Raw genomic sequence first — 56167 nt, 5'->3', positions numbered from 1 at the left:
AAGCCGACTTCTAAGTGCGCCAAACGGGCACTCGGAACGTCGGCTTTCTGCATGAAATGCCTTGGTGATTCTCGATCTACGGTTTGACTTCAATCGGAATACGCTGGGAGACGCCGTAGGATTCATGGTTGTTATTTGCCAGCTCCACCATGACCTCATGCTTGCCGCTAGGAATATCCTTCATTACGTAAGTGGGCTCAAATACCTTTGCCACCTTTTTCCCATCCAGATAGAGATGGACATGCCCTTCTCCTTGTCGATTATCTTTTCCCATATTTTCGAGGGAAAAAGAAAAATTCGTGACCGCAATCTTGAGCTCCAAATCATCCTGATTCAGAGTATGGGTCACGCTCAAGGTCGGAGCTTGCTGATGGCTGTGCCCTGCTTCGACCGCTGCTTCTGTTGGGGCAGCTTCGTTATTCGCATAGACGAACCACTCCACGCAAGCAGCGATCCCGATCAGCAGCAATAATCGGTAAACAAAACGTCTGGCCTTCATCGGGACACTCCTTTCCAAATTCAGTCATCCCCCAGTGTGCCCGATTGGACCATCGTTCATTCGCCTATAAAGTTAGAAGAATTTCTTGCGGCCTTGCTCTTCTTTCAAAATCTCCACGGCTTCACGGAAGCGCAAAGAGTGGACAACTTCTCTCTCACGCAAATACTTCAAGCCGTCCTGGATATCCACATCATCTGTCATGTCAATGAGCCATTGATACGTCGCGCGCGCTTTTTCCTCCGCTGCGATATCTTCGTACAAATCGGCGATGGGATCGCCTTTTGCTTGAATGTAAGTAGCGGTAAAGGGCACCCCACCTGCATTTTCATAGAAAAGAGCTCGGTCGTGGTTGGCGTAGTGGGCACCAAGGCCCGCTGCCTCCAGCTCTTCCACCGTTGCGTCCTTGGTCAATTTGTACACCATGGTCGCGATCATTTCCAAATGCGCAAATTCTTCCGTCCCGATATCCGTCAAAAGTCCAATGACTTTATCCGGGATCGTGTATCGTTGATTCAAATAGCGCAGGGCAGCAGCCAATTCACCGTCGGCACCGCCGTATTGCTCCATCAAAAATTTTGCCATGCGGACATCGCACTTGCCGACACGAACCGGGTACTGTAGCTTTTTCTCATAAATCCACATCGTCGCAATTACCCCTCACTTCTCTATGTTAGACTTGCCAAGGCCAAGGTGCATCGTTCCATTGCCATGGATAACCCGAATAGCTGTGTCCGAGGTTCATGAGCGGTCCGTACAAGGTCTCGAATTCATTGGCCATATGCCAGCGCTGCTGCACGAGTTCATTGTATTGCTCGATGGCGTTCGCATCATTCGGATGAGTATCCAGATATAAATTCAGCTCACACAAGACGAAGTCAACTGCCTGCAGCTGTGTAAGCATTTCCATGTACTGCTCATCGCCAGGTCTTGTATGCGGATTAGCGTTCATGAATGGCCCTCCCCTCTTCTTTCCCTCTGTCCTGTCGGAACGTAAGGACTGTACAGCGCAGGCCACAGCGTGCCATGCATCAGGGCCTCCATAGGAGAGAACTGCGGCAGGTTTTCAGGCTGAAAGCCGATAAAAAGCTGGGGTGGGACGTAGTAGGATTTGACACGAATCGGCGGGCAAGGATCATGCGGGCTCACGTAAGGAAAATAGACCCGAGTTTGAGAATCCAATGGAGACATCCTCCTCCAAAAAATAGGTATCTGACCAGTCATGATTACCTTATGTCGCCCACCCATTTCAGGTGATGGGCAAACACCCAAAAGAAGCCTCTCCTACGCAAAAAAGCTGATTCCGCTATCAGGGAATCAGCTTAGGACATGGTATTCGTTTTTTGTCCGGCCTTATTCCTTCCGTTGTAAATGCGTTCTCAAATGACCTCTCAGGACACCTACATGCGGTTCCTTCAAGATCATGGCGTGATCCGCTTCCATGCAATGTTCTTCAATGAGTCCGGTCGGCGACGTTTGCCAGCCGAGTCTTTCGGCAGGGTTAAGATTCGTCACCGCACGGATCAGCAAGAGCTTCCCGGGGTATGGCTTAGGCCGATAGGAGCGCGTCGCGGAAACTAACTCTTGCACGTTGTCATCCTCGGGTGAAGATTCATCAACGGACTTCTTCAGCACCTTCCCTACAAACCGCAGCTTTTGCATCACAAACGGTTTGCGCAGCTCGGAAGGCAGACGGAATAGCAGTTTGAAGCTGTTGATGATTTTGTCTTGCATTGTCAGCGGAGGCAGAGCTGGGCTCGCGTAGTTGAGGATCGCAAGCAGCTCGATTTCTTCTCCCGCCTGCAAGAGCTGCTGTGCCATTTCGTAAGCAATCGCGCCACCAAGGCAAAACCCGATGAGATGATAGGGTCCCTTTGGCTGAACCTCGCGAAGCTCGTGGATGTATTTGCGTGCGATCGACTCTACGCTTACCTCGGGAGCACCTGCAACATACCTTAACCCGTACACCGGCTGATCCTGCCCCAAGCAGCGCGCCAATTCTCCGTAGATCAACACTTCTCCCCCTCCGCCGTGAATGCAGAAGTAAGGAGGCTTCGTTCCTACGGGCGAAATTGGCACCAGTGACTTGGACAGCTCTGCGTGATCTTCGTCAGATGCCAGCAGCTTCGCCAGCTTTTCGATCGTGTCTTCCTGGAAGACACTCGAGACAGCAAGTCGTTTCTGGAACGTTTTTTCCATATAGGAGAACATCCGCATAGCGAGCAGCGAATTGCCGCCTAGGTGAAAAAAGTTGTCCGTGACACTGATTGGCTTTACGTCCAGCAACTGCTCCCAGATTTGGACGAGCGTATCTTCAATTTGATTTCGCGGCGCGGTGAAGTGTGCTTCATTGCTGGCTACCGTGGGTACGGGCAATCGCTTGCGGTCTATCTTGCCAACCGGCGTAACGGGGACCTCCTGCAGCTCCACAAAGAAGGTAGGAATCATGTACTCCGGCAATTTATCCCGGACAAACGCTCGGATCGCTTGCTGCTCAAAGCTGGCACCCGCATTCATCACCACGTAGGAGACGAGGCCAGTGGTCCCATCCTTGCCTTTCGTTACCCCTGCCACAGACTGTCGAACGCCTGGGAAGAGCCCCACAACCGTTTCGATTTCCCCCAATTCAATCCGGCAGCCCCTAATCTTCACCTGATCGTCTGCTCGACCGATAAAATCCACATGACCGTCCGCTCGATAGCGTGCCAGATCCCCCGATTTGTACATTCTCTCGCCTGCTTTTGGGCTAAACGGGTCAAGCGGGAATCTTTCTTCTGTCAATTCTGGCCGGTTCAAATATCCTCGCGCCACGCCATCTCCTGCCATGTACAAGTCGCCAATCACTCCGATCGGCACCGGCTGCAGCTGTGAATCCAGAATATACAGTCGATCTGTCGCGATGGGACGTCCGATCGGGATCGTCGTTTCATTTTGCGCGATCTCTTTGACATGGTAGCTCGTCGTGTTGACCGCATTCTCCGTCGGTCCATACAGATTGATCAATCTGCAATTCGGAAGCTTCATTAGGCATTTGCGAGCGAGCCACACGGGCAGCGCCTCTCCACCGGGCATAACCTGACGCAATCCAACCAGCGCCTCGCTGTAATCCTCCAGCAGGACATTGAGCCGATCCGGTGTGACGTTGAGAGAGGTGACTCTGTAGCGCTGAATCGTCTGCGCGATCTCTCCAAAGGAAGGTTTATTGGTGGACAGGATGACCAGTCTGCCTCCGTTTAAAAGCGCGCCATAAATTTCAAAGGCGGATACGTCAAAGGCGACCGCGCCCAAATTCATGTACGTCTCATCCGGTCCGACACTGGCGTAGTCGATATTTTTCACCAAGCGAACGATCCCGCGATGATCAATCATGACGCCCTTTGGTTTTCCGGTTGATCCAGAGGTATACATCACGTAAGCCAAATGGGCAGCGCTGCTGCTTCTGGGGAACGAATCAGCCTTACTTTTGGCCTCCAGTGAATCCTGATTGAGGAAAACCATCGTAGCGTTCAGCCGGGGAAGGTCTGCAAAAATGCGTTCAGTGGTAATCACAAAGGATGCCGCTGAATCTTCCAGCATGTACGCAATCCTCTCACTAGGGTAGGTCAAATCGATAGGTACGTAGGCCCCTCCAGCTTTTAGCACGCCCAGGTAGCTGGCGATCATGTCTGGCGATCTGTCTAGACACACTGCGACGAGCTGCTCAGGGGCAATTCCTTGGCTACGCAGGCGGTGAGCGATTTCATTTGCCCGACGATCGAGCTGTTGGTAGGAGATTTCCTGATCTTCAAACAGCAAGGCAATCTGATCGGGCCCAAGCTTCACCTGCTCTTCAAACAGATCCACCATGCTCGCGTCACGGGGATAAGCTGGCTTTGCAGTGTTCCAGTCCACGAGCAGCTGCTTGCGCTCAGCATCCGTCAAAATCGGCAAGGTGAATAGCCTTGCAGCTGGATCTGCGAGTGCGCCCTCCAGCAGCTTGAAATAATGCCCCGCTACTCGGTTGATAGTCTCCTCTCTGAACAGGTCCGTCGCATACGTGATCGCGAGCGTCATCTCTTCTTCTGACTCTACGATTCTAAACGTCAGATCGGCCAGGGCGTCACCATGCCATCCATCGTCCCTTTTCGCCAGCAGATTTCCTTCCCTCAAATTCTCTCCATAGGAAGACATGTCCAGCAAGACGCGAAACACAGGAACAGATCCAGCAGATTGGCTCAAACCGAGCAACGATGCAAGCTCATCAAGTGGAATACTCTGATGCTCCCTAGCTTCCGCGAAAGCTTCTTGAACTTCTCGCACAGCTTTATCCAGTGATTTTTCCCCCGTCCAAAAGCTTTGCACGATCACCGGATTTGCCATTGGCGCAAGTTCTGATATTGTGCCAGACAACAAGGCAGCGACACGGATTTCGTCTTCAGCGTTATACCGATGCATCAGCATTTTTAACACAGTGAGCAGCACGAGAAACGAGCTTACCTGTGCTCGCTTGGCATACGTCTCGATACTCTGCCGGATCGCAGCTGGGAGGGAATAGGAGCGGGTGGTTCTAGAAGGTGCTAAAGCCGGTGAGGTTCTCGAAAAATCGGCAGGCAAATACTGCTCGGGAGGCTCATAGCCCATTTTACGTTTCCAAAAGGCAACATCCAGCTTTCTTTCTTCCTCCGTGAAGCGAATCTTTTGTCCCTCACGATACATGTCCTCTTGCTCCAAAAGAATGTTTTTCACCTGCTACTCCTCCTTTTGCACCTTCACGTCATGAACGCGTCTTGACCTTTGAACGAACAAAAACGAACGACTGGCGTATCTGAATCTGTCGCCACCGTTCCTACGTAATGGTTCTGATAACAAAATGGCACCAGCTGCAGATTCTCTATCGCAAACCTTTCCGCTCGATCTGCCTCCAAATCAAGCGCAGCTAATCCGAGTCCAAGTGCTTTGAGCTGAGCTTCCTTTCTCGTCCAAAGCTGAAAAAACACCCGGTTCTGTTCGGCTTCTGGCATGGATTTGAGCAAATCCTGTTCTTCTCGGGAAAAAACAGCTTGCCCAATACCGTCCCACTCGAAGTCAGGATCGAGAAACTCCAGATCGATGCCTACCGCACGATTTCTGGCGAATACATAACAGACATGATCCCGCGAGTGCGACATATTAAATGCAAGGGCGAATGGAATGTCGTGATGGAGAAGTGATGGTTTTCCGAAGCGATTTTTTTGAAAGTGGATGGCAGAAGGCTGTATTTCGATATAAGCAGCTAAAAGAAACCGGAGGAGACGATGTGAAAATTGGTAACGAAACTGATCGTGAGGAGATCGGAAGCTTGCAGCTTGTCTTACTTCTTCCTGGGAGAGCACTTCTTGGCACGCAGGTAAAGACCCTATTTGTGCCAGCCAAACGTGAACCTCATTGCCAGCGATAAATGCCTGGCTCTTTGCTATGTCAATCGGTCGTCCGCCTTTCTCCCAGTGAGTATCGGCCTGTCCGAATGGTGTTGATTGGTCTGCATTTGCAATCGTCATGAATCCTGTACCGGATAACAGCTTGTTACACTCGTTTTCACTCGTACGGTCCCTCCCCGATATCAAAGCAATGGCTATACCACCTATTGTACCAGCTTTTCGTTCGTTGTAAAGAACACTCGAGCGAACAATCTTTCTACTCTTTCTATTCCAAAAACAAAATGCCACCCCCATTATCTACGTTACGGGGGTGGCATTTTGTCATGTTCATCTCTCAAGAGGGCGAGAATTCTCACAAACGATGACCTTCATTAACGTTTCGGCGCTCGGAAACCGGCAGCCTTCGCTTCTTCCTCTGTTGCAAACCACATTTCCGCATTGGTTTGCTCATAGCTTGCAGAGCCAGGCACGTGGTAGATTTTTTCGCCTTTGGCATTGATGTTTCCTTTGATCGTCTTGCCCTCTGGCGCGGCCTCCTTGGCAGGCTTGGCCGTTGTCGCTTTCTTCTCGGGCTTCTCTTCGGATTCGGATAGTCCCCATAGCCCTTTGTTGTTCTCCCTCGCCTCTCGTTCCGCTTCTAAAAACAGATCGGCATAGGCTACGTTGGGAGGAATCGTCATGATGCGAGCGTAACCGTCGCGCACCAGCTTTTCGTTGACGAAGGTCCCATCCTGCAGGTACATATACGCTAACAAGCGCTTGTATTTATCATATGGCTCTACATCGAACTTCAGCTTGACCTTTTGGCCTGTCAGCAGCTGCTTGGAGAACTCACTTGCTTCTTTTCCATACGGCTGTACTGGTGTATTCGGTTTCACCGTTTCTGGCGTATCCACCCCGATGAGCCGCACTTTCTCTCCTGTTGAAAGTTCAACTGTATCTCCATCCACTACCCGCTGGACGGTCGCTTCCATTTCCCCGTTTGCCACAGGTTGTCCCGTCGTTGAAGAACAGGCACCCAGCAAAGCAGAGAACAGTGCCAGGCAGATTGCAATACGTTTCATCTCGTTCCTTCCCTTCTCCCACGTTGCATCGGCTTATAGCGTAGTGGAAGTTCCTTCTCAGGTCAAGAATCAAGGTCGCAGCCGCGCAAACGCACGGAAAAAACGACCTATCCGATGAGGTCGTTTTTGTCTATACATGTGGATTAGTCACGATCCGCGTTAAATAAGAACAGCAACACGACCACCACAATAATAATCCAAAGAAGCTCGTCGTTATCTCGATCAAAAAAACTGTCAAACAGACCCATTTCGGAGTCCCCCTTTCCTTCTCGCTACAGCCTATGCAAAAGACTAGACGCGTGTCAGTAGGTGGAAGAGCCCAAAAGTGAAAAAGATGTTCTATAGCAGCTTGGCAGAAATTACGTGCACGTATGGGGTGATTTGCTGTGCTTGGTTCTGAAAGCCTAGCTTTGTCAACTCCTCTTGCATGCGAGTACGATTCGCATAGCATTCCTTTCTCATCTGCTCCACCGCTTGCTCATCTCCTGCCGCTTCCAATTGCTGCAGACGGGCAAGACGTTCCTCTTCATTTATAAACATCAGGTCAGCGATTACCAAACGTCCGCCGGGCTTGAGTACACGCCGACACTCCGCCAGCGCCAGCGGCTTTTGCTCATCGGTCAAATGGTGGAGCGCATAGCTGGAAACGGCAAAATCAAAGCGGTTCTCCAAAAACGGAAACGCGAAAAAAGTCCCGATCTTCGTCTCCACCTCAGGATGCTTGCGCCTGCACTGCCGCAGCATTTCCAAGGATTGATCAAACCCGCTCATCTTGACACTCGCACGGACAAAGCGTCCCGCCAGGTTGCCGGTTCCCGTTCCGACATCCAACCCCCATTCGCCTGGCATGGGAGCAGCCGCTTGGAGGACGGCATCCAGCACTTCCTCGTAGTTTTCGTGTTTGTTGAAGCCATCCTGTTTTCGCGTTACCAGCTCGTCATACACTTCTGCGATCTGATTAAAATTCCATCGATCTACCCAATCCGCCCGTGTCTGACGTAGGCGCTTGCTTCCTTCCGCCAGCTCAAAAAGCGAAGCAGGGTCGATGACCGTATCGCTTTTGACCCGCTCGATCATCGCCTCGGTCGTCTCGATCACCTTGCTAATCTCTACCCACCGGTCGTACATAAAAGAGCGCTGCAGCTCCAGATAGTTCAGCAGGCTCCCCTCTCCTTCCTCCATTTGCCGCAGGAGCTCACCGATGTCTTCAATAGGCATCCCTACCTCGCGCAGGGTGATGATCGTCTGCAAACGCCACAGGTCTTCCTCGGAAAATTGACGATACCCGGATTCATCTGCCTTTTGCGGGTGAATTAATCCTTTTTCTTCGTAATAGCGGATGGCTCGCGGCGTAATTTGCAGTCGCTGTGCCATGTCCTTTATTTGCATCAGGTACATCTCCCTGCTTGTTTTTTCCTCGTCAGTCGTATTCTAAACCTTTCCGTTACGTCAAAGTAAAGAGAAGCTCTCTCTTTAAAGATAGGAGAAACGGATAAAGAACTCTAGAGGGCTAAATGAAATAGGCAGCAGAACAGAAAAAAACTGTCGGTGAAGGCACCGACAGTGTGAGCGAAGGCAAGCTATTTGCTATTTTCAGCTTCCTTGACAACGGAAGCGAACGCGGCTGTGATGATGGATGTGCCGACAACTCCGATATAGGCTGAACCGCGCTGCATCCCTTCACGAACTCCCTCCAGATTGCCAGCGACGATCCCGACTGCTGCCCCTAGCTCCTCGCCTTGTGCAAAAAACCAAGGTGTCTTCATTCTCGCGATCCAGAAACGCTCGCCCGCTGTCTTTCCCATACCGGGCAGCACGATGAGAATACGCCGCTCCTCTGGTTGCCGTACGGGGGATATTTCGCCAGCGCAACGGCAGCTTGGGCAGCCTCCCTGGTGTTTACCTTTTCCAACTGGTAGTCATCGTGGTTCGTATTGTAGATGATTACATCGTACTTTTCCTTCTGCGCCTTGCTTATGATCACACCTGCAGACTCGGCAAAGAAGGGGTTTGAAATATTCCCGATAATCAATCCAATTGTTCTGGTCTTCTTTTCAACCAAGCTTCGCGTGATCTCGTCTCGGGTAAAGCCTAGCTCATTGATCGCCTCAAGCACTTTTTCTCGTGTACCTTCCTTGATAAACGGGTAATTATTCAATACACGGGAAACGGTTGACTGCGACACCCCCGCCTTTTTGGCGACGTCGTCTGCTGTAACTCTTCCTTTCATCATCAAACGAATCCTTTCCTTACACCAACAAACGGAACGATCTTTTGAGTAATATAATGGCTTTCTTTTTCATTTTCAACACATTTCTGACAACTTTTTATGTAAAAAAGGCTGACGGACTCTATCGCCGGCAGCCTCGTACAAATGAGCGTTCCCCACAAATCGTTTTAATGTGTAGCAGGCTCCGAGATTTCCTGGAGGGCATCGCTCGCCTCGTCGTGATGCACTTGGCGAATGGCCATGTCAGCCAAAGCAACGATCCCTACGAGCTTGCCGTTCTCTACGACAGGCAGGCGACGAATCTGGTGCTGTGCCATGATTTTCGCCGCTTCGTCCACAGTCATTCCTGGCTGACCAAGAATGATGTCACGCGTCATCACGACTTCTGTCGCTGTTGAACCTTCGTGCTTCTCAGCCAACCCGCGAATGACAATATCACGGTCAGTTATGATTCCAATCACGTCATTTTTCTCGTTGACGACCGGGATCACACCTACGTTCCAGTCACGCATCTTGCATGCCACTTCATACACATTATCCTTCAGCGTCACGGTCGCGATATCTTTTGTCATGATTTCGCGCAATGTACGATTCTCTACTTTCGCCATCTATGTTCTCCTCCTTTAGCTAATGAACGCTTGTAGTGTGTCCTGTTACCTATTCCTTCATTCGTTCAACTGGGACATGCGTCATGATTTTCGACTAGAGCAGACCTGTCTGACTGTGATAAGATGGAAGCATGGTGCTTTTGGACAGTAGCAAAAAAAGACCGCTGGGTGCTGCAACACCCGCGCGGTCCGTAAGCTACAATGGTCGTTCCTTTCGGGGAGTCGGCTCCTAGTACCTGCCTGTAGACCTCCCGGCTGTAAAGCTCAAGGGAGGTCTACTTTTTCTTACTAGATGACAGCATTATTACTAAAGTCCCAAATGTCAACATTAGACTTAGTGCTTCGAATACTGTCATAGTATCACCCCCTTTCATTCGGGGATGCCGACCGCCCTTGAGAATCAATCCATTGTGTAGCAAATTATACCATATCATGGCAATTACGGTCATCTACTCGTAAGATTGACTTATACATTGCGCTTCTTCCAAAAACAGACTATCATTAGGATGTGAAAATCTTACCTTTTTGTAGGAGGAAAAAGAATGGTTATCAAGGATACTGGGGTAAGCACCAAGGAAGTCTTTTTCGCCGATCTGGAACACTATATGAGTGATCTCGGTTTCGATCGTGGTGCTTGGGATTACAAACACGCTACATACGACTATAAAATCCAAGATAAAGGAAACGTTTATTACCTGCGTCTGGAAGCAAACGTGACCGAAGGAAAGCTGGAAGACTCCCACGCTGTCCTGAAATTGGAAGATCCTTATATGGGTAAGCATCTGTTCCCACATGGCTTGGACTACGATTATCCGATTCCAGATTCCGTGATCAAATCGGCCAAGCTGAAACTGCAAATGCTGAACGAAAAGCTGTCTTCGCACTAAGCCTCGGCATTGCGACAATTGAAATAGTGCTGCGAAACAGAGAGGTGTCCCCTCTCTGTTTCACGTAGAAGGGGGTTCTACGATGAAAACACGGGGCGTACCTGATTTTTTGTTACTGTTTTTAACCGCCCTGATCGTGGGGTTCGGCATCACAATGGTACTCAGTTCCAGTTCGATTTTTGCGCTGACCAGCTTCACCTCAAACGGCTGTGATTACTGCAATGGCGATGAACTGTACTTTGTGAAACGGCAAATTCGCTTCTTAGTTTTAGGCATAGTCGGTATGCTGGTTGCCATGAACATTCCCTTTTCTTTTTACAAACGCAATTTCTTGCTAATCGCCACGGTAAGCTTTTTCGCCTTGCTGCTGGTACTGGTGCCAGGTATCGGGGAGAACATCAAAGGGGCTCGCTCCTGGTTTCGCATCGGTTCTTCCAACCTCCAGCCTGCCGAGTTCGCGAAGCTGGGGCTGATTTTGTACCTGGCTGCCATCATCTCCAAAAAAGGGGATGGGATACGAAAGCTAAAATCCGGCTTGATGCCTCCCCTCTTAGTGACCGGGCTGTTTTTTCTTTTGATTGTTGCCCAGCCTGACCTGGGATCGGCTGCCATTTTGCTTGGGACCGGCCTGATTGTCATGGTGTGTGGTGGCGCTCGGCTCCGTTATTTGATTGGGATTGGCGGCCCTGTAGTTGCGCTAGCTTTGGCCGCTTACATTACCGTCAAGCAGCACGCACTCAACCGAATTCACTCCTATCTGGACCCGTGGAGCGATCCCCTGAATACGGGCTACAACATCATTCAGTCGTGGATTGCTATCGCCCACGGCGGCCTGTCTGGTACGGGATTTGGTAAGAGCATTCAGAAGTATTTATACTTGCCGGAAGCGCATACCGATTTCATCTTTTCGATTATTTCCGAAGAGCTGGGCTTTATCGGGGCTTCCATCTTCCTGCTCATCTATCTGTTATTTTTGCTGCGGGGGATCCACATTTGTCTGCGCGTCAAGGATACCTTTGCCAGCCTCGTCGGAATCGGCATCATCAGCATGATTGCCCTCCAAGCTGCGATCAACATCGGGGGTGTGACGGGAATCATTCCTTTGACGGGTGTCCCTCTTCCCTTTATCAGCTACGGAGGTTCCTCTCTATTGGTTTGCCTGATCTCTACAGGAATCCTGCTGAACGTGTCCCGAGAAGTCAGCCGTCAAAAAGTGGACGAGCAAGTAACAAAAACGACCTATACCGTTTGAGGAAAGAAAAAACGACCTGCTTTTGCCGCAGGTCGTTCTTATTTGATTTCGATCGTTTCGACACGGACATTGATTGCATCCACCCAGAGACCAGTCAGTGTTTCAACCGCATCCTTCACTTTTTCCTGGAGAGTGTGACAGACCTGATGGATAGGCGCCCCGTATTTGACGGATACCCGCATGTCGATGGTTACCTTGTCTTCCACCATCGAGACGCTGATTCCTTTGGATCCGCCATTGATTTTCTTGGCTAAATCCTGATACAGCCCCCCCGAACGGACCGAAACCTCCAGCACCTCTTCTACCGCCACTCCTGCTATGACTGCAATGACTTGATCTGCGACTCTGATTTCACCGAGTTTTTCAACCACCTGGACGCCCTCCTCCTTGCCCGATTTTTACTCTCTCCCACCCGTTTTATCTGACTTTTCTCTCATTATAAACAAATCATGCTTGGGCTTGGAAGGGGATTTGTTTTTTTCTCTCCGTTAATGTCGGAGAAGTGCATGTCACGTCGAGAAGTGTCAGTTCATTGGTCGAAAGAGCTTCACTGATGGCGCTGCTCAGGTCACCGACCGTACGTACATGACGCCCGGAAACGCCGCAGGCTTGTGCCCACATGACGAAGTCGGGATTGTGCAGCTTTGTACCAAATGAGCGATAGCCCGCTTGCTTCATTTTGATTTCTTCCAAGCCTAATGACGCGTTATTGACGACGATCAGGAGAAAATCCGTATGCTGCTCCACCGCTGTCATCAGCTCCGCGAGATGCATCTGCAAGCCACCGTCCCCTGTGATGCAGACGACCTGCTGCTTTGGATGAGTAAGCTTGGCGGCGATTGCTGCAGGCAAGCCAAAGCCCATCGTACGCCACTTGCCCGAATACAAAGGAGTTTGTGCACGCGTACGAAACGCACGGTTAAACCAGAGCGTGTGCTCGCCGGTGTCTAAGGCGATGATCGCGTCATCTTTCACCAGCCCTCCCAAGGTGTGCAGCAAGGTTTCGGGTTTGATCTGCTCACTTCCTCCTTGATTGGTGATGCTATGCGTCTCTTCCCAAAACCGGGCATGCCATTTTTCTACCTGTTCTTCCCAAGCATGTTCGACTGTACGCATTTCTAAACGTCTCTGCCATAATGGAAGGACATCATCGAGATTCGCGATCACAGAAACAAGATGTGGATGCGCATGAATGGACTCCGAATGAGAATCCACTTGGAGGATGGGAAGGTGCTTGGGAACAAACGATTGAGGAAACCAGCTCGCTCCCAAAATGACCAGCAGATCCGCCTTTGCAAGTGCTTGGAGAGCCGCTTCACTGCCACCTTCCCCGAGTCCCCCTAGCACCAGCGGATGAGAATCCTCTATACTACCCTTCGCTCCCAGCGACAAGAGAATGCCGGCACCGAGGTTCTCTGCAAACCTGCGGCAGCTCGCTGCATCTGCCCGCCCTCCCGCACCTACCAGAACCAACGGCCTTTTTGCCTGTACCAGCTGCTGTGCAGCATGCTCCATCTCGATCCTATCCGGCCTGACAGCCTGAGAAACCCGCGGCAGTTCAGGAGTAATTTCTGCTGTGGTCATTTCCTCGAAAACATCCTTGCATATCGCTACATGCGCGACTCCTTTTTGCTGGGCAGCTGTAGCAAATGCTTTGTGTAGGACGGATCCAATGGCTTTTGGATGAGTGACGGTCGTCGTGTACTTGCACAAGGGTCGCATCAGGTCTTCTTGGGGAACATACTGCTTGTACGCTCCTCCCATTTTGTACGTTTCGACCTGTCCTGTGATGGCAACGACGGGCACATGATCTGCCCACGCATCTGCGAGACCATTTAAAAGGTTAACGGTTCCCGGGCCTGTTGTGGCGATACAGACAGCGGGACGCCCTGTGAGCTTCGCCTCTGCACTCGCCATCAAAGCTGCTGCCGCCTCGTGCTTGCAAGGTACATAGTGAATCGAATTTTGCTTGCCCAACGAATCCAAGAAGGCAAAGAGTGCGTCTCCGGTAACACCATAGATTCGTGTAACACCCCAGGCCTGCAACTGCTCCGTAATGAATGAAGCGACTTTCCGCATACGTGCACCCTCCTTTCTTTGTACAAAGCTAGTGTGTACTTCCTCCAGTATTTTACTAATGGGCCTTTTTCACTTCTTGGAGAACCTAATCTCTATCATCTGGTGTTCAGCACCCTTACGAAGGAGGATTTGCCATGAAACAGCCTTTTAAATGGCTGATGGCCGTAGCGGTACTTGCAATTCTCATCACGACTGCAGTAGTGGTGTACCCTCATCGTTCTGATGCATTCAGCCAACAGATCGTGAAAGTTGGTGCACAAGGCTCCGATGTCCGTGAGATGCAATACCGCCTGAAATTTTTAGGCTTTTACACAGGGAAAGTAGATGGCGTATTCGGATGGCGCTCCTACTGGGCTCTACGCAACTTCCAGTACGAGTTTGGGCTTCCTATCGATGGTGTTCTCGGTGCCAAAACTAAAATGAAGCTTTATAACGCAACGAAGAACTACAAGCCTACTGCCTCTGATTTGGGCGTACCGCAAACCTCTCAAGGGACGCCAAGCAATACGGGCACACCCAGCAAACAGACGTATCACGCAGCAGGTATTTCCGAGAATGACCTGCGCTTGATGGCGAATGCCGTATACGGAGAGTCTCGTGGAGAACCGTACATCGGCCAAGTGGCCGTAGCAGCCGTCATCCTCAACCGCACGAAAAACCCTGCGTTCCCGAATACGCCGGCTGGAGTCATTTTTGAGCCACGTGCCTTTACCGCTGTTGCAGACGGACAAATCTGGCTAACGCCCAACGAAACCTCCAAGCGCGCTGTTAACGACGCCTTAAAAGGATGGGACCCTACTGGTGGCGCCATTTACTACTTCAACCCGGACACGGCGACTTCCGGATGGATTTGGAGCCGTCCGCAAATCAAGAAAATTGGCCGACACATTTTCTGCCGTTAAATTCCTATACGTTCAAAAAACAGGCACGTGAGCCGTCAGACTCCGTGCCTGTTTTTATCCTGTATCCTTTAGGTGCGTTGATTTTGCATGTGCTGCGCCATTTTGACGAATCTCTCTTCTGGTTCCGTAGTCCCACACACGCCGCATTGAATCATGTATGCGTCACCTTTATAAGGCTTGTGGAACATATCCAGCTGGTCAGCGCTCAACTCGGCTACTACCTCTCCGGATTGCGGGTCGAGGCGCATGTAGCGCGGAGTCTGCTCGATTACCGTAAATCGCATGCGATTCGATTTACACGTTGGACACAAGTAAGGCATGGTCATGCTTTGCCACCTCCCATTCCATATTCATCGTTTAGTTTCTTCCACAAGAGGAACTCTATACCTATAGGCATCTTCATGAAGAATATGGTAATTTTTAGAAAGAATTGAACGTACATAATCGAGGTGACCGTATGAATTTGCGTCTGTTTTTCAGCTTAGTGGGAGGAAGCTTCCTCCTGGCCGCGTTTGCTCACTATTTTACCGAAAGTGAGATGTTCCAGTTTATCACCGCTGCCATCTGCGTCGTATTTCTGGCTGCCTGGCTAGGAAAATCGACGGAGAGTGTGGCCCATTATGCGGGGGATCGAATCGGTGGATTTCTGAACGCTACCTTCGGAAATGCAGCCGAGCTGATCATTGCCTTCTTCCTTGTAAAAGAAGGACTTTTTGAAATGGTGAAGGCTTCCATCACCGGTGCCATCATCGGTAATATGCTGCTGGTACTGGGACTGAGCGTTCTGATGGGCGGGCTCAAATTCAAGGAGCAGAGGTTTAACAGCAAGCTTGCGGGGCACAATGCCTCCCTGATGACCCTGGCGATTGTCGCTCTGTTCATCCCTGCTGTCTTTATGCGTGAGCTGCCCTCTGTCAAGATCGAGACTTTGAGCATCGTCATCGCCGTTCTTTTGATCATCGCGTACATTCTCTGGCTGATTTTCTCGATGATCACGCATAGCGACTTTTTGTCGGATATCGAAGAGCACGATAGCGAAGCCGTGTGGTCCAAAGGCATTTCGATTCTGATGCTCGGTATATCCACGGTCTTCGTGGCGATCGTCTCCGAATGGCTGGTCCACGGTGTCCAGCACGTCTCGGAATCGTTGGGCTGGTCAGAGCTGTTCGTCGGTGCTTTTGTGATCGCCATCATCGGGAATGCAGCGGAACACAGCGCTGCCCTGCTGCTCGCCATGAAAGGCCGTATCGGAGCCGCCGTCGAGATTGCCATCGGCTCCAGCCTGCAAATCGCTCTGTTCGTCGCTCCGACCCTCGTGCTCGTCAGCCTCTTGATCGGAAAACCGATGGATATCGTGTTTACTGCCTATGAACTGGCCGCAATCGGCGTCGCAACCTTTATTACGATTTCGATCACCAAGGACGGGGCCACCAACTGGTTTGAGGGGGTTCTCTTGCTCACGGTCTACATCATCCTGGGCACGGCATTCTTCTTTGCATAAAAGCTTTCCTGGATGCGAAAAAAGGACTGCGCTGGCATTTCCGCCTCGCAGTCCTTTTCGTTTGCTTCCTTACATAAAGCCAACCATATACAAAAATACACACAAAATCGCCAGTGGCGCCAAATATTTGAGTAACAACAGCCACAGGACAAACATTTTGCGTCCCGCACCACTCTTCACTTTCAGCTCTTCAAGCAAGGTCTCGCGCTTCATTTTCAAAGGAACAAACACGGCGATCAAAAGCGCCCCGAGCGGCATGAGGATATTGCTTACCAAAAAGTCGAAAGCATCGAAAATCGATTTGCCAAAAATGGTGTACTCGCTCCAGATTCCAAAGGAAAGGGCGGACGGAATCCCGACGATAAAAATCAGCAGGGCAATCACCCAGGAAAGACGCTTGCGCTGCTTCTCCTCTCCTTTCGCCAAAGACGCTACGATGATTTCCAGCATGGAAAACGCTGAGGTTAGCGTAGCAAACAGGAACAAGGCGAGGAAAATCCATAGGAACACACTGCCTAACGCAATTTTTTCAAACACGGAAGGCAGGACAATAAAGAGCAATCCGGGTCCCGCAGTCGGCTCCATCCCAAGGGAAAAAACGGCTGGGAAAATCGCTAGCCCTGCAAACAGGGATACCAGCAAGTTCAGTCCTACAATCGATCCGGCAGAGCGCACGAGGCTTTCATTTTTCGCCAGATAGGAGCTGTAGGTTACCATGACGGATACACCTACACTCAGCGCGAAAAACGATTGGCCCAAAGCGTACAAAATCGAATCTCCATTCAGCCTCGAGAAGTCGGGACTGAGAAAGAATAAAACCCCTTCCATCGCCCCATCCAATGTGAGCGAACGAATCATCAAAATGACAAAAAGGATGAAAAGGCCTGGCATCAAGTATTTGTTCGCAGACTCAATTCCGCTCTGTACCCCTCTGGCTACGACCCAAGCCGTGATGACCATGAACACCAGCTGCGCGAATACCGCACCCAGCGGATCCCCAATGATCGAGCTGAAAAGCTTGTCGTAGGCAGGACCATTGATTTGACCGGTGATGCCCTTTGCCAAATACGTAAGAATCCAGCCGCCCACTACGCTATAGAAGGAAAGCAGGAGAAAACACGTTACGACCCCAAGCCGTCCAACCCAATGCCACAGCGTACCGGGCGCGATCACTTTGTAGGCGCTGACCGCTTCCTTTTGTGTACTTCTTCCAATCACAAATTCGCCTAGCAAGAGCGGCATGCCGATCGCAAGGGTAAAGATCAGGAACAAGAGAAAAAAGGCTCCACCCCCGCTCGTCCCAACGATATAGGGAAACTTCCAAATCGCTCCGAGTCCGATCGCAGAACCGGCTGCGGCCAAAATAAACCCGAGCCGACTCGTCCACTGGTCTGTCTGCTTCATACAGCTTACACTCCTCCATCTGTCTTTCTTTGCTGTCAAAATCGAAAATTGTTGGCTTCGCCGTGATTTGGCAAAGCCTTCGCTGTGCTTGAGCTGGATAGGAATCTGGTAAATTCCTCTTTACGCAAAAAAACCCGCCCCCAAAAAGGGACGAGTTCATTTCATTTCTCGCGGTACCACCCTACTTAGACATCAGCTGCTCTCGCTGACGGTCTCGCTCTTACATTGGTAACGGAATGACCCAAATGCTCCAGAGTGAATTCAACAGGACAACCTCAAAGCTGCTCCCAGTCTTAGACAGCTTCTCCCTGACAAGTTGTTAGTCTGCTTACTACTCTCTTTCTACACATTTACCTATTATTAAAAATCATATCTTTTAATTTAATGTACGCACAAAAAATATGCAACCTCTTTTTTCAGGAGGCTGCATAGTGGTCCCAAGCAAAATGAAAAGCGAGGAATATCGCCGTTCTCCTCGCCTTACCTTTGGTTATACAATTCATGCAGATGGGCCAATTTTCGTTCCAGGGAACCCATGATTTCGCGCCCAACCTCATCTTCAATAAGTCCAAGGCGAACCGCATATTCTACTTCGCGGGAAAGCCCGAACATTTGCGTATCCAAAACCTCTTCATACAGCGGGCACTGCGGCATGGTCAGGTTTTCCATCTGTACGTCGATCAGCTTGTAAATTTTGTCCGCGTCTGCTTGAAGCAACGCTAGCGCTTTTTGTTCCAGATCGGGAACCTTAATTTCTGTCAAAACCTATCCCTCCGTTTGCCTCCATCCTTATCATCCATAGTACGCGATTCTGGGCCATTTGAAAAGGGGAGAAGGTACATCAACTGCAAGTATCTAAAAGATACCAAGTTTCCATTCCTTTGATAGAAGCTCCAGCAGCTTGACTCCCGCTACTGAGTTTCCTTTTTCATCCAAGGCTGGGCCAAATACCCCTATGCCCATCTTATTTGGAACTGTGGCTAAAATGCCACCTGCCACGCCACTTTTTGCCGGAATGCCGACGTCGATAGCAAACTCTCCAGAGGCGTTGTACATGCCGCATGTAACCATGAACGTCTTGCAAATCCGCGCTACTTCTGCGGGAAACACTCTCTCTTTGGTCATGATATCCATGCCATCCGCTGCGAGTACCATGCCCAGTCTCGCTACTTCCTTGGCTGTGACCTCAATCGAGCAATGGCGAAAATAAAGATCCAGCGTCTCCTCCACGTCACCGGTCAGCACTCCGCTGTCTTTTAAAAACCAGGCGAGTGCGCGATTTCGGTCTGCCGTTTTCTTTTCAGAGCAATAGACGGCTTCATTTATGCCAATTTGTGGATTCCCGGTCATCTTGCGCAAAAGCTCCAGCACGCTTTGTAACCGCTCTTCCACATCTTTTCCTCGAATCATCCCCGCCACCGCGATCGCCCCTGCATTAATCATCGGGTTTAACGGCCTATGTGGCTTGATTGTCTCTAATTTGATGATCGAGTTGAACGGATCCCCTGTCGGTTCTTTCCCCACCCGCTCAAACACATATGACTGACCATTTTGGCAGAGCGCCACAATCAGGGAAAAGATCTTTGATATGCTTTGAAGCGTAAACGGCTTATCTGCTTCCCCAGCAGAGAGAATGGTCCCATCTGGCAGGCAGACGCTAACGCCAATCTGGCAAGGATCCTCTTTTGCCAGCTCAGGTATATAGGAGGCCACCTTCCCTTTGTCCGTATAGGCGTAGGCTTCTTGGCGCATTTGCTCCAGCTGCTTTGTTGCATGCTCGATGTTCATCCGCTATCCCCTCTTGACAAATTTCTTTTCGCTAATATACCAAATTGTAAAGAGGAATTTTATCCCTGTCAAACTCCCCGCATTCCTACTTCCACGGAGGCTGACCAAAGGGAAGGGCACAGATGAAAATAGAGCCGCACCAAAAGGCACGACTCTAATCGCTTCCTAACGCGGATATACACCCGGCCCGACTGGCAGGTCGAGAAAATACCAGATTGCCATCTGAATGATCCAGATCACCAGGAAGACGAGCGCGTACGGCGTCATCGTGGCGAAAATCGTTCCCATCCCCGCATTCTTGTTGTACTTTTGATAGAATGCCAAAATGAGCGGGAGGTATGGATTTACTGGTGAGATCGTATTCGTCGCAGAATCGGCGATCCGATAAGCGACCTGAATAAAAGCAGGGCTGTAGTCCAGCAGCATCAGCATCGGCATAAATACCGGGGCGAGAATCGCCCACAGGGCCGAACCACTCGTAATGAACAAGCTGCATATCCCGGTGAACAGCGTGAAGCCGATCACGATGGGAAGGCCGGTCAATCCGATGCTCTTCATAAACTCAGCACCGTTCACAGCCATCAGGATGCCGATATTGCTCCAGTTGAAAAAGGCGATGAACTGTGCTGCCGTAAAAGCCAACACGATAAAGCCGGACATGTCCTTGATCGCCTCGGACATGTAATGCGGCATGTCTTTTGAGGTTTTGATCAGTCCCATTACCTTCCCGTAAACAAACGAAATAGTCACGAAGAACAAGAGAATGATCGGAATGATGCCTTTCAGGAAAGGCGAGGTCAGAAAGTCGCCTGTTTTCGGGTCGCGAAGCAGTGCTCCTTCTGGGACGACCAGTACAGCGAGAACAGCAATAAATAGCAAGGCGACGAGCCCGGTCACGCGCAGCGCCTTGTTTTCCTGAGGTGTCAGCTCATCAAACTGCACGCTGGTATCACCCTTGAAAGTGCCTAGGCGCGGCTCGATCACCTTGTCCGTAATCCATCCACCGATAAAAGCGAGAATGAAAACCGAGGATGACATGAAAAACCAGTTGTCAACAGGTGTGACATGGGCATTCGCATCAATGGTTTGAGCGACGGAGGTACTGATTCCGGACAAGAGAGCATCCGTACCTGCGATAAACAAGTTTGCTGTAAAACCGGACGATACTCCCGCCATCCCGGCGGCAAACCCGGCAATCGGATGGCGACCCATGGCGAGGAAGACGAGCCCGCCAAGCGGAGGAATGATCACCATAGCTGCATCAGATGCGAGGTTTCCCAAAACTCCTACAAAGACAACCGCGTAACTGACGATCGCAGTGGGTACGTGTGACATCATTTTGCGAAGGACCGTTGTCAAGAGCCCTACTTTTTCCGCCAGACCGATCCCGAGCGTCATCGCCAAGACGAGGCCGAGCGCGGGAAACTCGACGAAGTTTTTGAGCATGCTGGTCAAAATCCAGTGTATGCCCTCGACACTGAGCAGGTTTTTGACCGCGACCGCTTCTCCCTTTCCGGGATGAATGACAGATAGATTCATCGCCGAGAGAATCGCCGAGACGACCATCAATACTCCGCAAAGAATGATGAAGAGCATAAACGGATGGGGAAGCTTGTTCCCAACCGTTTCGATCCATTTTAAGATTCCTTTTTGATTTTGCAGCTCCGTATTCAGTCCTGCTGCGCCATTTGCCATATTCCTCCGCCTCCATTTCACATGTCCTTACGATCCTGGTGTCCCTGCCAAAGTCTTGCAGATGTATCGAACAAACAGCCTTACCCCGTCCTGCAGCGCGTCTTCATCGATCGTAAAACGCGGATGGTGATGCGGATAGACGATGCCCTTTTCTTCATTTCCGGCACCCACGAGGATGAAACAGCTTGGCACCACGTCTGAAAAGGCTGAGAAATCCTCTCCACCCATCATCGGAGGATGCTGCAGTAGCACATCTTCTCCCCACTCCTCCACGATCAGTTCCTCAACCGATCGGGTAACCTCTTCATCATTGATGACGGAGCCGTATCCGTAGCGATAGTCAAAGCTGTAAGTCGCTCCATGCGCGAGTGTGATCCCTTTGATGATCCGCTCCATCCCTTTGACAGCCAGCTCTCTCACCTCTGGGGCAAAGCTGCGTACAGAACCGCTCAGCGTTGCCCGATCCGGGATGACATTGTAGGCTCCTGTGCCCCCATGAAAATTCGTTACGGAGATGACCAGATTCTCCAGTGGGTCCGCGTTTCTGGAAACGATCTGCTGCAAATTCGCAATGACCTGCGCTCCGATGGCCACCGGGTCAACAGAGGAATTCGGTGTGGAGGCATGTCCGCCCTTACCTTGGATGGTGATGTCAAAACGGTCCGAATTGGCCGTGACCGCTCCGTAGGTAAGCCCGATTTTGCCGACAGAAAGATGGGACATCAGATGGATTCCCAGCATCAGATCGACGCCCTCGGTCACGTTGGCCTGCACCATTTCCCTCGCCCCACCTGGATGCATTTCTTCCGCATGCTGAAAAAGAAAGCGTACTTCTCCTGCGAGATGAGCCCTCAGCTGGGAAAGCACCTTGGCAGCTCCCAAGAGCATCGCCGTATGTCCGTCATGGCCGCAAGCATGCATCACCCCTGGCACTGAAGAGGCAAACTCGAAATCATTTTCTTCCGTGATCGCCAGTGCATCCATGTCGGCACGCAATCCGATGACCTTGCCTGGTCTAGCCCCGATCAGCCTCGCCATGACACTGGTCTTCGTCGGTCGTGTGAGCTCCAGATTTCCAAAGGATTGAAGCTGCTCATAGACGAAGCTGGCCGTCTTTTCCTCTTGAAAGGACAATTCTGGGTTCCTGTGCAAGTAACGACGCCAAATTATCACTTCTTGACGCACGGATTCTAGCAATGAAGAGACAGAACTCGGATTCATCGGGGGAAATCTCCTCTCACAATGGGATATAACGAATGACAACACCGGACGGATTTTTACACTCCTTTCATATAAGTAATCTATTATTTTATTACAATTATATAAACTCTGAATTGAGTGTCAATAAATTTTGGAATAATTTCTGAAATTTTCGCTATATTGCATTCGTTTGCCGACCTCTGTGAACTTGCAGTAAAATGTAAGATGAGATTGATAGATTACGGAGGAATGCTTCATGTCAGATGTTATCGTGATTAAAGGGGCAGTTTCCTACCCTATTACATTAGACCCTACTGTCTGGGTGTTTGATGATCGCAAGTTTGACCTGCGTGAGTACGTAGGAGAGCAAGAAGGTGCTGATCACAGGCAGGCGAAATATTTGCAAGGAACTGGTTCCCAATGGGACAAGGAGCTCGCGGAAGGGGCACAGCCCCCATCCGAACGCAAGAAAACTCTCGCGGAGGAACGGAAAGTCCTCGAGGGCGATTACGGCATTCTTCTGGCGCCCTTCATCAACAATGCTGAGCCCTCAGCTGAAGCCACGCGCGTTCGCCTGCACCGCGAAGGTCTCGAGCCGTATGAGCTGACTCTCGCTGATGCGAAACGTGCCATCCTGCAGTTCGCAAAAGACGGCAAGCCGATACGCGAAAACGGTCCTGTCTATTTCTATTTGCCAGAGACTCTGCTCGCCAAGGAAGCACCGATCGATCGCATTTATGCCATGGAATTCATTGTTTGAAAATCCCCATGATGCACAGACACAGAAAAAGCCATCCTCCTAATAGGGGATGGCTTTGCCAATCTTATACTAGCCCGCTGTTTACGCACTTACTTGCGCAATCCGAATTTCTCGATGATCCAATTCAGAACGGAGCAACTCAATAAATGCTGAATCTAGTTGAAGGTCGACAGCTCGATGATATACTTCTATCAACATTTGGTCACTCAAGTATTTCACCTTTGCTCACCTCCACCTTGTTTATGAGCCCATTGTATCAAATGCTTTCGAATCGAACAACCGTTCCGATATCCACACGCCATGTGGAAAAGTTGTGGAAAAGGTGTGAGTAAGATGTGCGCAACTTTCCAAATCCTTGAAGTACCCATGTGGATTTTCTTTCCAACTTTATCCACAACCAGTCGAAAAATGTCGAAAAATTATTCTCGAAATCGAGGCATGTTTTTCTTTTTCCATGACAAAAGACTATCCTCCAAAGAGAATAGCCTTTTGTCGAAGGAATCTTATGCGTTTGCTGTTTCCGTTACATGCAGGACTTGCTTGATTTGCGCGATTGCCCAATCCAAATCTTCCTTGGAAATGACGAGCGGTGGCGCAAAACGGATGGTCGTTTCATGCGTTTCCTTGCAAAGCAAGCCCAATTCTTTCAGCTTCTCGCAGTAAGGGCGAGCAGCTGTTTTCAGTTCCAGTCCGATGAACAACCCGCGTCCACGGATTTCTGCAATCAATGGGTTGTTGATTTCCCCCAGCTTCGCCAGGAAGTACTCCCCCATTTCCAAAGAGCGCTGTACGAGGCCTTCATCCTGCAGTACGTCCATTGCCGCTACAGCAACTGCACAACCGAGTGGGTTCCCACCAAAGGTAGAGCCATGGGAGCCTGGTTCAAAAACAGACAGGATTTCTTTGTCAGCCGCTACTGCCGAGATTGGGAACACGCCGCCGCCAAGTGCTTTCCCCATGATGTACATATCTGGCTTTACGCCGTCCCAATCGCTCGCAAACAGCTTTCCGGTACGACCGAAGCCTGTTTGGATTTCGTCGCTGACCAAGAGAACGTTGTTTTCTTTACAAATGTCATACGCTTGCTTCAGGAAGCCTTCTGGTGGAATGATAATGCCCGCTTCCCCTTGGATTGGTTCGAGCATGAAAGCAGCTGTGTTTGGCGTGATTGCCTGTTTCAGTGCCTCGATGTCGCCGTAAGGAATGATTTTGAAGCCTGGTGTGAATGGTCCAAATCCGCGTTTGTACTCATCCGCGGAAGAGAAAGAAGTAATGGTAACCGTACGGCCGTGGAAGTTGCCTTCACAAACGATGATCTCCGCTTGGTTTTCAGGTACTTTCTTCACATCGTATGCCCAGCGGCGAACAGCCTTGAGTGCGGTTTCCACAGCTTCAGCACCTGTATTCATCGGCAGAATCATGTCCTTGCCAGTTACCTTCGACAATCTTTCGTAGAATTCACCCAGCTGGTCATTGTAAAATGCACGGGAAGTCAGGGTTACTTTGTCTGCCTGATCCTTCAGAGCTTGAATGATACGTGGATGACGGTGTCCTTGGTTCAGAGCGGAATAAGCGCTCAGCATATCCATGTACTTGTTGCCTTCTGGATCCTCTACCCATACGCCCTCTGCTTTGGAAATCACGATTGGCAGTGGATGATAGTTGTGTGCACCGTATTTTTCTGTTTGGTCAATGACTTTTTTTGTTTGTTCCATGTTGACGACCTCCTTATTTTCACATACCACCAATACTTGCAAAAATGATGCCAACAGAATTTTCCGTGTAAGCTGCAAAAAATCGAACCCTAAATGCAAAATTCCTTTGCATATTGTTTTAACTTTTTCGGCACCTGCATAATCATTTTGCACTCTTCTCTTCCTGTGATATGATACTTTCACGAGGAAAGGCTGGTGAACAATTGTGTCGTCTCCCCTGCAACATTCTTCACTCGACACTTTTTTACGCATTTACGAACAAATATTGGACAGAATGAATGAAGGTGTCCATGTCATTGACGCGAATGGGACCACGATCGTCTACAATCAGAAGATGACAGAGCTTGAATCCATGACGATTCAGGATGTGCTGCACAAGCCATTGTCTGAGGTCTTTGCTTTTCCGGACGGTCAGGAAAGCACGCTGCTCACCTGCCTTCATACAGGAAAAAGCATTCGAAATACACGCCAGACGTATTTCAATGACAAACAAAAAGAGATCACAACGATCAATAATACGTATCCCATCATAGAAAACGGAAAAATCGTAGGTGCGATGGAAATAGCGGACGACATCACCAAAATGGAACGGCTGATTCGTGAAAATTTGCTCGAGAAAAACGGGTCTCGCTATACCTTTGATCAAATCATCGGGAGCAGCGGGGCGATCCTCGATGTCATCGAAAGCGCCAAACGGGCCGCCCGTACCTCTTCCTCCGTTTTGGTCGTTGGCGAAACGGGAGCTGGCAAAGAGCTGTTTGTACAAAGTATTCACAACGCTAGTTTGCGCGCTTCCGGGCCCCTTATTTCTCAAAACTGTGCGGCTCTTCCTGACAGCCTGATCGAGGGCCTTTTGTTTGGAACGGCACGTGGTGCTTTTACCGGAGCCATCGAGCGCCCAGGGCTGTTTGAGCAAGCTGAAAAAGGAACACTTTTTCTCGATGAAATCAACTCGCTTAGTATGCCTCTGCAGGCAAAATTGTTACGTGCCCTGCAGGAGAAGTCCATTCGCAGGATTGGAGACACCAAAGACCGCTCCATCGATGTGCGCATCATCGCAGCCATCAATGAGGATCCCGTGGAGGCCATTGCGCATTCACATCTGCGAAAAGACTTGTACTATCGACTTGGCGTCGTCACCTTGTTCATTCCTCCGCTTCGGGATCGAAAAGAAGATATCCCCCTGTTAGCCAATCATTTCGTGGAGAAGTACAACCAGCTGTTTCAGATGGAAGTGCGTGGTCTGAGCGACGAGGTTATTAAATTTTTCAACGAGCATGATTGGCCCGGGAATGTGCGTGAGCTGCAGCATTTAATAGAAGGTGCCATGAATTTGATGATCGATGAGACCATCATTGGGTATGAGCACCTGCCCCTGCACTTTCTGCGCCGCACACCTGCTGCTGCCATCATTGCCGAGCATGAAAAACAGCCGTTTCTCCCCTTTCCAGACGAAGGAAAGCCGCTAAAGGAAACGATGCTGGAATTTGAAACCTCCTATATTCACCACGTCGTCGATAAGTACAACGGCAATATTTCACGGGCTGCCAAAGAATTGCAAATCAGCCGACAGAGCCTTCAGTACCGCCTGCGCAAACTGGGAATCAGAGGTTAATACAGCATCGCGATTGTAAATACGCCAAAATTCTTGGCGTATTTTTTATTTATTTTGCACAAAACTGCAAATTTTTATTGCACTCCTTCGTTATAAGATTGACGAAACCATGAATTTTCTGCTTATTTTATTTGGTATCATTCTTGCAAAACATATCTGAATCCTGAAAACGCATTCATCTAGCCTATATTTTGCACGAAGGAGTCGACTACATGACCACACACAACGATCAACAGCACGAACTCAAACGCAGTATGAACAGCCGGCATCTATTCATGATTTCCTTGGGCGGTGTCATTGGTACTGGCCTGTTCCTCGGTTCAGGATATACGCTTAGCCAAGCTGGACCGGTTGGGACGATTCTCTCCTTCTTGGTCGGTGGTTTTATTATGTACCTGACCATGCTCTGCCTCGGTGAGCTTACCGTTGCCATGCCGGTTTCCGGATCCTTTCAGACGTATATGACCCGCTTTGTGAGTCCCTCTCTCGGCTTTGGCGTCGGCTGGCTTTACTGGTTAGGCTGGGCTGTTACAGTTGCTTTGGAGCTTTTGTCATCCGGTCTTCTGATGCAGCGCTGGTTTCCAGACTCCCCTGTCTGGATGTGGTGCGCCCTCTTTGGCGGTGTGTTGTTCCTGCTTAACGCTTTATCTGCCCGTGCTTTTGGCGAAACGGAGTTTTGGTTTTCCAGCATTAAAGTAAGCGCCATCATTCTATTCATCATTTTGGGTGGCGCGGCGATGTTCGGCCTGATTGACTTGAAAAATGGTCAGCCTGCACCGATGTTTTCCAACTTTGCCACAAGCTCTTTGCTCCCGCACGGAATTACAGGCTTGTTGATGACGATGATTACCGTGAACTTCTCGTTTCAAGGAACAGAGCTGATCGGGATCGCTGCCGGTGAAAGCAAAGAGCCCGAAAAAACGATTCCGAAGTCCATTCGCAACACTGTATGGCGCACGCTGGTTTTCTTTGTCCTTGCGATCTTTATCTTGGCAGGAATGATTCCTCACGAGCAAGCAGGAGTTGTGGAGAGCCCCTTTGTCGTCGTCTTTGACAGCATCGGGATTCCGTATGCAGCGGATATTATGAACTTCGTCGTCCTGACTGCCCTCTTGTCCGTTGCCAACTCCGGCTTGTACGCAGCGACTCGCATGCTTTTCGCTTTGTCAAAAGAAGGGATGGCGTCCGAAAAGCTTGCAGCTGTCAACAAAAAAGGCATCCCGATGAACGCCCTGCTCATTACATTCGTCATCGCGCTTTTGTCTCTCTTGTCCGGATTTTTTGCAGAGGATACCGTATTCATGGTGCTGTTGTCCATTGCCGGACTCGGTGCTCAGGTAGGCTGGATCTCGATCTCTGCCTCGCAGCTCGCTTTTCGACGTCATTACCTGAAAAACGGCGGCAAGCTCGAGGATCTGAAATTCCGCACTCCGCTGTATCCGATCGTTCCGCTCCTATCGCTGATTCTAAACCTGACCGTACTCGTCAGCCTGGCGTTTGATCCTGAGCAGCGAATCGCTCTTTATTGCGGTGTTCCTTTCATGGTCGTCGCGATTATCGTGTACCAGCTGCACTTCAAAAAGAAGCTCGAACCTTTGCAAAAGAACGCAGCATAGGTTTTCCCGTGGAAAAAGAAAAGCTTGCAGCCCTCTCAACCGGGCATGCAAGCTTTTCGTTCTTTATGACACGTATGTTTGTTTTTAAACTACAAGGAAATGCGTACGATTTCGGTAACGACTACCATTGCAAAGACAGCAAATCCTAGGGAACTCGTGACCAGCAGCATGCGTTTCAGCTTCTTCATATCTTCCATGAAACATTCCCTCACTTTCTAGCTCCAATCATCTCTATCGTTATATACGTACCACTAATGGAAAATGTTTCAAAAAGAGCCCAAATTTTTTTGTGACAGATGTGAATACTGCCTGCCTTCTTATGACCGAGCGATTTTCGCGTAATCTTTGCCAATTTTTCCTGTGCTATGTTCCATTTGATACAGCATCCACGCCACCAGAACCCCAACCAAAAGACAGATTGTCCACGGCAGCCACGTCGCTTCTAGCTGGATAGACTGGTCATAGACCCACCCTCCGGCAATCTGCCCTACAGAGCCGCCGACAGCGATCGAATACCCGTTAAAGCCGTAATAAGCTCCCACCAGGTCTCGCGGGGCAAAACGCGGAACGACATCCACCAGATTGGGTACCGCGATCATGGTTCCGAGCGCATAGAGGAACACATCGAGCAGTAGCATCCACAGCGAGCTCGCAAACGTCAGCATGAACAGTCCCGTTCCCATGATCAGCGTGCCAACACCGATCAGCGTCAATCGCTGAGAAAAACCCTCCATCCACTGACTGACCTTCATCTGCAGTAGGATGACTGACACCGAGACAGCTGATAAGACAATCCCTACGTCCCCTTTGTTGTGCGTTACATTTTCCACTAACAACGGAATTGTCAAGAAAATTTGATTACTTAAATAGTAATACCCCATGAGAATAACCGTGAAACGGACAAACTGCCGATCCTTCAAAACGTGAACCATGCTCTCCCATATACTGTGACGCGTACTTGTAGCAGCAATTGGAGGCAAGAGGAAAAACGACACCAAGGCACAGATTCCAAAGACAGCTCCTGCAAAGAGAGACAAATACGTGAAATCGACAGCAGACAGGGCAGTGCCGATGATTTGTGACCCTACGACGCCAATATTGGTCAAAACATTGCGAAAAGCAAATACTTCTTTACGGATGGCTTCCGGTGTCAGTACGGCAAAAGCAGCAGACCCTGCCGGATCGAACAAGGCTCCACCCAAGCCGGACAAGATCGCCGCCACAAAAAACTGCCATGTCTCCGTACAAAACGCGAACATGGCAAACCCGATAGCACGCACGGCCATCCCAAGGACCATGGTTCCTTTATATCCAAATGCATCAGCTGCAACTCCGCCAATAAAAGCCAAACCTTGCTGGGCAAATTGCCTTACACTCAAGACCAATCCGGCCATCGCCAACGCCCAACCGATACTGCCAGTCAAATACAATGTAAGATACGGGATTAATGCGTAAAAACCTAGGTTCATCATGAAAGAGGTGGACAACAGCAGCTTTACGCCAAACGGTGTTTCCCTCCAGATTTCCCGCTTCATCGAAATACCCCTCGTTCTTCCCTTTAGAATGCTTGAAATAGGGATATTCTCAGCTTAAAGAACAGGGTATAATTTGAGAAACGAACAATTTTGTATATGGTAATCAAATATTTAGATAAGAGGGTTTTACTTTATGGACTTTGAACAATTACGCGCATTTTACACGCTAGCACAGACAAAGAACTTTACAAAAGCTGCAGAAATGCTCCATCTTGTTCAGTCTACCGTGACCATGCGCATCAAGCAACTGGAAGAAAAAGTAGGAAAACCCCTCTTTATTCGGGATAAACGAAGTGTGGAAATCACACAGGCCGGACTGACACTGCTTCCGTATGCTGAACGAATCTTGAAGCTTTCCCATGAGGCACTCAATGAGGTCGCCTCCCTGCAGCCTTATGAGGACTATTTATCGATCGGCAGTCTGAACGCAATCTGGACCTCGACTCTAGAGCCGATCCTCAAAGAATATCACTACCGGTACCCGCAAATTGCCATCAGTACAAAAACGGGACACTCCTCGGATGTCATTCAGTATTTACTCGACAACGTGATTCAGATCGGGATTGTATACGTGCCGCCATCTCTGCCGAACTTTGAGGTAATCCCCACCTGGGAGGATGAAGTCGTCCTCGTCAGCCGCCCCGGCTGTACCTACATCACGGCGCCGAAAATCGATTCCCGCGAGCTGCGCCGACTACCGCTCATCCACATGAGCTGGGGCCCACCTTTTAACGAATGGATTCGTCAGACACTCCCTAGGAATTACGTACCGAAGCTGACGGTGGACAAAGCGGAATTGGCCATTGATCTGATCAAGGAAGGCTTGGGAGTGAGTCTGATGACGCGTTCGGCCGTAAAGGCAGATTTGGCAGCTGGCGAGCTGATTGAAATTGAAATCAGCGGCAACAAACCGCCGAAGCGCTCCGCTTACATCGTCCTACCGCGCGAAAAAAAGAACAAACCCAGCGTAGAGAAATGGCTGGGTTTGATGAAAGAATTGGGATATTCCACGTAGCCCTACCTCGTCGGTATAACAGGCTGTACGGTGTCGCGTTTTCTCTCCAGATGCCGCTCATAGCCGTAGCGAACAAAGCAATAGCCACACATGGCCAGACAAAAGCCCGTCACGACGTCACTTAGAAAATGCACGCCCAAATATACCCGGCTTACGGACAACAGGATAACCAGCGCAAGCATCAGCGGCTGTACGAAAACAGCCCAGCCCTTTTTCTCTTGCCAGCGACTGATGAAGAAAGCGAGCATGCAGTAAAAGGCGGGAGCAATCATGGCATGCCCACTCGGAAACGAAAAAGACTCAGGCAGTGGAATTAAGTGAAAGTCCGTCGGGCGCGGTCTGGCAAAAATGGCCTTCATGATTTCGTTCAGAAGCTCGCCGCCCCCGAGCACCAGCAGTAGGACTATGGCTTCCGCCTTCCATCTTTTTACAAAGAGGAATACGATAAAAGTGACCCCTAAAGGAGCGAGTACTACTGCACTTCCCAAATAAGTGAAAACGTGAAAAAAAGAAGTCCATTCCTCTGTGCGCACAAAGGCTGCTGCAGCAAAGCCTGCATCGTCCATTCCCCTTACTCTTCCTGTCAGGAACAGACCAATCATCGCTGCGGAAATGGCTGCAAAAACGACCGCAATGGCGATTAGCCCTGCCCCTCTCTTCGACTGGATCAATCCGATTCCCCCTCCCTTTTTTTCATTAAGAAACGCAGCGCCTCTTCAAATTTCTGGTCGTCTTCACGAGTGCGAGCCGCAGGTCCCCTTGTCCGGCCACCTCCGCGGCGAAAACGGGCTTTTTCATTTCGTTCCTCCAAGTGAAACGCGATGCGTTCCGGATCAAAGATCGTTCCGTGCGGGGTCAGCGATGCAGCCTTCTTTCCCAGAATCAAGGCTGCCAGCCCTATGTCCTGTGTGACGACAATATCTCCTGCTCGTGTATCATTTGCCAGCTTCATGTCCACCGCTTGTGGTCCCGCATCAACGGTGATATGGTTTTCTCCACGCAGCTGGTGGTTGAAGCTCGCGTATGTAAAACAGTTCCAGCCAAACTCCCTGCACAGGCCCTGCGCGATCGCCAAGGCTTGGCGTGGACAGGCATCTGCATCAATCAGCACGCGCAACTCATGCATGGACATCCACCCTTTCGTGAGCTTTTTTCTCCCCGTTCCGAGCCAAATTTGGTATGATGGTCTTGGAGAGGAGTGAACGAATCTTTGCGCAATCATTTTATCCTAGACGAACGACTTGGTATTCGACTCCCCGCTTTGGATATGGAGTGGGAGTCGTACTCGACAGAAGAGCGAGCCGACATTTTGTTGGAGTGGGAGGAAATCCGCGCTACGATTCCCGACCAAATTATCCGGATCGAAACGGTCATCATCGAAAAGACAAAACAGATGTCCGAAGAAGAAAACTTCATTCGATCCTGCGAGCTGAACAGCGAAATTCACGAATTAGCCAGTGTCATTAATGATCTTAATATATGGTTCCGTGTCCAGCAAGATCATGACACCAAAGTCCATCAATAATGTCGTGAAAGCACCTAACAGCAAAGCCCCGGGAGATCATCCCAGGGCTTTTTCATGCTTGTTTTTTGGGAAATGCTGTGCAATATGTACACAGCTCTTTTGCTTACGCCTGTTGCTTTCGCCTTTTCGAACGCGAAAGCTCGAGTGCTTTGAGGCCAGTAACGTGGGGTGCCGCCATGGAAGTCCCGTTCAACGTTTTGAATTGATTTCCCGGCCACGTCGATAAGATGTCTACACCAGGTGCCTTCGTGTTTGCTCCTTTGCCACGCGAGCTAAAATCGGCCAGCTTTCCGTTTTGATCAATTGCACTTACGCCGACGACACCTTTGTACCTCGCCGGATACTCCACTTCACCCCCGTTGTTGCCTGCCGAAGCCACCATGATGATGCCCTGCTTGTTTGCCCGCTCGACTGCCCTGGCCAAGGCTTCACTGTATTGCGGCATGCCAAAGCTCATATTGATGATGTCCATTTTGTTTTCAATGGACCAGTTGATCGCCCGCAGGATCGTCCCCAACGATGATTTTCCGTCCTCGCCAAAAGCGCGCACATCATACAGATGAGCTTCTGGCGATACACCGACGATACCACGCTGATTCATTTCCGCCACGATAATGCCTGCCACGTGCGTTCCATGACCGTTTTGCCTTCCCGTCACGAAGTTGATTCCGCCCTTGATCTGATCCTTCAATTCAAAATGATCCCGGGAGATTCCCGTATCGATGACGGCAATTTTGACCCCCGTTCCTTTTCCTCTCCGCCATAGCCGCTCTGCTCCGACATAGCGGACGCCCCACGGAATTTCCTCCTCGGAATGGACGCTTACGATCACATCTTCCTCGACTGTGGCGGGATAGCGGCTAAAATGCGCTTTGTGCCTCTGGTAGATCTGCTCTGTCACGCACAGGCAGGACAAATCATCAAAGCAGCGCCAAACCTGCCTTTCCTTCTGCTCGGTGACGTGTGCCTGTAGGTCTTCCAAAATATCACGGAATGGCGTCTTCCGGTGAAAGCTGATAATTTTCACACTTCTAGCCTCCTGTCATGCATGCCCTGACAACATCCTATGATCGCTTGTGGTGGGTGGGTTTGGGCATACACACAGGCTTGCTAAAATAGGCGATTTGTCTAGTCCATCTGTCCAAGCAGACTATCCGCTTTTCCCATATAACTGCATAGGACGAAATTGTTCTATCCTGGAGAGGAGCGATGACGCGATGGCCAAAAAGAAAATCAAAGTCAGCAAGCTCAAAGGAAAACCAAACGATATCCTGAAAAAGATCAACAAAAAGAGCAAGAAAAAATGGAAGATGAGCGACATCAAAGCACTCGCGAAAGATTACTCGAAAAAAGACTTGAAGGACGACGAAAAGCTGAAAAAGTTGATCAAGAAAGTCAGCAAAGCCGTAGGAATCCAGCTGAGTGACAAACAGATTTCCAGCGTAAAAAAACAGGTACACGACGCCTTGGGATAAACGAGCGAGCTTGGCTGCGCCGAAAGCAGGCGTAGCCTTGTGTAGGGGTGGACGAGCTGTTCGATCCGAATTGGGCTATCGCCAGCACAAATCTACCAGGAAAGCTGCTCGTTCCCTTGGTATTACCCACTCGATGCTTGTCCGTCGCCTAGCCAAATATCACATTCAAAAAGAGGCCGATGTCGAGTAGGACTTTCCCGAAAAAGCAAAAGGGAGAGCCTCTCAGCTCTCCCTCTTGCTATCCAAGAATCAGATCACGCGAACTTAATCGCAGGCACACGCAACGATCGTCAGCAGTACGAATAACACCAATACCAAAGCAAAGTCGTCGAAGCCAAATCCGTTGAATCCGCTCATTCGCTTTCCCTCCTTCATCGGCAACTAATCATAGGGTATGTGCGAGAGGCTAGCGTTGATTGGACCATGGCCCATTTTTGACGACATTTCTCAAAAACGTTTTTCGAACCTCGATTTCTCTAGCTTGCTTGGCGTTTGACAGGCTCTGGCAAATTGTACTGCTTTTTCATGACCATTTCCCAAAACGGAATGGTGCGCTGGATCATCGGGCCTGTGAGCAATGCGATCAGTACGGTTCCGATTGATACTGGACCACCCAGTGCGGCACCTGCGATGAGTACAGTGACTTCGATAATCAGTCTGACTTTTTGAATGCTCCACCCCATCCGCTCGTTCATGGCAAGCATGAAGCTATCCCGTGGACCCGCTCCCAGCCGTGGAGAGATATACATCCCTATCCCGATCGCCATTACGATGACGCCCAGCAAAAACATCAGCAGCCTCGTGACAAAAGCCTGAGGCTCGGGAACGATATCCATCCACAGGATCCCGTCCAGAAAACTCCCGAAGCAAATCATATTTAAAAACATGGCAAAGTTCGGTCTGATTTTAGCCACTACATACGAGGATAAAATGACGATGACTCCCACAATTTGCGACCAAATGCCGATGGTAAGCCCGAACGTCCTCTGCAGCCCAATGTGAAAGGTATCCCAGGGGGCAACACCCATATTTGCCTTAATCGTCAAGACAAATCCAAAGGCCCCGATAAACAGACCCAAAATAAACATGACATAGCGCATGGTAATCGGCCTGCTGATCCGTAAACCCGCCACTGCCACTCACCTATCCTCTCCTGCTTTTGCCAATTCGGCTCTCTCTATCGTTTGTCTTACGGCTTCCAGCTGGCCACTACTTCATAGAACACGCCGTCTTTTCGGTAGTACGCCTCCGCCTTTGGAGATTCGATGTACGTTTTCGCTTCGGGCAGCCGCTCCCCAGCCAAGACAACCTGACGCTGTTTGCCCGCTTCATCCCGGTACTCCACGACGAGACTAACTTGTTCGTTTTCACAATGCTGAATCAACTCTTCGGGTGTCGCAAAGACGATCCGTTTCATGCTCTCCCTCTTTTCGTACGCAATTGATCACTCATTATAACAAGGATCTGCCGATTCTCCCATCGTTTTTCGCACCCGTTTGACCGGTACATCCATGAAGTCCGCAGCCAATACAGTACTCGGATGGATGGCTTGTGCTTCTGCCAAGAGATCCTCCATGGTGAAATCGCCCTCCTCATCCTCATAGCGCGGACTGAAGTGGGTCAGACAAAGCTGGTTCACAGAAGCTTGCCTCGCGAGCTCAGCAGCTTCCTGCGCCGTCGAATGGCCGCTGCGTACTGCCAGCTCCTTGTCCCGCTGTGCATACGTCGCCTCGTGCACCAGCAAATCCGAGCCTTCTGCCAGCTCCCGTACCGCTGTACAAGGCTCGGTATCACCGCTAAACACAATCTTTCGCCCTGGCTGCGGCTCTCCTACAAAATCCTTGCCAGCCAAAATAGTGCCATCCGCAAGCGTCACTTCCTCCCCTCGCTTCAGAGCACCATACAACGGCCCAAATGGCACACCTGCCTCTTTGGCTCGCTCGACCTGGAACGCGCCCGGTTTGTCCTTTTCCTGGATGGCATACGCAAATGAAGGAACGCGATGCTTGGCCAAACGGCACGTGACGATGACCTCCTCATCCTCGTAAACCACGCCATCCCTCACGATCTTGAGCTCCAGCGGGTATTGCAGGTGAACCGGACTTGTGTCCATCACCGCACGAAAATAACGATCCAGTCCCGGCGGACCGTATAGCTCCAAAGGGGCGGCTTCGCCATTTCGCAGCGACCGGCTCGCCAACAGCCCGATCAAACCGTACAAATGATCTCCGTGCAAATGCGTAATAAAAATTTTATCCAGCTGACTGATTTTCATAGGGGATCGGAGGAGCTGATGCTGGGTCCCTTCTCCGCAGTCGAACAGCCACCACTTGCCCGCTTGCAAAAAACGAAGCCCAATACCGCTGACATTGCGGCGTGTGGTAGGTGCGCCCGAACCTGTTCCCAAAAATGTTACGATCACGTCCTGTGCATCTCCTTTTTGGCTCTACTTCCACTCCTGCCTCTTGGGCGTGCCTGTCAGTCTCTATGGGCATTCACCCTTTTTTCCATGGGCGCATACGCTACATCAAACAACAGCCTAGCAAGGAGGGACTCCTGATAATGAAACGACTCATCTCTATGGGTCTTGCCGCCGGCCTGGCCGTCATGGCTCTACTGGCCGGATGCTCGAGTGCCCCGGAAAAAATACGGATCGGCGAAGTGACGCGTTCGCTCTTTTACGCGCCTCAGTACGTCGCCATCGAAAAAGGATTTTTCAAAGAGGAAGGACTCGACGTCGAGCTGTCTACGATTCCTGGCGGAGACAAAGTCATGTCTGCACTTCTCTCTGGCGGAATCGAAGTCGCACTCGTGGGATCTGAAACCAGCATCTACGTAGCCCAGCAGGGCGCTGCGGATCCTGTTGTGAATTTTGCCCAGCTCACACAGACAGACGGCACTTTCCTCGTCGCTCGCAACAAAGTGGACAATTTCTCCTTTGACCAGTTGAAAGGGAAAGTCTTCCTGGGTCAACGCAAAGGCGGCATGCCGCAAATGGTTGGCGAGTACGTGCTCAAGCAGCACAATATCAATCCACAGAGCGACCTTGAGCTCATCCAAAACATTGAATTCAAAAATATAGCTGCCTCTTTCGCTTCCGGCACTGGCGAGTATGTACAGTTGTTTGAGCCAGAAGCCTCCCGTTTTGAACAAGAAGGGATCGGCCACGTCGTCGCTTCGTTCGGAAAAGAAAGCGGGACGGTGCCCTACACGGTCTTCATGACGAAGCAAAGCTATATCGACAGCAATTCGGCTACTATCCAAAAGTTTACCAATGCCGTCTACAAAGGGCAACAATGGGTTGCCAGCCACACGCCTCAGGAAACGGCTGCCGTGATCGCTAAATACTTTGACACCATCCAGCCCGATATTCTGGAGAGCGCCGTCAAACGCTATCTGGATCAAGGCTCCTACGCCACAGACCCCATCTTGGATGAAGCAGAGTGGAACCAGCTCCAGGACATCATGGACAAAGCAGGAGAACTAAAGCAGCGCGCGGATTACGCCAAACTGGTCAACACCACCTTTGCCAAAGCTGCTAAAGAAGGGAAGTAGGCGAGGATGAACCAGACTCCTTCAACGCCGGCCAAAATAGAACTCGGCCACGTGACCCATCTCTACCTATCCGCTACCCGGGCATTCATGGCGGTCAGGGATATCAACCTGCGCGTGGAGGAAGGCGAGTTCATCTGTTTGGTTGGCCCGAGCGGCTGTGGAAAGACAACATTGCTTTCCATCATGGCCGGACTGGAGCGGCCTACGGCAGGAAAGGTCCTGATCGACGGAAATCCGGTTTCAGGCACCTCCCGGCAGGTCGGCTACATGCTCCAGCAGGATTACCTTTTCAACTGGCGCAGCATCGAAGACAATGTCTTCCTCGGACTGGATATTCAAGGGCTGCGGACCAAAGAAAACGAAGCATACGCCCTCCATTTGCTCGAGGAGATGGAGCTGATCGATGTGCGCAAATCCTCTCCGATGCAGCTGTCTGGCGGGATGAGACAGCGGGTCGCTCTCGTGCGTACGCTGGCCTGTCAGCCAGACGTCCTGCTCCTGGATGAACCCTTCTCTGCCCTGGATTATCAAACCAAGCTCAAGCTCGAGGACCTGATATTCACAACTCTTCGCAGGCACAAAAAGACAGCCGTACTCGTCACACACGACCTCTCCGAATCTATCGCGATGGGTGACCGGGTTTATATCCTCTCTCGCAATCCTGGCCGGATCAACAGCGAAGTCCATATACCCGCGCACATCCGCAATGCGATCCCGTTTGACGCACGAAATCAAGACGGATTCCAGGATCTGTTCCACCGTGTCTGGAAAGAGATGGAGGTGGTTTCTGATGCAGCAAAAGGACATTGAATCCGCCCATCGAAAGTTCCTGAAGCAAGAAGCCCGCTCACGATCCTGGGTTCTTTCTACACAACTACTGCTGTTCATCGCTTTCATCGGATTATGGGAGCTGCTCGCACGGACGAATACGATCAACTCGCTCATTTTCAGCTACCCATCCAAAGTTGTGACAGAGTTCTGGTCGAGACTCACGGATGGCAGTCTTCTCCCCCACGTCGGCATGACGGTCTGGGAGACGATCGTAGGCTTTCTGCTCGGCACTCTGCTCGGGACCGTGATCGCAGCCGTTATTTGGTGGTCGCCTTTCCTCTCCCGTGTTTTGGAGCCCTACCTCGTCATCGCCAATAGCATGCCAAAGGTTGCGCTGGGACCGGTTTTTATCGTCAGCTTCGGGCCGGGACTGTTCTCCGTGATTGCCATGGGCTGCGCGATCTCTGTGATCATTACCACCATCAACATCTACACCAGCTTCAAAGAAGTGAATCCCAATTACGTGAAAGTCGTGCAAACCTTGGGTGGGAGCAAGCGGCAAATTTTCTCGATGGTTATCCTCCCCTCTACCATCCCGACGATCCTCGCTACACTGAAGGTAAACGTCGGCCTCTCTTGGGTAGGGGTCATCGTGGGAGAGTTTCTTGTTTCTCAGCAAGGGCTGGGATACCTGATCATTTACGGCTTCCAAGTCTTTAATTTCACCCTGGTCATGATGAGCCTCGCCATCATTGCAGTCGTCGCAACCTTGATGTACCAAGGCGTCGCGTACCTGGAAAGGCGGCTCACCAGCCAGTTTAAATAGATGGCAACACCAAACAGCGGGACTGGTTCTTCCGGGATGAGAACCAGCCCGCTTTTTTCCTATTCCAGTACGATTGGCAAACGTTTCTCCTGCACCTAACACTGCTACATCCCGAAAACAAAAAACGCCCGGACACATGGCGCGGGCGCTCTTATTGCTTTTTGCTATTTCCAGATTTTCCACCAGCTTTTTTTGGTGCCTGCATCGGCAGGTTGGCTTTGTGCCACTTTTGCTGCCGCCGCTGCTTCCACTTCCTGGGCGCCAGGTACACGCAAGAGGAAATGATCGACCATCGGCTTGTAGTTGTCTGCCAGCTGCTCCTGCATGGTGCGGAGAATGGCGATAGCCTTTTCCTTCTGGTCCGTTGCAATGAGCGCATTGGCATAGTTGAATCCAGCATACGGGAACGGGAAATCCGGAGTCCAAAACTTTTCGCAAATCTGGATCAGCTGATAGACGTAGCCAGCTTGTCCGAGCTCACCGGTCACAGTCATTACGACTTCAAATCGATCCTTGGCACCTTCAATGGCCAGCGTATACCAATGCATGGCTTTCAAAAGGTTCTCTTCGGTCAATGCCAATCTCGCCAGGTGCAGCTGTGGACGCCAGGCGCCTTCTTTGCCAGCTAGCGTCTCGAGCTGCTGTCTCAGCTCTTCTTTTCGGCCCGATTGCAGGAAGCTTTCCACGAACATATTCAAGCCGTTTTCCTGATTCGGGTCTTTATGCAGACCTGTATTCAGCGTTTCAAACGCTTTGGCTTCATCGCCCTCATAGGCGTAGATTTTTGCCAGGTTCGTACAAGCTGTGCCGGACGAAGGGAAGCGCTCGAGGCAATCACTCAAGATCGCTTTTGCCCGATCAAACTCCCTCGCCTGCATATGGACGACTGCACGAAAAATGAGCGCAGACTCAATCGGACCGTACAATTCCAAAAGTCGGTTGGCCGCAACGGCTGCCTGCTCATGAAATTGCTCCTTCACCAATTCCATCGCAAAATCGCGAAGCTTTTCTTTATTGTCCCAGTACATGTCCAAGTTATGGGGGATCACTTTTTTCTGGTAGTCCTCTCGGGACATATCGATGGTTTGACCAAACTCATTGGTAAACGACACAAATTCAGACATGTAACGGCCTCGCTTTCATTTCCTCTGCAATTGTTTCAAGAAGCTGTCGCTCCCTGGTTTTAAATCCAAGCCTTCATATTTACTTTACGAATAAAATCCTCTACTGATTCCTTTACAGGTTCGTCATTTGCCTCTTCTTCATCCTGCAAGCCCACCAGCTGACGGAAAAGGGCCTCGTTGCGCGTAGCCAGAGCAAAGTCGAGCAGCGCTTCACGTGAGATCCTCTCTGCCTCTTCTTCAAGCAGCTTCGCCTCGAGGGCGATGTCCTCTTCAACAACAGGGTACTGCTTATCTATTTTTGGTATGCGAACCACCCAAGCAAACGCACTGTCAGGATTCCGGTCGCGTGCGATCAAGTAACCGTATTCGCCCAATGGCAAGCCTTGCTCAAAGGAGTCGGCAACAATGACGACGCGTTGTCCTAGCTTGAACATGAGCGTCAACTCCCTAAAAAGATTAATTCTAATCATACTAAATTGTATGTGTTCTTGGGAAGAGCAAACCGGCAGGATGGGCTTTTACATAAAAAGTTTGTTGCCGTGCCAAAAATACGGTAAACTTCTATATAGCAAACATTTTCCTGTAAAAAGTACGCTTAACGAGGTGCCGAAGCATGTCACAAATGTCTACAGGGTTTTCCCTGTTTATCGTCGGCTGGTCCGTTCTTCTCGTGGGTTTAATGGGGATCGGCGGCTATTTCATGTTCCGCAAATTTTTAAAATCAATGCCGAAAAAAGACGGCAAATCCGATCTAGACTGGCAGGACTATTACATCGATCAGACACGCTCGCTTTGGACAGAGGACGGACTCACCCTGCTCAACGAACTAGTCGATCCTGTCCCTCAGCTTTTCCGGGACGTGGCTAGACGCACGATCGCAGGAAAAATCGGCCAGCTCGCTTTGGAGGAAAAAGCTTCTTCTATCAACATCGACCTGATTGTCAAAGGTTATATCCTCGCTACGCCAAAACGAGATCATAAATTTCTGATCTCGCACTTGAAGGATAAGCAGATCGACTACAAGCGCTATGAGCATTACCTGAACGTCGAGAGCTGATCGTTTTTGAAACCACTCACCCACTCATCCGTATTACATGGTAGATTCATCGCCAAGGAGAAGATGCGGATGACAGTCATTCTAACCATATTGGGGATCGGCCTGGTGCTTTTCATTATCGCTGCCGTTATTGTCGTAGTTCTACTGAAAAAAGGGGCAAGCTTCCTCTGGAACATGGGCGGGAGACACTACCGGCACTACAGCAGCAGTGATTACAAGCGCCGCGGCCCATTTTGGTCACATGGACATAAATCATATGGGCATCATCATTACCGCAGAAAGCATAGCAGTCACAGCGGATTTTTCAGCAGCTGATCTAAGAAGGCTGTCCTTTGAAGAGTGAAATCTCTTTGAGGGGCAGCTTTTTTCATGCTCCACATAAAATTGGGCTACCTCATGCCAAAATATTAGGTTATTGCCTATTCATCGAGATGGGTAAACACATAGAAATACAGAGTATCCCGCGTGGAAGAAGCGTCATCCAAAATAAACATCCAATAATTCTTAAATGAGCTTTGGATAAAATACAATAGGAGGTATGTATGGCTGACCAATTTGTCGTGAGGTCTTTAGAAGAGATACGTTTCTGGTCGCGAATCATGAAAGAGCATTCTCTCTTTCTGAAATTAGGATTTAATTGCGACGATACACAATTGATAAACGAGGCTGATCGGTTTTACAGGGTCTTTGAGGATATTGAAAACCGCTCCAATTCCTACTCCGCTGATTCTGATCCACAAACGATCTACGAATTTAACAATATCGTTCATCATGCAGTATGCCATATTTGGGCCTTTAAACGAAAGGTACTCGGCCTTATCCTTCACTGCAAAATACTGGGCAATAATTTTCCGTTGCTTGTCGATCATGTAAGCAGGGAAGCGAACTATTTCATGAAACGTCTGGAGCAGCTCAATACAGGAACGCTGGACGCTTTGCCTGATGCCGTTATTAATGAAAACGTGTTCTTCCTGCGAATCATGGCCGATCATGCTAAGTTTATTAACCATCTTCTGGACCCCTCGGAAAGAAAGCTGGTGGAGCAGGCACGGGATTTCAGTCATGACTTTGACCAGCTGCTGTTCCAAGCCATAGATCTCGATTCTATGCGACCCCAATCCCAAACCCAGCCACTTCTCAACCAGTTTGTGGATCAAAACCGCGTTTCTGTTCGCCAGCTCCGCGATTTCAAGAAGACCGCCCATGAATTAATCGAGGCATGCAGAATCAAAAGCATCATCCCTCCCTTATTGGCTGACCACGTGTTCCGTGAAGCGTCCCATTTCTTAGAGATACTAGATTCGTTCGATCATGCTTTAACAAAGGCTCGTTAGCAAAGATCGGACGCACATGCTAACCCACAAGTAAGCACTCCCGCACATTTTCAATCGAAATCGAGCCTGCACGGGATCATAAAAACGAGTTCGACGGGGAAACGAATAAAAGCCGATGCTCCTTATTTTAGGAGATCGGCTTTTTCGCTGCATTCTCTGCCTTTCCTGAAACCCCGCCCGACACGAGAAACGCCATCGCTTCCGAGCTTTCTACATCGAGCGGCTGAACTTGCTCGCTCGGAAACAGCAAAAGATTCCCCGCAAAATTGTACGACTGCGGCAGATAGACGGCTACATGGTCTTCCAAGCCGTATGCTTCCATGCTTTCCTTTGTGATAAAACCGATTGCTTTCGCACTGCCCTCCTTGGAGAGCGTGACCAAGACCGGCTTGTCAAAGCTTTTCTTCTCGCCCACGAATGCCCCGATCAGATCCTTGATGGATGTGTAGATCAATTTGATGAAAGGGACTTTCTCAAATACTTTGGATACGAGTGACAACACCCCTCGTGTCAGCACGTTAGATGCGAGAAAACCGATGACCGTAATACCAACGATGGTCAGAACGAACCCCACACCAGGGATTCCCAGACCAAGCCAGCTATCTACCGTGACAAAAATCGTATACAAAATATAGATCGTGACGGCTAGCGGAATGACGTATAGCAAGCCCTCCAGGAAATATCGAATAAAACGTCTCATGACTCGGCTCCTTCCCCACAAACTAACCAGAATATTGTACCCTATCTAGTTGCTCTTCTGCTATGATGTAGGGAAAAAAGTGAAAGTAGGGAGATTCATGCAAGCACTCGTCTCACCGCAATGGCTGCACGAGCATCTTCACGACGACCAGATCGTCATCGTAGACTGCCGTTTCAATCTGAGCCTCGCAGAAGCAGGTTCTGAAAGCTTTGAGCAGGATCATATTCCAGGCGCTCTCTACTTCCATCTAAACCGCGATCTTTCCGGCCCGAAAGCGGAGCATGGCGGTCGCCATCCACTGCCTGAACCTGAAACGTTTGCTGCGTTCCTCTCTCAAAACGGCATTGATGAACAGACAACGGTAATCGCCTACGACGATCAGGAAATGGCGATGGCCGGTCGACTCTGGTGGCTCCTGCGTTATTTGGGACACGAAAAAACAGCTGTTCTGAACGGTGGCTATGCCGCTTGGAAAAACGCAGGCTATGCGGTTACGGCAGAGGTTCGCACACCGACTCCGCGCACCTTCATGCCACATGTACGCTCCGAAATGCTCGTCGATATAAAGGGCGTGCGCGAAAGAAATCCGGAAACCATCCTGCTCGACTCCCGCGCCGGTGAACGCTATCGAGGTGAGGTCGAGCCGCTCGACCCGAAAGCAGGCCATATCCCGGGCGCTCGTCATTTCTTCTACAAGGACAACCTTGGTTCGGATATGACCATGCTGCCGATTGACAAACTGCAGGAGCGAGTCGCTCCCTTTGCCGATCAGGAAGTCATCGTCTACTGCGGATCCGGTGTGACCGCATGCACGAACCTCCTTGCCCTGCATGCTGCTGGTCGCACAGATGTGAAGCTTTACGCAGGCAGCTGGAGCGATTGGAGCTCCTACGATTTGCCTGTTGCAGTCGGCCCTACTCCAGCTGACGAGATCAAAGAGTGATTCGTGCCTTTCGCCTCCTGCTGCACTTTGGCTACCAGGAGGCTATGTCCTGTCTGTTTCCGGTATTTATCTTCGCGTCACTCGCCTTGTCCAAGTTCGTGACGATACCCGGTCTGGGCAGATACGATCTCTTGCTTATCCTTTGCCTGTTGTTTCAAGTCGTCATGGTGAAAACCGGTCTGGAGACCAAAGACGAGCTAAAAGTGATTACCGTTTTTCACCTGATCGGCTTGGCATTGGAGATTTTCAAGGTGCATATGGGCTCGTGGGGATACCCTGAAGAGGCATACAGCAAAATATTCGGCGTTCCGCTGTACAGCGGTTTTATGTATGCGAGTGTCGCGAGCTATTTATGCCAGGCTTGGCGTCGTCTGGACGTCTCCCTGACAGCATGGCCTGCTCCTTGGTTAGCTGTTCTACTCGGAGCCGCGATCTATCTCAATTTCTTTGTCCATCACTTCTGGGTGGATATTCGCTGGTACCTGATGGCCGCGATCTTCGTCGTCTTCTGGCGCTCGCGAGTCCATTTTCGCGTCGCGGAGGAGCGACTGTGGATGCCTCTTCCCCTCGCTTATTTTCTGATCGGGTTCTTCATCTGGATCGCCGAAAATATCGCTACGTTTTTTGGCGCCTGGTACTACCCGAACCAGCGAAATGGCTGGGAAATCGTCCACCTCAGCAAGATCAGCTCGTGGTTTTTGCTGGTCATTGTCAGCTTCATTATCGTGGCCCAGCTCAAGCATGTGAAAAGCCAGATTACGCAAGGCAACCCCAAATCGAAGCAGCGTTAGCCATCGATCTGCATGGCAAAGGCATTCCCCGTCAGACCTGGGAATGCCTTTTCTTTTTATGCAGTGCTATCGGGTGACTCCACTGAGAATGATCCGGTGAATCCCCCCAGCCAAGCATACCCCTGCCGTCACGAAAAAGGCGATGAAATACGAGTGGTGCCAGTTGCCAATCAAACCAGCAATAATGGGACTCAGCACCGCTCCCATGGAGAGGATCGCCGAATAGATGCTAAATACACTGCCGTACAGCTCTCGCGGAGAATGTACGGTAAGCATCGTCGCAAATGCCGGGAACAGCATTCCAAAGCAGGCTCCTAGCAAAAACATCATGATCTGGAGTGGGATGGCTACCCCGATCGCCATCGTGTACAGCAGCAGACTCAAAACGGCTAGTCCTGCAAACGCACGTTGCTCAATGGATACCTTGTACAACCAGAATTGAACGAGGATGGCCAGTGCCCCCAGCCCTTTCAGGCTGAAGAGAACTCCAGTGACAGCAGGTGAAAGTCCTTGCTTCTGGATCAATAGCGGAACCTCATAAATAATCGTCCCTTGCGCGTAGATGATCGCAAAGCCACCTAGAAATGCGGGATACAGTAACCGATTTTCCAGGACATGCGTTAAAGTCCCTTTCCCACCCGGCTTCTTTTTAGCGGCAGCGGCGGAACTGCTTGGCTCAATCAAACTGCCGGGTACCCTGGCTGGCAAAACCAATCCGGCAAATACACCTGCGATCAGCATGATATAGCCCAAGATGATGAAGGATTGACTATAGCCAAATTGGACAGCCAAAAAACTGCCCACTGCAGGCGATACAATCCCTGCCGACGTAAGCACCAGTCCTTTGTTGCCCATGATTTTCCCTTGCTCGACAGCAGTCTTGCCCGTCTCACCAAGCAATGCCGAGCAGGCAGGGGAAACGAAGGCCATCAAAAAGCCGAGCATGAGACGAAAGGCAAAAAATCCTCCTGTGTGCTGTACGACCCCTTGACCAATCAGCATAACCCCTGCTAGCATCAAGCCTCCAGAGATGAACCACTTTTTCGGGTATCGATCCAAAAAGGGTCCAGCCAGCAGATTTCCGGTCAGATTGCTGATGGCATATCCCCCCAGAACAAAGCCAATCATTGCTGCTGAGACGCCCAGGATGTTTAAATACGGCGCCAATAGCGGCGTCTGTGCGTGCATGTCAAATGAAACGAGGAACAACACGACAAACAGGAGAACCCTCAAGGCATTCTCCTCCTCTCCTTGGGTGTTACAGACCTTTGTCCCAATATATGAGGGGAGTCGTCCAAATAGGATAACGGGGTTGATATTTTAACATGTGACCAAAAAAAGAAATGATGGAACGATAAAGGAATTTCTGCCAGGTATGTCAAAGACATCAACTTCTGCATTTCTGAAAGGATGTGATCTGCTTGATCGTACTGGAAACCGAACGCCTCTATCTTCGCTACCAGACACTGGACGATGCCCCCTTTATACTCGAGCTGGTAAACGACCCAGCCTGGCTGCAGTTTATCGGCGATCGTGGTGTTCGGACACTCGATGATGCGCGCTCCTACATTGCCAATGGCGCTATCAAATCATATGAACGAGACGGATTTGGCTTTTATCTTGTGGAACGCAAAGAAGACCACACTCTGCTAGGCATGTGTGGCCTGGTCAAAAGAGAGGGGCTAGAGGATGTCGATATCGGCTTCGCTTTCCTTCCTGACTATCGCTCCAAAGGCTATGCGTACGAAGCAGCATCCGCCGTCATGCAATACGCGAAGGAAACTCTCGGTCTAACCAGAGTGGTCGCTATTACGACGCAAGACAACCACTCGTCTGGCCGTTTGCTGGAAAAGCTCGGCCTGCGGTTTGAACGTCTGGTCCAAATGCCGAATGATACTGAACTGTTAAGGCTGTTCGTCTACGACGCTTCTCCTGCCAGCACCACTCTCTAGGAAGTATCATGCTAGGTGATTTTGTGCTGTTAGTGAAGCGGATGAGCCTGCCTCGTTCTGTATTATTTGAGCAAGTGAATGGCGGGCAGCTTTTTGCATAGGCTCCTCCCTGGTTTCGTGAAAAAAAGGGTCTCACCTGTACTGGGAGCCCCTTTTCGCCTTATTTGATAGTTTTGTCTTGCCCTTATGACAGGACGGATTTCAAGCCCAGCGAGCTCTCGTGGAACTTGATCGACGAATGCTTATCCATCGCTACCCGCAGCTGGTATTCGCTTTCGAACAGCATGACCGGACGACCGTAGCGATCTGTTACAATCTTGTTTTTGAGTGCGTCAATCGCAGCCTTGTCGCCTTCCAGCCAACGAGCGATCTGGTAAGGCATGCGAGTCAGCATGATGTCGACTCCATACTCAGCTTTGAGACGGTATTCCAAGACCTCGAACTGGAGTACCCCGACCACGCCCAGGATCAGCTCTTCCATCGGATGCGTACGGAACAGCTGGACTGTCCCCTCTTCCGTCAGCTGCATGATTCCTTTTTGGAACTGCTTGTGCTTCATCGCATCTTTTACCATGACTTTGGAGAAAAACTCCGGCGAGAAGTGCGGCATTTCTTCGTACTCGAATGACTGCCCCACACAGAGCGTATCGCCGATCTGGAAGATGCCCGGGTCAAACAAACCGATCACATCGCCCGCGAATGACTCATCGACAATCTCGCGGTCCTGCGCCATGAACTGCACGGGCTGCGCCAGCTTGATATCTTTGCCCAGACGCACGTGCTTCACAGACATGCCGCGTTCGAATTTGCCGGAGCAAATGCGCAGGAATGCAATGCGGTCGCGGTGAGCCGGGTTCATGTTTGCCTGGATTTTGAAGATGAAGCCAGAGAACGCATTCGAATACGGATCGATCAATCCGGCGTTGCTTTTCTTAGGCGACGGCGGAGGTGCCATTTGCAGGAAGTTGTCCAGGAAGGTTTGTACCCCGAAGTTGTTGATCGCACTTCCGAAAAAGACAGGAGTCAGCTCTCCTTTTGCAATCAGCTCTTCGTCGTAATCGTCCCCTGCCACATCCAGCAAGGAAACTTCATCTTGCAGCTGCTGCCACAGCTCCTGTCCGACGCTCTCACCGATCCGCGAGTCTTCTGCCCCCTCTACAGGGAAAAAGGAGATCTCCTCGTGCTGCGTGCCCGTTTGGTACAGCTCTACGCGGGATTTCATCCGGTCGTATACCCCGCTGAAGTAGCTGCCCATTCCAATCGGCCAGTTCATCGGATACGAACGAATCCCCAGCACACGCTCGATTTCTTCCAGCAGCTCGAAAGGATCTTTCCCGTGACGGTCCAGCTTGTTGACAAAGGTAAAGATCGGGATCCCGCGCATGCGACAGACCTTGAACAGCTTGATCGTCTGTGCCTCGACCCCTTTGGCGACGTCGATAATCATCACGGCCGCGTCTGCAGCCGTCAAAGTCCGATACGTATCTTCACTGAAGTCCTGGTGACCAGGTGTATCCAAAATGTTGATATGATGCCCTTTGTATTCAAAGTCCATCGCGGAGGACGTCACGGAAATTCCGCGCTTTTTCTCGATCTCCATCCAGTCGGAGGTCGCATGCTTGGAGTTTTTCCGTCCTTTGACCATCCCCGCTTCACGGATGGCTCCGCCGTAATAGAGCAGTTTTTCCGTCATCGTTGTTTTACCCGCATCCGGGTGGGAGATGATGGCAAAGGTGCGTCGTTTCGCTATTTCCTTCTCCCATTGGGGATTGATTTGACTCATCTTCATTCTCCTGTCATGACAAGTAAGTAGCCTCATTCTTTTCCTTACGATTATACCGACATTTTCGTGCTGCATCCACCTAGTATTTTTCCGCAAAACCATTATAATGTGTAGTAGTAAAAATTTTTTGACTGCATTCAAGAAAGTACATACGAAAACGATATCAGGAGGGACCTCATGTCGACCAATCTGGAAGCACGTTCAACCGCTTTTCGAGCGTATGTGAAAAAGCTGTCGAGCTACAATCAGGCTATCGCCGTCCTTCATTGGGACAAGGCTACCCAAGCTCCCCGCAAAGGAATGGAAGCGCGTTCCGAGGTCATTGGTACATTGGCTGGCGAACAGTTCAAGCTAGCGACCTCAAAAGAAATGGAAGAGTTTCTGGAGACGCTGAGTGAGCCCGAAGCTCTGGAAGCTCTTGACGAAGTAACCCGTCATACGGTTCTCGAATGCAAAAAGGAATATGACCGCAACAAGCAAATTCCCGCAGCCAGATACCAAGAGTACGTCATTTTGACTTCACAGGCAGAGACCATCTGGGAAGAAGCACGGGAAAAAGATGATTTCTCCCTGTTCCAGCCTTACCTCGAAAAAATCGTCGACTTCCAGCTTGAGTTCATCGACTACTGGGGGCACGACGGAAAAAACAAGTATAACACACTTCTCGATCTCTACGAACCCGGCATGACCGTCGATCAGCTAGACCCGATCTTCACTACCTTGCGTGAGAAAACGGTGAAGCTGGTGGCCGCGATTGCGGAGTCACCGAATAAGCCTGACACCTCTTCCTTGAAAAGACACTTTCCAGTAGCAGAACAGGAAGCCTTCAGCCGCTTCGTTTTGGAACGCATTGGCTACGACTTCCAAGCAGGTCGCATGGACCGCAGCGCCCATCCTTTCTGTACTTCATTCAACCCAGGAGATGTGCGCATCACGACCCGCTATGATGCCAATGAATTCAATACAGCTCTGTTCGGCTCCATCCATGAAGCAGGGCATGCCATGTACGAGCAAAATATCAATCCAAGACTGTTGTTTACCCCATTGTGCGATGGTACTTCCATGGGTATTCACGAATCTCAATCCCGCTTCTGGGAAAACATGATCGGCCGCAGCCTGCCTTTCTGGAACGGCTTGTACAGCGATCTGCAAAAAGCATTCCCTGCCCAATTCGACGGGGTCAGTGTAGACGGGTTCTATCGCGCGATCAACGAAGTCACTCCGTCTTTCATCCGTATCGAAGCGGATGAGTTGACGTACAATCTCCATATCATGATTCGTTATGAGATCGAGAAAGGCTTGATCAACGGTACGCTGAAAGTCGCTGATCTGCCTACAATATGGAACGAAAGAATGCAAGAATACCTGGGGGTTACTCCTCCGACAAATGCACTCGGCGTGCTGCAAGACATCCACTGGTCTGGTGGGAGCTTCGGCTATTTCCCTACGTACTCCTTGGGGAACGTCTATGCTGCTCAGTTTGCCCACGTGATGGAGCAGCAAATCGGCGGCTATCACGACTTGCTTGCCAAAGGAGATTTTGCTCCCATCCGCGAGTGGCTGAAAACAAACATTCACCAGTACGGAAAAATGAAGAGCCCTCAAGAGCTTGTTCAAGCCATTACCGGTGAAGGTACCAATGCCACCTACCTGATGGATTATCTGGAGAAGAAGTTCTCTGCCATCTATCAGCTATAAGGAATCCTCGTTGACATGAAAAAAGCGTTCCTCTTTGGAGGAGCGCTTCTTGTTTGTAGAAGCAGGAGGTTGTCCCGCTATTTCTCGCAGCTCAGCTGGGAGCTTTTTCAAAGGCAAGCTTGATTCCAAATGCGACGAGAACAAATCCGGAGATCCCCTGTATGGCCCGCTGTGTGGACGGTTTCTTCATCCAGTTGCGAATGTAGTTGATGAACGACACGTACAGGATGAACCACAGAATCGTAAGCATGGAGTACGTCGCGCCCATCAGCAAGAATTGCAGAAACGGCTTGGTCCCAGCCGATAAAAATTGCGGAAGAAATGTCAAGAAAAAAACCGCAACCTTGGGGTTCAGCAGATTCGTCAGCAGCCCCTGACGAAACGGAGATTTATGCTTGTATTTGCTCTGCTGCTCCTCCTGCTCCGTTCCTTTGTTCTTTTTCAACGCCCAGATGGAGGTAAGGCCGAGGTAAATCAAATACACGGCACCGACGTATTTAAAAACAGAAAACAGGACTGCCGATTTGACCAGGATCGCCGAAAGCCCAAACACCGCCGCCAAAGTATGGAAGACCAAGCCAGTCGTGATGCCGAAGACCGTTTGAAACCCACCCTTTTTTCCGTGCGCAATCGTGTTTTGCGTGGCGAGGCCAGTATCGGGACCAGGAAGAATAATCAGTAAAATAGACATGACGACGAACAACCAAAAGTTTCCCATCTTCCATTCCTTCCCCTCTGCATGAAAATGATGTGAATCACTTTAACACAAATGGAGAATGGTGAAAATACTTGATTTGTGATTTCCACGCCACTAGACTCAGGGCCAAATGGATGAGGATGCAGGGAGTGTCCATAAACGATCCTTGCTACATCCTCGCGTCATTCTATAAAAAAGGCAGTTCAATCCCGGCTGCCTTCATGCATAGTTCTCCGTTTTTACAACTTGTTATATTCCTCTTCTGAAACTGGCTCCAACCATTCCGGTACCTCCAATAAATAGCACGACAATTTCATTAAGAAAACCTCTACCGAGGCTTGTTCATGGAGGAGCGACCGCGTTTTAGCGGAAAGTTTTACCGAAGTGATGCCAGAAGCTGACGCTGAGGCACTTCGTCATGCGTTCCAGAATTCATAAGCATTACGCTTATAAATTCTTATACGTTAAAATAAATGGAAACCATTGCTTTCGCTCCAATCAACTGTCATGCTTAAGTAAAATAAGAGACAACGTGTTCTCGACAAAGAATGTGCAGGTGATTGAAATGCTTACCGTAAAAACTTCCTCCCTCAGTAATGGCGATCTCAATCGGGGGGTATTTGCCACAAAAGATATTCGCAAAGGAGAACTGATTCACGAAGCACCCGTTCTCCCTTATCCCAATGCGGAGCATGAGCATATTGAGAAAACCATGATTGCCGACTACGCTTTTGAATATGGGGCTAACCACACTTGTATCCTTCTGGGCTACGGCATGCTGTTCAATCACTCCTATGAACCGAATGCTGTGTATGAAATCAATTTTGACAACCACACCTTTGATTTCTACGCCTATACGGACATCAAGGCGGGAGAAGAAGTGCTGATCAACTACAACGGCGATGTCGATAACAAAGATCCCCTCTGGTTCTACGAAGAGGAGTAATCGTTTGCCGTATCCCTGAATTTTCGTACTAAATTTATGCTGGCCGTTCGTTATGACGGCCTTTTTTCATTGGACAACTAACAGTTTAGCTCCAAACGATCTCCCCTTCCCTTTTCGCATAGCTCAGGTAGTATGCTACGATGAAGGGGACAGGAGGGATCGTGTGTTGGTTGACTTTACGGAAAAATGGCTGCCTACTTATATTCGGCGTGATCTGGCTGTTTTGTTTTGCGGGATCAACCCGGGACGCGTCTCGGCAACAGCCGGATACCATTATGCCAACCCCGCCAATCTGTTCTGGCGAGGCTTGTATGAGGGGGGATTGACTCCTGAACGATTTGCTCCCGAAGAGACCGCCCGTCTGCTCGACTTAAACTATGGCATTACTGACCTGGTCTCCCGTCCGACTCGCTCTTCTACCGATCTGCGCGAGGATGACTATGCGACCGGAGCGGAGCAGTTCGTGCAAATGATTCAGACCTATCGTCCCCGCGTTATTTGCTTTAACGGTATCACTGCGTTCCGCCACGCCACCGGACAGAAAAAAACGAAGATTGCGCTCGGACTCCAATCCAAGCTCGAATTCGGCACAGACGATTGGCCTGGCAGCTATGTGTTTGTCATTCCCTCGACAAGCGGTGCGAACGCCTCCTTTTCCCGGGAAGAACGGCTGGCCATGTTCAGTGAGCTGAGCCAGTTTCTGCGGGAAAAAGGATGGCATCCCCTCTCTTGAGTATCACATTTCCTCTGTTCGCAGTACGATAAAGGATAGTCGCTTACTCGCTTTTCGTAGGAGGGAAGAGATGGAAGCACTAATCCGACTTATTGAAGAGGAGTACGGCCTCGGTATTCTCAGCTACGAGATTTTGCGAAACTCCAATAAATCATTGGTGATTGTATTGCGGACACGCAAGGGCAAATTCCTAGGCAAAAGCCTGTTCACTACGGAAGAGCGGCAAAACTTCATCCTGGATGCAGAAGAGCATCTGCGAAAAAAAGGGATTCACATACCCAAATTGCAAAAAACGAAGTCCAATCAACGCTTTATTTATTGGAACGGGTATCCCTTTCTCATCCAGCATTGGGCATCCGGTCCCATGCTCGCTCTCAATCTTCCGGCACGCATCAGGCGAACCGGATCCACCCTCGGGCGAATTCACGCCGCATCTGTCGGCTTTTCCTCTGCTTACAGTCACCTGTACAACGCCACAAGCACATGGGACGAGGAATATCGAAATGATTTTACTGCCCTGCTGCGCTGGAATCAGCAATATGAGTCAAGCAAAGACCCGAAGCATCAGATCATTTTTTTGCATCTTCCGTTCTTTCTGATCGCCGGTAAGATCGCCATGGAGAGCCTGGAAAAATCATCGTACTATCAGAATTGGAGGGGGCTCCCTACCTCCCGACATTTCTTGTGTCACGGCGATTTCAACAACGGAAACTTGCTCTCGGAAAAGCAGAAAATTACCGTCATTGATTGGGAGGACGTTCGCTTTGATTTTCCTTCCAAAGATATCAGTCGTGTGCTCTCCTTATTAATGCGAAAGAACAAAAAGTGGAATCCCAAAGCCTTCCACTACCTTCTCGATGGGTATCTCCGCGAGAATCCACTGTCCCGGCGACAGCGGCATCTTCTGTATACCGACCTCGCCTATCCCCATATTACCGAACGGTTTTTACGCCAGCAGCATTACCTCGAGATGTCGGAGCGGGATATCGAAAAATTTCTGAAACAGGAAATCAGGAAAACGGCTTATATGCTCGAAGAAATGAAAGCCCTCGAGTAAAGAGCGGCAATTTGCCTGCTTCTTCACACAAGGGCATCAGTTCTGACGATTGTATAGACTAGTGGGTAGCTGTCTTCACGAGCGCACTTTGCTGTCGTACGTATTGCACCAGCTCAGCTGCCATGGAGGAGTAATGGAATGGCGTGATCAGGTAAATGCCTTTGAAATACTGAATGGCGGTATCGAGCAGCTCCTTCGCCATTTTGATCCCCTCTTGCCTTGCCGCTTCCCCTTGCTCCACCGCTCTCATCCGTTCCAGTGCTTCAGGAGAAAGCTTGATACCAGGCACTTCATTGTGCAGGAACTCCGCATTTCGCAGGCTGGTCAACGGCATGATCCCGATGAAGACTGGTATGCCGATATGCTTGGTGGCTTCATACACTTGCTTGATCGATTCTGCATCGTATACGGGCTGGGTCATGATATAGTCCGCTCCGGCCTCTACCTTCTTTTCTAGACGGGCAATCGCCGCATCCATCTGTCTTACGTTTGGATTAAAAGCCGCACCTACGATGAACTGCGCTTTTTGCTTCAAAGGACGACCTGCAAAAGAGACACCCTCGTTCAATTGCTTCACCATGCGGATCAAATCAAAAGAGGTCACATCAAACACAGAGGTAGCACCTGGCAAATCGCCGAAACGGGACGGGTCGCCGGTAATGACAAGGATTTGATCGATACCGAGGGCGTGCAAGCCCATCAGATGGGATTGCTGTCCGATCAAGTTGCGGTCGCGGCAGGCGATGTGCAGCAGCGGATCGATACCGTGTCTGCTTTTCATCAAAGCGCCCAGCGCCATGTTGCTCATCCGTACGGTAGCCAGCGAGTTGTCGGCCAAGGTAATGGCATCAGCCCCTGCGCGGTGAAGCTCGCAGCAGCCATCCAGGAAGGACTCCGCATCCAGATCGCGCGGCGGGTCGAATTCTACGATAACCGTCGTCTCTGTTTTGACTCGTTCCACGATGCTCGGCTTCGACTGATCGCGGATGCTCTGTACCGTCACCTGTGGACGATCACCAGGCACGATCGTCGGATTGATTCTCTCCTGTGGCTCAAGCGACTCCAGAGCATCTGCCATCGCTTTGACGTGCTCAGGAGTCGTTCCGCAGCATCCGCCGATCAAACGGATGCCCTGCTCTCGCAAACGCAAGGCACTCTGGCCGAAATAGTCAGGCGTCGACTTGTAGGCGTACTCCCCGTCTGTAAGACCGAGACGGCCCGCATTCGGGAAAGCAGACAAGAGTGCACCATGCGGAACCTGCGTATTTTCAAACGATCGCAAAATTTCCGCTGGACCGAGGCGGCAGTTGAGACCCACGATGTCCGCTCCTGCCTGCTTCAGCTGCCCAAACGCATCTGTCAGCGAGTATCCATCCCGCGTGCGTCCTACCTCGAGCGTAGCCAGCTGGGCGATCAGGGGAGCATCCGTCAGCGGACGAATGACCTCCAGCGCCATAAGCAGCTCCTCCAGGTCGAGAAACGTCTCCAAAATAATTCCGTCCACACTCGCGTGAAGCAGGGCAATGGCTTGCTCCTCATACTGGTCCCGGTATTCATCCAGCACTTTTTTACGCACGCGACCTGCCAGAATGGAGCCAATGCTCCCTGCGACATACGCATCGTCTCTTGCGGATTCCCGGGCAATTTTTACGGCTAAGCGATTGATCCTCGCCACGCGATGCTCCAGACCATAGCGGGACAAGGAATCCCGATTGGCTGAGTACGTATTGGTCTCCAAAAGTCTGGCTCCAGCCGCATAATACGAATCATGAACCTCTTGGACAAGCTTCGGATTCGACAGCGACAGCTCTTCGAAGCTCACTCCGAGCGGGACGCCCAGCCTGTGCAGCTGGGTCGCCATCGCTCCATCTCCTACCAGCAAGTGATCCTGCAAATACTCCCGTAAATCTTTCTTGCCTGTGGTCAACTCAATCACTTCTCTCCTTTTGATTCCGTTTATACTTCAAACACCGACGGTCCGGCGTTAAAATAGCGAGCCTCGGGGTGTGCGAATACCATCGCTGATACGGATGCTTCCGGCTCCATCATAAAGCCTTCGGTCAGTTGAACGCCGATATTTTCCGGCTGCAGCAAGCGGAACAGCTGCGCCTGATCCTCCAAATTCGGGCAAGCAGGATAGCCGAAAGATACGCGGATCCCTTGGTAGCGGGCCCCGAATCGCTCCAGCATGGTCATCTCTGCCGGGTCAGGAATCCCCCATACATCACGCATGATGTGGTGAATCCGCTCAGCGAACGCCTCTGCCAGCTCCAGAGCGAGGGCCTGCAGAACATGGGAGCGCAAATAGTCTCCGCGTTCCTTTAGCTCGGTAGAACGCTCGCGAATGCCTCCACCCGCTGTTACTGTCAGGAAGCCGACGTAATCCATTTCTCCACTCTCCACAGGTCGAAGGAAATCGGAGAGGCACAGATGCGGTTCTTC

General features: G+C 50.4%; 62 protein-coding genes (1 of these 62 cut by a window edge). 24 read left to right on the top strand and 38 right to left on the bottom strand.

Annotated features, from left to right (window positions below; genetic code table 11):
• Nucleotides 1-76 precede the first annotated feature (76 nt).
• From ACLIN2_RS12280 to ACLIN2_RS12225, 12 genes are all read right to left on the bottom strand, one after another.
• Entirely contained in the window at nt 77-499 is a 423-nt protein-coding gene (locus tag ACLIN2_RS12280; RefSeq protein ID WP_411504165.1) for a hypothetical protein, read from the bottom strand.
• A gap of 72 nt (nt 500-571) precedes the next feature.
• Entirely contained in the window at nt 572-1141 is a 570-nt protein-coding gene (locus ACLIN2_RS12275) for a manganese catalase family protein (RefSeq protein WP_122923202.1), read from the bottom strand.
• 28 nt (nt 1142-1169) lie between these two features.
• Nucleotides 1170-1448 carry a spore coat protein CotJB gene (locus ACLIN2_RS12270; protein WP_092268068.1) on the bottom strand — a complete coding sequence of 93 codons (279 nt, stop codon included), beginning with the start codon at nt 1446-1448 and terminating at the stop codon, nt 1170-1172.
• Entirely contained in the window at nt 1445-1678 is a 234-nt protein-coding gene (locus tag ACLIN2_RS12265; RefSeq protein ID WP_092268067.1) for a spore coat associated protein CotJA, read from the bottom strand. The genes ACLIN2_RS12270 and ACLIN2_RS12265 overlap by 4 nt, the downstream gene beginning before the upstream one ends.
• A 171-nt stretch (nt 1679-1849) precedes the next feature.
• Complete coding sequence (locus ACLIN2_RS12260) at nt 1850-5221, bottom strand: non-ribosomal peptide synthetase (protein ID WP_411504164.1); 3372 nt, start codon at nt 5219-5221, stop codon at nt 1850-1852.
• Between the two features lie 23 nt (nt 5222-5244).
• Nucleotides 5245-6078: a 4'-phosphopantetheinyl transferase family protein gene (locus tag ACLIN2_RS12255; RefSeq protein ID WP_411504163.1), complete on the bottom strand. Its 834-nt coding sequence runs from the start codon at nt 6076-6078 to the stop codon at nt 5245-5247.
• A gap of 185 nt (nt 6079-6263) precedes the next feature.
• On the bottom strand, nt 6264-6956 hold the full coding sequence (locus ACLIN2_RS12250; RefSeq protein WP_122960503.1) for a thermonuclease family protein: 693 nt from the start codon (nt 6954-6956) through the stop codon (nt 6264-6266).
• Between the two features lie 339 nt (nt 6957-7295).
• A complete protein-coding gene (locus ACLIN2_RS12245) occupies nt 7296-8345 on the bottom strand; it encodes a MerR family transcriptional regulator (RefSeq protein WP_411504162.1) in 1050 nt (349 codons plus the stop codon).
• Between the two features lie 191 nt (nt 8346-8536).
• A complete protein-coding gene (locus tag ACLIN2_RS12240) occupies nt 8537-8722 on the bottom strand; it encodes a hypothetical protein (RefSeq protein WP_310228133.1) in 186 nt (61 codons plus the stop codon).
• On the bottom strand, nt 8719-9186 hold the full coding sequence (locus ACLIN2_RS12235; RefSeq protein WP_411504161.1) for a LacI family DNA-binding transcriptional regulator: 468 nt from the start codon (nt 9184-9186) through the stop codon (nt 8719-8721). The genes ACLIN2_RS12240 and ACLIN2_RS12235 overlap by 4 nt, the downstream gene beginning before the upstream one ends.
• Before the next feature lie 167 nt (nt 9187-9353).
• On the bottom strand, nt 9354-9794 hold the full coding sequence (locus ACLIN2_RS12230) for a CBS domain-containing protein (protein WP_092268062.1): 441 nt from the start codon (nt 9792-9794) through the stop codon (nt 9354-9356).
• Nucleotides 9795-10069: 275 nt separating this feature from the next.
• Nucleotides 10070-10150, bottom strand: coding sequence for a putative holin-like toxin (locus ACLIN2_RS12225; RefSeq protein WP_356948301.1), 81 nt, complete (start codon nt 10148-10150; stop codon nt 10070-10072).
• 186 nt (nt 10151-10336) lie between these two features.
• On the opposite strand from ACLIN2_RS12225, the gene ACLIN2_RS12220 reads away from it, so the two are divergent.
• The gene (locus tag ACLIN2_RS12220) at nt 10337-10681 is read left to right on the top strand and encodes a YugN family protein (RefSeq protein WP_092268061.1); all 345 of its coding nucleotides are present in this window, start codon (nt 10337-10339) and stop codon (nt 10679-10681) included.
• Nucleotides 10682-10763: 82 nt separating this feature from the next.
• On the top strand, nt 10764-11933 hold the full coding sequence (gene ftsW / locus ACLIN2_RS12215) for a putative lipid II flippase FtsW (RefSeq protein ID WP_092268060.1): 1170 nt from the start codon (nt 10764-10766) through the stop codon (nt 11931-11933).
• A 38-nt stretch (nt 11934-11971) separates the two neighbouring features.
• Here the strand turns inward: ftsW and ACLIN2_RS12210 are convergent, their stop codons facing one another.
• On the bottom strand, nt 11972-12304 hold the full coding sequence (locus ACLIN2_RS12210) for an Asp23/Gls24 family envelope stress response protein (protein WP_092268059.1): 333 nt from the start codon (nt 12302-12304) through the stop codon (nt 11972-11974).
• Between the two features lie 76 nt (nt 12305-12380).
• Nucleotides 12381-14012: a thiamine pyrophosphate-binding protein gene (locus ACLIN2_RS12205; protein ID WP_411504160.1), complete on the bottom strand. Its 1632-nt coding sequence runs from the start codon at nt 14010-14012 to the stop codon at nt 12381-12383.
• 134 nt (nt 14013-14146) lie between these two features.
• Here ACLIN2_RS12205 and sleB point away from each other — a divergent pair, with 134 nt between their 5' ends.
• Entirely contained in the window at nt 14147-14914 is a 768-nt protein-coding gene (sleB, locus tag ACLIN2_RS12200) for a spore cortex-lytic enzyme (RefSeq protein WP_328204867.1), read from the top strand.
• A gap of 68 nt (nt 14915-14982) precedes the next feature.
• On the opposite strand, the gene ACLIN2_RS12195 is transcribed toward sleB, so the two are convergent.
• Nucleotides 14983-15240 (bottom strand): hypothetical protein, encoded by a 258-nt coding sequence (locus tag ACLIN2_RS12195; RefSeq protein ID WP_092268056.1) that lies wholly within the window; start codon nt 15238-15240, stop codon nt 14983-14985.
• A gap of 131 nt (nt 15241-15371) precedes the next feature.
• Between ACLIN2_RS12195 and cax the strand changes: the two genes are divergently transcribed.
• The gene (gene cax, locus ACLIN2_RS12190) at nt 15372-16415 is read left to right on the top strand and encodes a calcium/proton exchanger (protein WP_328204869.1); all 1044 of its coding nucleotides are present in this window, start codon (nt 15372-15374) and stop codon (nt 16413-16415) included.
• A 69-nt stretch (nt 16416-16484) separates the two neighbouring features.
• Here cax and ACLIN2_RS12185 read toward each other — a convergent pair whose 3' ends face one another.
• From ACLIN2_RS12185 to ACLIN2_RS12165, 5 genes are all read right to left on the bottom strand, one after another.
• Nucleotides 16485-17819, bottom strand: a complete 1335-nt coding sequence (locus ACLIN2_RS12185) for a sodium-dependent transporter (protein WP_328204871.1) — start codon at nt 17817-17819, stop codon at nt 16485-16487.
• Nucleotides 17820-18299: 480 nt separating this feature from the next.
• On the bottom strand, nt 18300-18581 hold the full coding sequence (locus ACLIN2_RS12180) for a YlaN family protein (protein WP_092268053.1): 282 nt from the start codon (nt 18579-18581) through the stop codon (nt 18300-18302).
• 93 nt (nt 18582-18674) lie between these two features.
• Nucleotides 18675-19607 carry a glutaminase A gene (glsA, locus tag ACLIN2_RS12175; protein WP_122960505.1) on the bottom strand — a complete coding sequence of 311 codons (933 nt, stop codon included), beginning with the start codon at nt 19605-19607 and terminating at the stop codon, nt 18675-18677.
• Nucleotides 19608-19772: 165 nt separating this feature from the next.
• On the bottom strand, nt 19773-21302 hold the full coding sequence (locus ACLIN2_RS12170) for an AbgT family transporter (RefSeq protein ID WP_092268051.1): 1530 nt from the start codon (nt 21300-21302) through the stop codon (nt 19773-19775).
• A 27-nt stretch (nt 21303-21329) separates the two neighbouring features.
• Nucleotides 21330-22523 (bottom strand): amidohydrolase, encoded by a 1194-nt coding sequence (locus ACLIN2_RS12165; protein ID WP_411504159.1) that lies wholly within the window; start codon nt 22521-22523, stop codon nt 21330-21332.
• A 235-nt stretch (nt 22524-22758) separates the two neighbouring features.
• Here ACLIN2_RS12165 and ACLIN2_RS12160 point away from each other — a divergent pair, with 235 nt between their 5' ends.
• A complete protein-coding gene (locus ACLIN2_RS12160; protein WP_411504158.1) occupies nt 22759-23262 on the top strand; it encodes a hypothetical protein in 504 nt (167 codons plus the stop codon).
• An 81-nt stretch (nt 23263-23343) separates the two neighbouring features.
• Here the strand turns inward: ACLIN2_RS12160 and ACLIN2_RS12155 are convergent, their stop codons facing one another.
• Both ACLIN2_RS12155 and ACLIN2_RS12150 read right to left on the bottom strand, forming a co-directional pair.
• On the bottom strand, nt 23344-23481 hold the full coding sequence (locus ACLIN2_RS12155; protein ID WP_092268048.1) for a sporulation histidine kinase inhibitor Sda: 138 nt from the start codon (nt 23479-23481) through the stop codon (nt 23344-23346).
• A 284-nt stretch (nt 23482-23765) separates the two neighbouring features.
• Nucleotides 23766-24977, bottom strand: a complete 1212-nt coding sequence (locus ACLIN2_RS12150; RefSeq protein WP_411504157.1) for an ornithine--oxo-acid transaminase — start codon at nt 24975-24977, stop codon at nt 23766-23768.
• A 205-nt stretch (nt 24978-25182) separates the two neighbouring features.
• Here ACLIN2_RS12150 and ACLIN2_RS12145 point away from each other — a divergent pair, with 205 nt between their 5' ends.
• A complete protein-coding gene (locus tag ACLIN2_RS12145; protein WP_411504156.1) occupies nt 25183-26592 on the top strand; it encodes a sigma-54 interaction domain-containing protein in 1410 nt (469 codons plus the stop codon).
• Nucleotides 26593-26804: 212 nt separating this feature from the next.
• Nucleotides 26805-28208 (top strand): amino acid permease, encoded by a 1404-nt coding sequence (locus ACLIN2_RS12140; protein WP_411504155.1) that lies wholly within the window; start codon nt 26805-26807, stop codon nt 28206-28208.
• A gap of 317 nt (nt 28209-28525) precedes the next feature.
• Here the strand turns inward: ACLIN2_RS12140 and ACLIN2_RS12135 are convergent, their stop codons facing one another.
• On the bottom strand, nt 28526-29743 hold the full coding sequence (locus ACLIN2_RS12135) for an MDR family MFS transporter (RefSeq protein WP_183192846.1): 1218 nt from the start codon (nt 29741-29743) through the stop codon (nt 28526-28528).
• A gap of 133 nt (nt 29744-29876) precedes the next feature.
• Between ACLIN2_RS12135 and ACLIN2_RS12130 the strand changes: the two genes are divergently transcribed.
• Nucleotides 29877-30758, top strand: coding sequence for a LysR family transcriptional regulator (locus tag ACLIN2_RS12130; RefSeq protein WP_092268044.1), 882 nt, complete (start codon nt 29877-29879; stop codon nt 30756-30758).
• A gap of 2 nt (nt 30759-30760) precedes the next feature.
• Here the strand turns inward: ACLIN2_RS12130 and ACLIN2_RS12125 are convergent, their stop codons facing one another.
• The gene (locus ACLIN2_RS12125) at nt 30761-31429 is read right to left on the bottom strand and encodes a phosphatase PAP2 family protein (protein ID WP_411504154.1); all 669 of its coding nucleotides are present in this window, start codon (nt 31427-31429) and stop codon (nt 30761-30763) included.
• Nucleotides 31426-31884: a DUF188 domain-containing protein gene (locus ACLIN2_RS12120; RefSeq protein WP_092268042.1), complete on the bottom strand. Its 459-nt coding sequence runs from the start codon at nt 31882-31884 to the stop codon at nt 31426-31428. Before ACLIN2_RS12120 ends, ACLIN2_RS12125 begins: the two co-directional genes overlap by 4 nt.
• Nucleotides 31885-32025: 141 nt before the next feature.
• On the opposite strand from ACLIN2_RS12120, the gene ACLIN2_RS12115 reads away from it, so the two are divergent.
• The gene (locus ACLIN2_RS12115; RefSeq protein WP_373863265.1) at nt 32026-32283 is read left to right on the top strand and encodes a hypothetical protein; all 258 of its coding nucleotides are present in this window, start codon (nt 32026-32028) and stop codon (nt 32281-32283) included.
• A gap of 103 nt (nt 32284-32386) precedes the next feature.
• Here ACLIN2_RS12115 and ACLIN2_RS12110 read toward each other — a convergent pair whose 3' ends face one another.
• Complete coding sequence (locus tag ACLIN2_RS12110; RefSeq protein ID WP_411504153.1) at nt 32387-33310, bottom strand: S8 family peptidase; 924 nt, start codon at nt 33308-33310, stop codon at nt 32387-32389.
• 190 nt (nt 33311-33500) lie between these two features.
• Here ACLIN2_RS12110 and ACLIN2_RS12105 point away from each other — a divergent pair, with 190 nt between their 5' ends.
• Together ACLIN2_RS12105 and ACLIN2_RS12100 are read left to right on the top strand one after the other, a co-directional pair.
• Nucleotides 33501-33758, top strand: coding sequence for a stage VI sporulation protein F (locus tag ACLIN2_RS12105; protein ID WP_092268039.1), 258 nt, complete (start codon nt 33501-33503; stop codon nt 33756-33758).
• A gap of 10 nt (nt 33759-33768) precedes the next feature.
• Nucleotides 33769-33948: a hypothetical protein gene (locus ACLIN2_RS12100; RefSeq protein ID WP_411504152.1), complete on the top strand. Its 180-nt coding sequence runs from the start codon at nt 33769-33771 to the stop codon at nt 33946-33948.
• A 74-nt stretch (nt 33949-34022) separates the two neighbouring features.
• Here the strand turns inward: ACLIN2_RS12100 and ACLIN2_RS12095 are convergent, their stop codons facing one another.
• The 4 genes from ACLIN2_RS12095 to rnz all read right to left on the bottom strand — a co-directional run bounded on the left by ACLIN2_RS12095 (nt 34023) and on the right by rnz (nt 36180).
• Nucleotides 34023-34115, bottom strand: coding sequence for a sporulation protein YjcZ (locus tag ACLIN2_RS12095; protein WP_236707873.1), 93 nt, complete (start codon nt 34113-34115; stop codon nt 34023-34025).
• 119 nt (nt 34116-34234) lie between these two features.
• The gene (locus tag ACLIN2_RS12090) at nt 34235-34858 is read right to left on the bottom strand and encodes a YczE/YyaS/YitT family protein (RefSeq protein ID WP_411504540.1); all 624 of its coding nucleotides are present in this window, start codon (nt 34856-34858) and stop codon (nt 34235-34237) included.
• A gap of 89 nt (nt 34859-34947) precedes the next feature.
• Nucleotides 34948-35175 carry a hypothetical protein gene (locus ACLIN2_RS12085; protein ID WP_092268037.1) on the bottom strand — a complete coding sequence of 76 codons (228 nt, stop codon included), beginning with the start codon at nt 35173-35175 and terminating at the stop codon, nt 34948-34950.
• Nucleotides 35176-35202: 27 nt separating this feature from the next.
• Nucleotides 35203-36180, bottom strand: a complete 978-nt coding sequence (gene rnz / locus ACLIN2_RS12080) for a ribonuclease Z (RefSeq protein ID WP_411504151.1) — start codon at nt 36178-36180, stop codon at nt 35203-35205.
• Nucleotides 36181-36320: 140 nt separating this feature from the next.
• Here rnz and ACLIN2_RS12075 point away from each other — a divergent pair, with 140 nt between their 5' ends.
• Genes ACLIN2_RS12075 through ACLIN2_RS12065 form a run of 3 tightly spaced genes read left to right on the top strand, consistent with a single transcriptional unit; the run spans nt 36321 to nt 38910 of the window.
• Nucleotides 36321-37313, top strand: coding sequence for an ABC transporter substrate-binding protein (locus ACLIN2_RS12075; protein ID WP_301170641.1), 993 nt, complete (start codon nt 36321-36323; stop codon nt 37311-37313).
• A gap of 6 nt (nt 37314-37319) precedes the next feature.
• The gene (locus ACLIN2_RS12070; protein WP_301170640.1) at nt 37320-38123 is read left to right on the top strand and encodes an ABC transporter ATP-binding protein; all 804 of its coding nucleotides are present in this window, start codon (nt 37320-37322) and stop codon (nt 38121-38123) included.
• Nucleotides 38104-38910, top strand: a complete 807-nt coding sequence (locus tag ACLIN2_RS12065; RefSeq protein WP_301170639.1) for an ABC transporter permease — start codon at nt 38104-38106, stop codon at nt 38908-38910. Before ACLIN2_RS12070 ends, ACLIN2_RS12065 begins: the two co-directional genes overlap by 20 nt.
• A 164-nt stretch (nt 38911-39074) precedes the next feature.
• Here ACLIN2_RS12065 and ACLIN2_RS12060 read toward each other — a convergent pair whose 3' ends face one another.
• Together ACLIN2_RS12060 and ACLIN2_RS12055 are read right to left on the bottom strand one after the other, a co-directional pair.
• Entirely contained in the window at nt 39075-40034 is a 960-nt protein-coding gene (locus ACLIN2_RS12060) for a tetratricopeptide repeat protein (RefSeq protein WP_411504150.1), read from the bottom strand.
• A gap of 59 nt (nt 40035-40093) precedes the next feature.
• Nucleotides 40094-40468 carry an ATPase gene (locus ACLIN2_RS12055; protein ID WP_092268031.1) on the bottom strand — a complete coding sequence of 125 codons (375 nt, stop codon included), beginning with the start codon at nt 40466-40468 and terminating at the stop codon, nt 40094-40096.
• Between the two features lie 179 nt (nt 40469-40647).
• On the opposite strand from ACLIN2_RS12055, the gene ACLIN2_RS12050 reads away from it, so the two are divergent.
• From ACLIN2_RS12050 to ACLIN2_RS12040, 3 genes are all read left to right on the top strand, one after another.
• Entirely contained in the window at nt 40648-41091 is a 444-nt protein-coding gene (locus ACLIN2_RS12050) for a DUF2621 domain-containing protein (RefSeq protein WP_092268030.1), read from the top strand.
• 69 nt (nt 41092-41160) lie between these two features.
• Nucleotides 41161-41406: a hypothetical protein gene (locus ACLIN2_RS12045; protein WP_092268029.1), complete on the top strand. Its 246-nt coding sequence runs from the start codon at nt 41161-41163 to the stop codon at nt 41404-41406.
• 227 nt (nt 41407-41633) lie between these two features.
• Nucleotides 41634-42425, top strand: a complete 792-nt coding sequence (locus ACLIN2_RS12040; RefSeq protein ID WP_411504149.1) for a DUF2935 domain-containing protein — start codon at nt 41634-41636, stop codon at nt 42423-42425.
• 127 nt (nt 42426-42552) lie between these two features.
• Here ACLIN2_RS12040 and ACLIN2_RS12035 read toward each other — a convergent pair whose 3' ends face one another.
• On the bottom strand, nt 42553-43125 hold the full coding sequence (locus tag ACLIN2_RS12035) for a DUF502 domain-containing protein (RefSeq protein ID WP_092268027.1): 573 nt from the start codon (nt 43123-43125) through the stop codon (nt 42553-42555).
• Between the two features lie 97 nt (nt 43126-43222).
• Between ACLIN2_RS12035 and ACLIN2_RS12030 the strand changes: the two genes are divergently transcribed.
• Both ACLIN2_RS12030 and ACLIN2_RS12025 read left to right on the top strand, forming a co-directional pair.
• Nucleotides 43223-44068 carry a sulfurtransferase gene (locus ACLIN2_RS12030; RefSeq protein ID WP_400582135.1) on the top strand — a complete coding sequence of 282 codons (846 nt, stop codon included), beginning with the start codon at nt 43223-43225 and terminating at the stop codon, nt 44066-44068.
• Complete coding sequence (locus tag ACLIN2_RS12025; protein WP_411504148.1) at nt 44065-44859, top strand: DUF817 domain-containing protein; 795 nt, start codon at nt 44065-44067, stop codon at nt 44857-44859. The genes ACLIN2_RS12030 and ACLIN2_RS12025 overlap by 4 nt, the downstream gene beginning before the upstream one ends.
• 66 nt (nt 44860-44925) lie before the next feature.
• Here the strand turns inward: ACLIN2_RS12025 and ACLIN2_RS12020 are convergent, their stop codons facing one another.
• Nucleotides 44926-46092, bottom strand: a complete 1167-nt coding sequence (locus tag ACLIN2_RS12020; RefSeq protein WP_411504147.1) for an MFS transporter — start codon at nt 46090-46092, stop codon at nt 44926-44928.
• Between the two features lie 188 nt (nt 46093-46280).
• Here ACLIN2_RS12020 and ACLIN2_RS12015 point away from each other — a divergent pair, with 188 nt between their 5' ends.
• On the top strand, nt 46281-46811 hold the full coding sequence (locus tag ACLIN2_RS12015) for a GNAT family N-acetyltransferase (RefSeq protein WP_411504146.1): 531 nt from the start codon (nt 46281-46283) through the stop codon (nt 46809-46811).
• A gap of 184 nt (nt 46812-46995) precedes the next feature.
• Here the strand turns inward: ACLIN2_RS12015 and ACLIN2_RS12010 are convergent, their stop codons facing one another.
• Complete coding sequence (locus tag ACLIN2_RS12010) at nt 46996-48594, bottom strand: peptide chain release factor 3 (RefSeq protein ID WP_411504145.1); 1599 nt, start codon at nt 48592-48594, stop codon at nt 46996-46998.
• Nucleotides 48595-48771: 177 nt separating this feature from the next.
• Between ACLIN2_RS12010 and ACLIN2_RS12005 the strand changes: the two genes are divergently transcribed.
• Nucleotides 48772-50292, top strand: coding sequence for a carboxypeptidase M32 (locus tag ACLIN2_RS12005; RefSeq protein ID WP_411504144.1), 1521 nt, complete (start codon nt 48772-48774; stop codon nt 50290-50292).
• A 91-nt stretch (nt 50293-50383) separates the two neighbouring features.
• On the opposite strand, the gene ACLIN2_RS12000 is transcribed toward ACLIN2_RS12005, so the two are convergent.
• Nucleotides 50384-51010: a LysE family translocator gene (locus tag ACLIN2_RS12000; RefSeq protein WP_411504143.1), complete on the bottom strand. Its 627-nt coding sequence runs from the start codon at nt 51008-51010 to the stop codon at nt 50384-50386.
• Between the two features lie 544 nt (nt 51011-51554).
• Here ACLIN2_RS12000 and ACLIN2_RS11995 point away from each other — a divergent pair.
• The 3 genes from ACLIN2_RS11995 (at nt 51555) to ACLIN2_RS11985 (ending at nt 53725) form a co-directional block, all read left to right on the top strand.
• On the top strand, nt 51555-51935 hold the full coding sequence (locus ACLIN2_RS11995) for an SET domain-containing protein (protein WP_122960539.1): 381 nt from the start codon (nt 51555-51557) through the stop codon (nt 51933-51935).
• Nucleotides 51936-52098: 163 nt separating this feature from the next.
• Nucleotides 52099-52668 (top strand): mismatch-specific DNA-glycosylase, encoded by a 570-nt coding sequence (locus ACLIN2_RS11990; protein WP_411504142.1) that lies wholly within the window; start codon nt 52099-52101, stop codon nt 52666-52668.
• Between the two features lie 70 nt (nt 52669-52738).
• Entirely contained in the window at nt 52739-53725 is a 987-nt protein-coding gene (locus ACLIN2_RS11985; RefSeq protein WP_411504141.1) for a phosphotransferase, read from the top strand.
• A gap of 58 nt (nt 53726-53783) precedes the next feature.
• On the opposite strand, the gene ACLIN2_RS11980 is transcribed toward ACLIN2_RS11985, so the two are convergent.
• Both ACLIN2_RS11980 and metH read right to left on the bottom strand, forming a co-directional pair.
• On the bottom strand, nt 53784-55652 hold the full coding sequence (locus ACLIN2_RS11980) for a bifunctional homocysteine S-methyltransferase/methylenetetrahydrofolate reductase (RefSeq protein ID WP_411504140.1): 1869 nt from the start codon (nt 55650-55652) through the stop codon (nt 53784-53786).
• A gap of 29 nt (nt 55653-55681) precedes the next feature.
• Nucleotides 55682-56167, bottom strand: partial view of a methionine synthase gene (gene metH / locus ACLIN2_RS11975; protein ID WP_411504139.1) — the end only. 2961 nt of this gene lie beyond the right edge of the window; 486 of the gene's 3447 nt are visible here — the last part of the coding sequence; its start codon lies off the right edge, out of view; the stop codon is at nt 55682-55684.

The organism is Brevibacillus centrosporus, assembly GCF_046622605.1.
Taxonomy (GTDB): Bacteria; Bacillota; Bacilli; order Brevibacillales; family Brevibacillaceae; genus Brevibacillus; species Brevibacillus centrosporus.
The sequence above is the reverse complement of the archived record's forward strand: the minus strand, read 5'-3'. Positions and strand labels throughout refer to the sequence as shown.

Coding starts and splice junctions, on each gene's coding strand:
- ACLIN2_RS12280 (WP_411504165.1), bottom strand. CDS start 499: ATGAAGGCCAGACGTTTTGTTTACCGATTATTGCTGCTGATCGGGATC.
- ACLIN2_RS12275 (WP_122923202.1), bottom strand. CDS start 1,141: ATGTGGATTTATGAGAAAAAGCTACAGTACCCGGTTCGTGTCGGCAAG.
- ACLIN2_RS12270 (WP_092268068.1), bottom strand. CDS start 1,448: ATGAACGCTAATCCGCATACAAGACCTGGCGATGAGCAGTACATGGAA.
- ACLIN2_RS12250 (WP_122960503.1), bottom strand. CDS start 6,956: ATGAAACGTATTGCAATCTGCCTGGCACTGTTCTCTGCTTTGCTGGGT.
- ACLIN2_RS12245 (WP_411504162.1), bottom strand. CDS start 8,345: ATGCAAATAAAGGACATGGCACAGCGACTGCAAATTACGCCGCGAGCC.
- ACLIN2_RS12240 (WP_310228133.1), bottom strand. CDS start 8,722: ATGAAGACACCTTGGTTTTTTGCACAAGGCGAGGAGCTAGGGGCAGCA.
- ACLIN2_RS12235 (WP_411504161.1), bottom strand. CDS start 9,186: ATGAAAGGAAGAGTTACAGCAGACGACGTCGCCAAAAAGGCGGGGGTG.
- ACLIN2_RS12230 (WP_092268062.1), bottom strand. CDS start 9,794: ATGGCGAAAGTAGAGAATCGTACATTGCGCGAAATCATGACAAAAGAT.
- ACLIN2_RS12225 (WP_356948301.1), bottom strand. CDS start 10,150: ATGACAGTATTCGAAGCACTAAGTCTAATGTTGACATTTGGGACTTTA.
- ACLIN2_RS12220 (WP_092268061.1), top strand. CDS start 10,337: ATGGTTATCAAGGATACTGGGGTAAGCACCAAGGAAGTCTTTTTCGCC.
- ftsW (WP_092268060.1), top strand. CDS start 10,764: ATGAAAACACGGGGCGTACCTGATTTTTTGTTACTGTTTTTAACCGCC.
- ACLIN2_RS12205 (WP_411504160.1), bottom strand. CDS start 14,012: ATGCGGAAAGTCGCTTCATTCATTACGGAGCAGTTGCAGGCCTGGGGT.
- sleB (WP_328204867.1), top strand. CDS start 14,147: ATGAAACAGCCTTTTAAATGGCTGATGGCCGTAGCGGTACTTGCAATT.
- ACLIN2_RS12195 (WP_092268056.1), bottom strand. CDS start 15,240: ATGACCATGCCTTACTTGTGTCCAACGTGTAAATCGAATCGCATGCGA.
- cax (WP_328204869.1), top strand. CDS start 15,372: ATGAATTTGCGTCTGTTTTTCAGCTTAGTGGGAGGAAGCTTCCTCCTG.
- ACLIN2_RS12185 (WP_328204871.1), bottom strand. CDS start 17,819: ATGAAGCAGACAGACCAGTGGACGAGTCGGCTCGGGTTTATTTTGGCC.
- glsA (WP_122960505.1), bottom strand. CDS start 19,607: ATGAACATCGAGCATGCAACAAAGCAGCTGGAGCAAATGCGCCAAGAA.
- ACLIN2_RS12170 (WP_092268051.1), bottom strand. CDS start 21,302: ATGGCAAATGGCGCAGCAGGACTGAATACGGAGCTGCAAAATCAAAAA.
- ACLIN2_RS12165 (WP_411504159.1), bottom strand. CDS start 22,523: ATGAATCCGAGTTCTGTCTCTTCATTGCTAGAATCCGTGCGTCAAGAA.
- ACLIN2_RS12160 (WP_411504158.1), top strand. CDS start 22,759: ATGTCAGATGTTATCGTGATTAAAGGGGCAGTTTCCTACCCTATTACA.
- ACLIN2_RS12150 (WP_411504157.1), bottom strand. CDS start 24,977: ATGGAACAAACAAAAAAAGTCATTGACCAAACAGAAAAATACGGTGCA.
- ACLIN2_RS12140 (WP_411504155.1), top strand. CDS start 26,805: ATGACCACACACAACGATCAACAGCACGAACTCAAACGCAGTATGAAC.
- ACLIN2_RS12135 (WP_183192846.1), bottom strand. CDS start 29,743: ATGAAGCGGGAAATCTGGAGGGAAACACCGTTTGGCGTAAAGCTGCTG.
- ACLIN2_RS12130 (WP_092268044.1), top strand. CDS start 29,877: ATGGACTTTGAACAATTACGCGCATTTTACACGCTAGCACAGACAAAG.
- ACLIN2_RS12120 (WP_092268042.1), bottom strand. CDS start 31,884: ATGCATGAGTTGCGCGTGCTGATTGATGCAGATGCCTGTCCACGCCAA.
- ACLIN2_RS12115 (WP_373863265.1), top strand. CDS start 32,026: ATGGAGTGGGAGTCGTACTCGACAGAAGAGCGAGCCGACATTTTGTTG.
- ACLIN2_RS12105 (WP_092268039.1), top strand. CDS start 33,501: ATGGCCAAAAAGAAAATCAAAGTCAGCAAGCTCAAAGGAAAACCAAAC.
- ACLIN2_RS12095 (WP_236707873.1), bottom strand. CDS start 34,115: ATGAGCGGATTCAACGGATTTGGCTTCGACGACTTTGCTTTGGTATTG.
- ACLIN2_RS12090 (WP_411504540.1), bottom strand. CDS start 34,858: ATGCGCTATGTCATGTTTATTTTGGGTCTGTTTATCGGGGCCTTTGGA.
- ACLIN2_RS12085 (WP_092268037.1), bottom strand. CDS start 35,175: ATGAAACGGATCGTCTTTGCGACACCCGAAGAGTTGATTCAGCATTGT.
- ACLIN2_RS12075 (WP_301170641.1), top strand. CDS start 36,321: ATGAAACGACTCATCTCTATGGGTCTTGCCGCCGGCCTGGCCGTCATG.
- ACLIN2_RS12070 (WP_301170640.1), top strand. CDS start 37,320: ATGAACCAGACTCCTTCAACGCCGGCCAAAATAGAACTCGGCCACGTG.
- ACLIN2_RS12065 (WP_301170639.1), top strand. CDS start 38,104: ATGCAGCAAAAGGACATTGAATCCGCCCATCGAAAGTTCCTGAAGCAA.
- ACLIN2_RS12060 (WP_411504150.1), bottom strand. CDS start 40,034: ATGTCTGAATTTGTGTCGTTTACCAATGAGTTTGGTCAAACCATCGAT.
- ACLIN2_RS12055 (WP_092268031.1), bottom strand. CDS start 40,468: ATGTTCAAGCTAGGACAACGCGTCGTCATTGTTGCCGACTCCTTTGAG.
- ACLIN2_RS12050 (WP_092268030.1), top strand. CDS start 40,648: ATGTCACAAATGTCTACAGGGTTTTCCCTGTTTATCGTCGGCTGGTCC.
- ACLIN2_RS12045 (WP_092268029.1), top strand. CDS start 41,161: ATGACAGTCATTCTAACCATATTGGGGATCGGCCTGGTGCTTTTCATT.
- ACLIN2_RS12040 (WP_411504149.1), top strand. CDS start 41,634: ATGGCTGACCAATTTGTCGTGAGGTCTTTAGAAGAGATACGTTTCTGG.
- ACLIN2_RS12035 (WP_092268027.1), bottom strand. CDS start 43,125: ATGAGACGTTTTATTCGATATTTCCTGGAGGGCTTGCTATACGTCATT.
- ACLIN2_RS12030 (WP_400582135.1), top strand. CDS start 43,223: ATGCAAGCACTCGTCTCACCGCAATGGCTGCACGAGCATCTTCACGAC.
- ACLIN2_RS12010 (WP_411504145.1), bottom strand. CDS start 48,594: ATGAGTCAAATCAATCCCCAATGGGAGAAGGAAATAGCGAAACGACGC.
- ACLIN2_RS12005 (WP_411504144.1), top strand. CDS start 48,772: ATGTCGACCAATCTGGAAGCACGTTCAACCGCTTTTCGAGCGTATGTG.
- ACLIN2_RS12000 (WP_411504143.1), bottom strand. CDS start 51,010: ATGGGAAACTTTTGGTTGTTCGTCGTCATGTCTATTTTACTGATTATT.
- ACLIN2_RS11995 (WP_122960539.1), top strand. CDS start 51,555: ATGCTTACCGTAAAAACTTCCTCCCTCAGTAATGGCGATCTCAATCGG.
- ACLIN2_RS11985 (WP_411504141.1), top strand. CDS start 52,739: ATGGAAGCACTAATCCGACTTATTGAAGAGGAGTACGGCCTCGGTATT.